Source organism: Streptomyces sp. NPDC047117, assembly GCF_040643545.1.
Lineage (GTDB): Bacteria > Actinomycetota > Actinomycetes > Streptomycetales > Streptomycetaceae > Streptomyces.
This window is the reverse complement of record NZ_JBEYUN010000008.1, coordinates 55,508-110,411: the sequence shown is the minus strand read 5'-3', so window position 1 is coordinate 110,411 and position 54,904 is coordinate 55,508. Positions and strand designations below refer to the sequence as shown.

Here is a 54,904-nt window from a genome sequence, read left to right as displayed (position 1 = left end):
CGGTCGGCGTCACCTGCAACACATGAGTTTTCCGCACCCCGAACGAGCGCCCGAATGAGCAGGTGAACGCCCAGGAGACAGGGGGTGTCGGCCCTGCTTTCAGAGTGCCGTCCGGTGCCCCCTTTCGCCCGCTGATCGTCCGCGTGTCCGGGCACTCGGCTGCCCTTCCTTCCGGTCGGGGCGGCGCCAACACGACCCCACCCCCGCGAAGATCGCGCTACCCGCAACGTCTAGAGTGGCGTGGTACGCGCAAGTCTTCACCGGGCCTTCATCGCCCGGCTGAGCTTGCTGGCCTTTCTCTCCGCGGTGAACGAGCCGCAGAAGTTACTTTCCAGGGGTGTGCGTGACGGCCGTCGAATCCCGTCCTGCGGGGGCGCTCTCTCGGAGCCCGGGGAATCCCGGTCCCGCGAACCGGCCGTTCGGGGCCCGGGTCATGGCATTCGTGGCACTGACCAAGCCGCGGATCATCGAGTTGCTGCTCATCACCACCGTGCCGGTGATGTTCCTTGCCGAACAGGGCGTGCCCGACCTGACGCTGGTGCTTCTCACCTGCGTCGGCGGGTACCTCTCCGCGGGCGGCGCCAACGCGCTGAACATGTACATCGACCGGGACATCGACGCGCTCATGGAGCGCACGTCGCAGCGTCCGCTGGTCACCGGCATGGTCAGCCCGCGCGAGTGCCTGGTCTTCGGCATCTCGCTCGCGGTCGTCTCCACGCTGCTTTTCGGACTGACCGTCAACTGGCTCTCGGCCTGGCTCTCGCTCGGCGCACTGCTGTTCTACGTGGTCGTCTACACGATGATCCTGAAGCGCCGTACCTCCCAGAACATCGTCTGGGGCGGCATCGCCGGCTGCCTGCCGGTCCTCATCGGCTGGTCCTCGGTGACCAACTCGATGTCGTGGGCGCCGGTCATCCTCTTCATGGTGATGTTCTTCTGGACGCCGCCGCACTACTGGCCGCTGTCCATGAAGGTGAAGGACGACTACGCCCGCGTCGGTGTGCCGATGCTCCCCGTCCTCGCCTCCAACAAGGTGGTCGCGCGGCAGATCGTGGCGTACAGCTGGGTGATGGTCGCCGTGTCGCTGCTGCTGCAGCCGCTGGGCTACACGGGCTGGTTCTACACGATCGTGGCCGTCCTGTGCGGTGCCTTCTGGCTGAAGGAGGCGCACGGCCTGCAGGCCCGCGCCAAGGCCGAGATCACCGGCGCCAAGCTCAAGGAGATGCGGCTCTTCCACTGGTCGATCACCTACGTGTCGCTGCTCTTCGTGGCGGTCGCGGTGGACCCGTTCCTGCGCTTCTGACCCTCGCACTCCCGTGGAGGCCGTGCGCCGGTGGCCGTGAGGCCGTTCGGCGGCGGCCTCTTCCACGTTCTATTACCGACGGGTAGCATGCGGCTCATGGCAGACACCACGCAGGCGGACGAGCAGCCGGACAAGCGCGACGAGCAGCTGGACAAGCGCTCCGAGAAGCAGGCCGCCAGGCTCGCCCGGGAGATGCAGGCCTTCGCCAAGAGCCACGGCGGCAGCGCCGAAGGCCAGCTGGCGCACATCGGCCGCGGCCGTACCCGCGTCGCTCTGGTCGGCGCCAACGGCGAGTGGGGCAACCTCGTGGCGCGCTCGCACGCGGCCGCCCAGAAGGCCGCGGAGCAGGCCGGGATCACCCTCCACGACGACTTCGACGGCGACCTGGCCGCCAAGGTGCGCACCGGCCGCTACGAGTGGTCGCGGATGGCGGGCATCCAGCTGGGCGGACCGTCGAACGACTGACCCGGTGCCGCGGGTCCTCGTACGCGGGGCCGCACTCGCCCGGAGCACGCAGAAGCCCGCCGGCCACGGTCATCGGACCGTGGCCGGCGGGCTTCGTCGTACGTGCGGGACGGGGCCTCAGGCCGCCGTGGTGGCCTTGGCGGCCTCGACCGGCTCCTGGTCCCCGGCGGGGGCCGGAACGGTCGGCAGCGGGCCGCGCTCGCGCAGCGAGAGGAAGACCCGCAGGACGCAGATCCACACCAGCGTGGAGCCGAACATGTGGATGCCGACGATCAGCTCCGGCAGGTGCAGGAAGTACTGGGCGTAGCCGATGACGCCCTGGAAGGCGAGGCAGGCGAAGAGCTCCAGGAGCATCCGGCGCGGCGCCGCGGGCGCCTTGACCGCACGGAGCGTGAACCACAGGGCGACGCTCAGGCCGACCACGATGTACACGAAGTCCACGTGCAGCTGGGTGATCTCCTGCCAGTCCAGCGGAATGCGGTGCACCTTGCGCGCGTCGCCCGCGTGCGGGCCGGCGCCGGTGACGACCGTGCCGATCAGGGTGAGCGCCGCGGTGGCCAGCACCAGCAGCCAGGAGAGCTGTCGGACCGGCCCGGCGACCAGGTCGCGCGGCTCGTCATCGCCCTCGGAAGCCCGCCGCCACGTGATCACCGCGACCGTGAGCAGCACGGTCGACACCAGGAAGTGTCCGCTGACGATGTACGGGTTCAGGCCGGTCAGCACGGTGATGCCGCCGACCACGGCGTTGCCCATGACGACCCAGAACTGGGCCCAGCCCAGGCGGGTGAGCGAGCGGCGCCGGGGGTGGCGGGCGCGGGCGGCGATGATGAAGAGGCCGACGACCGCGCACAGCACGTAGGTGAGCAGCCGGTTCCCGAACTCGATCAGGCCGTTGATGCCCATCTCGTGGGTCGGCGTCAGGCTGCCGGGAGTGCACTGGGGCCAGGTGGAGCAGCCCAGACCCGACTGGGTCAGCCGGACCGCGCCGCCGGTCACGACGATGACGACGGCCATGACGACCGTGGCGAGCGCGGCACGTCGCACGAAGGCCGCGGACGGCTGCCAGCGGCGGGCGATCTGCTCTAGGGGGTTCAGCGAATTCGGCACGGGCTCATCGTAGGCGGCGGCTTGTGCGTCTTTTCACGAGGGGTGCGAAACGGTGCGTACCTCGTACTCCGCGTGGCCCACGGGTCACTCCCAGCGGAAGAGCTTCGCCGCCGCGCCCAGCCCGAGCACCGTCCACACGGCCAGGATGCCGAGGTCGGCCAGGGGGAGCCCCGCGCCGCCCTGGAGGACGTCGCGCAGCCCGTCCGAGAGCGCCGAGATCGGCAGCAGCTGGAGCACGGACTGCACGGCGCCGGGGAACTTCTCCAGCGGCACGATGATGCCGCCGCCGACCAGCAGGAGCAGGAAGACCAGGTTGGCCGCGGCGAGCGTGGCCTCGGCCTTGAGCGTGCCGGCCATGAGCAGGCCGAGGCCGGAGAACGCCGCCGTGCCGAGGACCAGCAGCAGCACGACCCATACGGGGTTGCCGTGCGGGGACCAGCCGAGCGCGAAGGCGACCACGGTGAGCAGCACGATCTGGAGGACCTCCGTGACCAGCACGGAGCAGGTCTTGGCGGTCATCAGTCCCCAGCGGGGCAGCGGGGAGGCGCCGAGCCGCTTGAGCACGCCGTAGCGCCGCTCGAAGCCGGTGGCGATGGCCTGCCCGGTGAAGGCGGTGGACATCACGGCCAGCGCGAGGATGCCGGGGGCCAGGAAGTCCACGGACTTCCCCTTGCCCGTGTCGATGATGTCGACAGCGGAGAACAGCACCAGGAGGAGCGTCGGAATGATGACGGTGAGCAGCAGTTGCTCCCCGTTGCGCAGCAGCATCTTCGTTTCGAGGAGGGCCTGGGCGCGGATCATCCGGGGGAGGGGCGCGGCGCCCGGCTTCGGGGTGAAGACACCCTCGGCGGCGGTCGTGCTCATGCGCGCAGCTCCTTACCGGTCAGCTCCAGGCTGTGTCTTCCCGGGGGACGACCCCCGGACCCCCGGCCGAAGAAGGGACGGCCTTGCGTCATGCGCGCAGCTCCTTACCCGTGAGCTCCAGGAAAACGTCCTCCAGGGTGTGCCGCTCCACCGCTATGCGGTCCGGCATGACACCGTTCTGCGCGCACCAGGAGGTGACGGTGGCGAGCAGTTGCGGGTCGATCGTGCCGGTGACCCGGTACGCGCCGGGCGTCAGCTCGGCCGCAGCGGACTCCGCGGGCAGCGCCTTGAGGAGCGAGGCGAGGTCCAGGCCGGGCCGCCCGGTGAAGCGCAGCGTGTTCTCCGCGCCGCCCTTGCACAGCGTCTCGGGGCTGCCCTGGGCGATGACCTTGCCCCCGTCGATGATCGCGACGTCATCGGCGAGCTGCTCGGCCTCGTCCATGAAGTGGGTGGTCAGCACCACGCTGACGCCGTCCGTACGCAGCTCGCGCACGAGGTCCCACGTGGCGTGCCGGGCCTGCGGGTCCAGGCCCGCGGTCGGCTCGTCCAGGAAGACCAGCTCGGGGCGGCCCACGACGGCCATGGCGAGCGCCAGGCGCTGCTGCTGGCCGCCGGAGAGCCGCCGGTAGTTCGTACGGCCGCAGGAGCCCAGGCCCAGCCGCTCGATCAGGAGGTCGACGTCGACGGGGTGGGCGTGCAGCGAGGCGGTGTGCCGCAGCATCTCCTCGGCGCGGGCACCCGGGTACACGCCCCCGGACTGGAGCATCACGCCGATACGGGGGCGCAGCGCGGCGGCGTCGGCGACGGGGTCCAGGCCCAGGACGCGGACGGTGCCGGCGTCGGCCCGGCGGTAGCCCTCGCAGGTCTCGACCGTGGTGGTCTTTCCGGCGCCGTTCGGGCCGAGGACGGCGGTGATGCCGCCGCGGGCGACGGTGAGGTCGAGGCCGTCCACTGCGGTCTTGGTGCCGTACCGCTTGACCAGGCCCGTGACCTCGACGGCAGGCTCTCGCCCGTGGGTCCGGGGGGCGTCCCCCGGGGAGGTGCTGCGCATGACCGGCAGTCTACGAAGGGGCGCCCCGCCGCTCCCACGGGGGCTCCCGCGTCCCGTCGCGATGCGGCCTTGCACTTAGGCATACCTAAGTGATAGAGGCCACCACGCGAAGGCTCGGGCGAGGCTTGTCCTGGTCTGAAGAATTACGCAACAATGGCGTTGTGAAATACGCGAGCGAGGATCGACAGGAGCCCGCGGCCACCCCGGCCGCCGGGCCGGTGACCTCAGCTTCTGCGCAGGTCACCGGCCAGGAGGAAGCGCACGGCACGCGCAATCGCGTCGCCCGCTCCATCCTGGACCACGGCCCGTCCACCGCTGCCGAGCTGGCGCAGCGGCTGGAACTGACGCAGGCCGCCGTACGTCGCCATCTCGACGCCCTCGCGGCAGAGGGTGTCGTCGAGCCCCGCGAGAAGCGGGTGTACGGCACGCGTTCCCGGGGCCGCCCCGCCAAGGCCTTCGCGCTGACGGACTGCGGCCGGGACGCCTTCGACCAGGCGTACGACAGCCTGGCCTCCGACGCCCTGCGCTGGATCGCGCGGGCCGCGGGCGGCGGCGAGCGCGGCGAGGCCGCGGTCGCGGAGTTCGCCCGTGCCCGGCTGGAGGCGCAGGCGGAGGAGTACCGCACGGCGGTCGAGGCAGCGCCCCCCGAGGAGCGCACCACGGCCCTGGCGAAGGCATTGACCGCGGACGGGTACGCTGCTACGGCGCGCAGCGCCCCCCATCTGCAGCAAGGTGAACAGCTCTGCCAGCACCACTGTCCGGTCGCCCATGTGGCCGAGCAGTTCCCTCAGCTGTGCGAGGCGGAGACCGAGGTCTTCTCGCGCCTGCTCGGGACCCATGTGCAGCGTCTTGCCACCATCGCCCACGGCGACGGGGTCTGCACGACCTTCGTACCGAAGGCGACCGCCCAGGGCGCCCCCAAGGCCCAGGGTCCGCCGCGCACGCCGAAGGCCACCGGCAAGGCCGACCACCGCACCACTAAGACCACCACCGCATCTGCAAGTACGGCCGGGAGGAACCCCGCATGACGCTCCCTACGGAGACTGCTCACCCTGAGCTCGAGGGTCTGGGCAACTACGAATACGGCTGGGCCGACTCCGACGTCGCCGGCGCGTCCGCCAAGCGCGGCCTCTCCGAGGAGGTCGTCCGCGACATCTCGGCGAAGAAGAACGAGCCGGAGTGGATGCTCAAGCTTCGCCTCAAGGGCCTGAAGCTGTTCGACAAGAAGCCCATGCCGAACTGGGGCTCGGACCTCTCCGGCATCGACTTCGACAACATCAAGTACTTCGTGCGTTCCACGGAGCAGCAGGCCGCCAGCTGGGAGGACCTGCCCGAGGACATCAAGAACACGTACGACAAGCTCGGCATCCCGGAGGCGGAGAAGCAGCGCCTCGTCGCCGGTGTCGCCGCGCAGTACGAGTCCGAGGTCGTCTACCACCAGATCCGTGAGGACCTGGAGGAGCAGGGCGTCCTGTTCCTGGACACCGACACCGCGCTCAAGGAGCACCCGGAGCTCTTCAAGGAGTACTTCGGCACGGTGATCCCCGCGGGCGACAACAAGTTCGCCTCGCTGAACACCGCGGTGTGGTCCGGCGGCTCGTTCATCTACGTGCCCCCGGGCGTGCACGTCGACATCCCGCTGCAGGCCTACTTCCGGATCAACACCGAGAACATGGGTCAGTTCGAGCGGACGCTGATCATCGTCGACGAGGACGCCTACGTCCACTACGTCGAGGGCTGCACCGCGCCGATCTACAAGTCGGACTCGCTGCACTCCGCCGTCGTGGAGATCATCGTCAAGAAGGGCGGCCGCTGCCGCTACACGACGATCCAGAACTGGTCGAACAACGTCTACAACCTGGTCACCAAGCGTGCCGTGGCCTACGAGGGCGCGACCATGGAGTGGGTCGACGGCAACCTCGGCTCCAAGGTGACGATGAAGTACCCGGCCGTCTACCTGATGGGCGAGCACGCCAAGGGCGAGACCCTGTCCATCGCCTTCGCGGGCGAGGGCCAGCACCAGGACGCCGGCTCCAAGATGGTCCACATGGCGCCGAACACCTCCTCCAACATCGTCTCCAAGTCGGTGGCGCGAGGCGGCGGCCGGACCTCCTACCGCGGTCTGGTCGAGATCGGCGAGGGCGCCGCGGGCTCCAAGTCCAACGTGCTCTGCGACGCCCTGCTGGTGGACACCATCTCCCGCTCGGACACCTACCCCTACGTGGACGTCCGCGAGGACGACGTGTCCATGGGCCACGAGGCGACCGTCTCCAAGGTCAGCGACGACCAGCTCTTCTACCTGATGGCGCGCGGCCTCTCCGAGGACGAGGCCATGGCGATGATCGTGCGCGGCTTCGTCGAGCCGATCGCCCGCGAGCTGCCCATGGAGTACGCGCTGGAGCTCAACCGGCTGATCGAGCTGCAGATGGAGGGTTCGGTCGGCTGACCGACCGTCCCCGGGGGGCCGGGCAGCCCGGCCCCTCCCGTCCGCAGCAAACTTCTTGACCCAGAAAGTGAGCACTACGACAGCCATGGCTGAGGCTCAGAACATCCCCGCGGGTTACGCCACCACGGGCTCGATCGCGGTGGCCGCCGAGTCCACCGTCGCCACCCGGATGAGCGCCCCGCCGTCCTACGACGTGGCGGACTTCCCCGTGCCGCACGGCCGCGAGGAGGAGTGGCGCTTCACGCCGCTGGAGCGCCTCAAGGGCCTCCACGACGGCACCGCCACCGCCACCGGCGGCGTCTCGGTCGAGATCAACGCGCCGGAGGGCGTGACGGTCGAGACCGCGGACCGGGACGACGCGCGGGTCGGCAAGGCCGGCAAGCCCATCGACCGCGTCGCCGCGCAGGCCTACAGCTCCTTCGAGAAGGCCTCCGTGGTCTCCGTGCCCAAGGAGACCGTGCTCAGCGAGCCCATCCGCATCGCCGTCCACGGCGAGGGCGGGGTCGCCTACGGCCACCAGGTCATCGAGCTGGGAGCCTTCGCCGAGGCCGTCGTCGTCATCGACCACACCGGTGACGCCACCCTCGCCGCCAACGTCGACTACCTCCTCGGCGACGGCGCGAAGCTCACCGTCGTCTCCGTCCAGGACTGGGACGACACCGCGGTCCACGCCGGCCAGCACAACGCCCTGGTCGGCCGGGACGCCTCCTTCAAGTCCGTGGTCGTCACCTTCGGCGGCGACCTGGTCCGGCTGAACCCCCGCGTGACGTACGCCGCCCCCGGTGGCGAGGCCGAGTTCTACGGCCTGTACTTCACCGACAACGGCCAGCACCAGGAGCACCGCCTCTTCGTCGACCACGAGTCGCCCAACTGCCGCTCCAACGTCGTCTACAAGGGCGCCCTCCAGGGCGAGGACGCGCACGCCGTCTGGATCGGTGACGTGCTCATCCGCGCCGCGGCGACCGGCACGGACACCTACGAGCTCAACCGCAACCTCGTCCTCACCGACGGCGCGCGGGTGGACTCGGTGCCGAACCTGGAGATCGAGACCGGCGAGATCGTCGGCGCCGGCCACGCCTCGGCGACCGGCCGCTTCGACGACGAGCAGCTGTTCTACCTGATGGCGCGCGGCATCCCGGCCGAGGAAGCCCGCCGTCTGGTGGTCCGCGGCTTCTTCGCCGAGCTGGTCCAGCAGATCGGCCTGCCGGACGTCGAGGAGCGCCTCATCGCCAAGATCGATGAAGAGCTGGAGGCGTCCGTAGCATGACCGCCACCTTCGTACGAGCCTGTGGGCTGAGCGAGCTCGAAGACGACACGCCCAAGCGGGTCGAGCTCGACGGCACCCCTGTCTCGGTCGTCCGTACCGAGGGCGAGGTGTTCGCGATCAACGACATCTGCTCGCACGCGAACGTCTCCCTCTCGGAGGGCGAGGTGGAGGACTGCTCCATCGAATGCTGGCTGCACGGCTCCAGCTTCGACCTCCGCACCGGCAAGCCGTCCGGCCTTCCCGCGACGCAGCCCGTCCCCGTATACCCCGTAAAGATCGAAGGGGACGACGTGCTCGTCTCCGTCACCCAGGAGTCCTGAGTTCCCCATGGCAACGCTTGAGATTCACGACCTGCACGTCTCCGTCGAGGCCGAGAACGGCCCGCGCGAGATCCTGAAGGGCGTCGACCTGACCGTGAAGCAGGGCGAGACGCACGCCATCATGGGCCCCAACGGCTCCGGCAAGTCCACCCTCGCGTACTCGCTCGCGGGTCACCCCAAGTACACGATCACCGGCGGCACCGTCACCCTCGACGGCGAGGACGTCCTGGAGATGTCCGTCGACGAGCGCGCCCGTGCCGGCGTCTTCCTCGCCATGCAGTACCCGGTCGAGGTCCCCGGTGTCTCCGTCTCCAACTTCCTGCGCACCTCCGCCACCGCGATCCGCGGTGAGGCTCCCAAGCTGCGGACGTGGGTCAAGGAGGTCAAGGAGGCCATGGAGCGCCTCAACATGGACCCGGCGTTCGCCGAGCGCAACGTCAACGAGGGCTTCTCCGGCGGTGAGAAGAAGCGCCACGAGATCCTCCAGCTGGAGCTGCTCAAGCCGAAGATCGCGATCCTCGACGAGACCGACTCCGGCCTGGACGTCGACGCGCTGCGCATCGTCTCCGAGGGCGTGAACCGGGTCCGTGAGGGCGGTGAGGTCGGCACCCTGCTGATCACCCACTACACGCGGATCCTCCGTTACATCAAGCCCGACCACGTCCACGTCTTCGCCAACGGCCGGATCGCCGAGTCCGGTGGCCCGGAGCTGGCGGACAAGCTGGAGGCCGAGGGCTACGAGGCGTACGTGAAGGGTGGCGCAACCGCGTGACACAGCTGCCGGGCCTCCTCGACACAGAGGCGATCCGTAAGGACTTCCCCATCCTGGGGCGCGAGCTCCATGACGGGAAGAAGCTCGTCTACCTGGACAGCGCTGCGACCTCGCAGACGCCCAGCCAGGTCATCGACGTGCTGAGCGAGTACTACGAACGCTACAACGCCAATGTCCACCGCGGCGTGCACGTGCTCGCCGAGGAGGCCACGGCGCTGTACGAAGGCGCTCGCGACAAGGTCGCCGAGTTCATCAACGCACCGAGCCGCGACGAGGTGATCTTCACCAAGAACGCCTCGGAGTCGCTCAACCTCGTCGCGAACATGCTGGGCTGGGCCGACGAGCCCTACCGTGTGGACCACGAGACCGAGATCGTCATCACGGAGATGGAGCACCACTCCAACATCGTGCCGTGGCAGCTGCTCTCGCAGCGCACGGGCGCGAAGCTGAAGTGGTTCGGGCTGACCGAGGACGGCCGGCTCGACCTCTCCAACATCGACGAGATCATCACGGAGAAGACCAAGGTCGTCTCCCTGACCCTGGTCTCCAACCTCATGGGCACGGTCAACCCGGTCGAGACCATCGTCCGCAAGGCCCAGGAGGTCGGCGCGCTGGTCTGCTTCGACGCCTCGCAGGCCGCGCCGCACATGCCGCTGGACGTCCAGGCGCTCCAGGCCGACTTCGTGGCCTTCACCGGCCACAAGATGTGCGGCCCGACCGGCATCGGCGTGCTGTGGGGCCGTCAGGAGCTGCTGGAGGACCTGCCGCCGTTCCTCGGTGGCGGCGAGATGATCGAGACCGTCTCGATGAACTCCTCCACCTACGCCCCGGCGCCGCACAAGTTCGAGGCCGGTACGCCTCCGATCGCCCAGGCCGTCGGCCTCGGCGCGGCGGTGGACTACCTCAACTCCATCGGCATGGAGAACATCGCCGCGCACGAGCACGCGCTGACCGAGTACGCGGTCAAGCGGCTGCTGGAGGTCCCGGACCTGCGGATCATCGGCCCGACCACGGCCGAGGACCGGGGCGCGGCGATCTCCTTCACGCTCGGTGACATCCATCCGCACGACGTGGGGCAGGTGCTGGACGAGCAGGGCATCGCGGTCCGGGTGGGCCACCACTGCGCCCGTCCGGTCTGCCTGCGGTACGGAATTCCTGCGACGACACGAGCGTCGTTCTATCTGTACTCCACCCCGGCCGAGGTCGACGCTCTGGTCGACGGCCTGGAGCACGTCCGTAATTTCTTCGGATGAGGACGAGGACTGACTGACCCGTGAAGCTGGATTCCATGTACCAGGACGTCATCCTGGATCACTACAAGCACCCGCACGGCCGGGGCTTGCGGGACGGCGACGCCGAGGTGCATCACACCAACCCGACCTGCGGTGACGAGATCACCCTGCGCGTCCGGCTGGACGGCGCGACCATTGAGGACGTGTCGTACGAAGGCCAGGGCTGCTCCATCAGCCAGGCCTCCGCTTCCGTCCTCAATGAACTCCTGGTCGGCAAGGAGCTCGGCGAGGCGCAGAAGATCCAGGAGGCCTTCCTGGAGCTGATGCAGTCCAAGGGCCAGCTGGAGCCCGACGACGCCATGGAGGAGGTGCTGGAGGACGCCGTGGCGTTCGCCGGCGTCTCGAAGTACCCCGCCCGCGTCAAGTGCGCCCTCCTGAGCTGGATGGCGTGGAAGGACGCGACTGCCAAGGCCCTCTCCGAGGAGGCGAAGACCGCATGACCGAGAACGCAAGCGCCGCGGAGGCGCCGGCCGGGGCAGCCGCCCTGAAGCCGGCCACCGAGGAAGAGGTCCGCGAGGCCCTGTACGACGTCGTCGACCCCGAGCTGGGCATCGACGTGGTCAACCTCGGCCTGATCTACGGCATCCACATCGACGACGCCAACATCGCCACCATCGACATGACGCTCACCTCGGCGGCCTGCCCGCTGACCGACGTCATCGAGGACCAGGCGAAGTCCGCCACGGACGGCATCGTCAACGAGCTGAAGATCAACTGGGTCTGGATGCCGCCGTGGGGCCCCGACAAGATCACCGACGACGGCCGCGAGCAGCTGCGCGCGCTGGGGTTCAACGTCTGAGAACCACAGCCGTCATTGCGTGAGGAGGCCATGCCCGCCAGGCACACTGGCGGGCATGGCCTCTTCTCTGTACCAGATCGCCGTCGACGCCCATGACCTTCCGCGGATGGCCCGCTTCTGGGCCGACGTCCTGGACTGGCAGATCGTCTTCGAGGAGCCGGACGAGGTGATCATCGGGGCCACGGCGGAGGCGCTGCCGGGCATCGTCTTCCTCCCCGTTCCCGAGGCGAAGGCCGGCAAGAACCGTCTCCATCTCGACCTCACCCCGGACGACCAGGAGGCGGAGGTCGAGCGGATCCTCGGGCTCGGCGCCCGCCGGGTGGACGTCGGGCAGGGCGCGAACGTCACCTGGACCGTGCTCGCGGACCCGGAAGGCAACGAGTTCTGCGTCCTGCGGCCGAAGCGGACGCTGCTGGACTGAACCGGTGGGGACCGAACCGCTGCGGGCACCTCTTTGTGTACGGTCGTACGCATCGTTGTGTACGCTTGTACGTATGGCTTATCTGACGCTCGGCGCGGCGATACTGGTGGAGGTGCTCGCCACCACCGCGATGAAGTACAGCGAAGGGTTCACGAAGCTGTGGCCCTCGCTCGGCACCGCGGTGGGGTACCTCATCGCGTTCGTGCTGCTCGCGCAGACGCTGAAGACGATGAGCGTGGGCACCACGTACGCGATCTGGTCCGGGGCCGGGACCGCCGTGATCGCCGCCATCGGGATGCTGTTCCTCGGGGAGGCGGCCAACGCGGCACGGCTGATCGGCATCGCGCTGATCATCGGCGGCGTGGTCGTGCTGAATCTCGGTGGGGCGGCGCACTGATGCCCCGGCGCTACGACCCCGAGCGGCGGCAGCGGATCATCGACGCGGCGATCCGGGTGGCCGAGGAGCAGGGCATCGGGGCACTCACCCACCGCGTGGTGGCCCGCGCGGCGGACGTGCCGCTGGGCTCGACCACGTACCACTTCGCGTCGCTGGACGACCTGCTGGTGGCCGCGCTGCGGCAGGTCTGCGGCGAGGCGGGCACCACGGTCGAGGGCTGGACGGAGTACCTGGACCGGGACGAGCCGCTCGCCGACCGCATCGCCGACCTGCTCCGGGCGTACATGGACGACGAGCGGCACGGCCGCGTGCGGATGGAGTACGAGCTGTACCTGGCGGCGCTGCGGCGGCCCGTCCTGAGCCCGGTGGCCGCCGAGTGGCTGGACAGCACGCTGGACGTGCTCGGCCGGTACACCGACCCCGGCACCGCCCGTACGCTCAGCGCACTCATCGACGGCATGCTCCTGCAGCTGCTGCTCACCGGCCGGCCGTTCGACCGGGCCGCGGTGCGGGCCGAGCTGGCCCGGGTGACCGGGGAGCAGCCCGCGGAGCGTCCTCGCACGTCTGACGGCTGAGACCGGTTCGCCAGGCCGGGGCCGCGCCGGTTAGGTTTTCCGCATGACCGAAGCAGCAGCCTCCCGTACCACCGGCGCCGTCGCCGCCGGACTCGCCACCGTCACCACCGACGGCACCGTCCTGGACACCTGGTTCCCGGCGCCCGAGCTCGTCGCCGAGCCCGGCCCGGCCGGCACCGAGCGGCTCAGCGCCGAGCGCGCCGCCGAACTCCTCGGCGACGCCGCGCCCAAGGCGCTCGGCGCCGACGCCCGCCGCGGCGTGGAGATCGTGGCCGTCCGTACGGTCATCGCCTCCCTGGACGACAAGCCGCTGGACGCGCACGACGGTTACCTCCGTCTGCACCTGCTCAGCCACCGTCTGGTGCAGCCCAACGGGCAGAACCTCGACGGCCTGTTCGGCCTGCTCGCCAACGTCGCCTGGACCTCGCTCGGCCCGGTGGCCGTGGACCGGCTGGAGACGGTGCGGCTGAACGCCCGCGCCGAGGGCCTGCACCTCGCCGTCTTCGGCGTGGACAAGTTCCCGCGGATGACCGACTACGTCGCCCCGTCCGGCGTCCGCATCGCCGACGCCGACCGGGTCCGCCTCGGCGCGCACCTCGCGGCCGGCACCACCGTCATGCACGAGGGCTTCGTCAACTTCAACGCCGGCACGCTGGGCACCTCCATGGTCGAGGGCCGCATCAGCCAGGGCGTCGTCGTCGGCGACGGCTCCGACATCGGCGGCGGCGCGTCCACCATGGGCACCCTCTCCGGCGGCGGCAAGGAGCGCATCCGCATCGGCGAGCGCAGCCTGGTCGGCGCCGAGGCCGGTGTCGGCATCGCGCTGGGCAACGAGTGCGTGGTGGAGGCGGGGCTCTACATCACCGCCGGTACCCGCGTGACGATGCCCGACGGGCAGATCGTCAAGGCCGCCGAGCTGTCCGGCGCCGACAACATCCTCTTCCGCCGCAACTCCACCACCGGTGTGGTGGAGGCCCGCCCGAACAACGCGGAGTGGGGCGGCCTGAACGACGTGCTGCACCACAACTGAGCCGCACGTCCACGGCACCGCCGAACGGCCCGTGCGCCCCGGATTCCGTCCGGGGTGCACGGGCCGTCCCCGTACGGCTGGGACGTGCCGCGCTGCCCCGATAGGGTGACCGTATGCGTGATCTTGTGGCGGGGCTGGGTTACTGGGGCAAGGGGCAGCGCTGGGTCGCGCGGCACGGCCGGTGGTGGGGGTTCGGGCTGCTGCCCGCGCTGGTCACCCTCGTGCTGTACGCGGTCGCGCTGACCGTCTTCTTCTTCTGGGCGGACAACATCGCGGCCTGGGCGACACCGTTCGCCGACGGCTGGGGCTCGCCCTGGCAGGGGCTGCTGCGGGGGCTGTTCGTCGCGCTGCTCGTCGCGGGCGGCCTGCTGCTGTCCGTCCTCACCTTCACCGCCGTCACGCTGGTGATCGGCGACCCGTTCTACGAGTCGCTGTCGGAGAAGGTGGAGGAGTCCGAGGGGGAGTGCCCGGAGGGCCCGGACCTGTCGCTGTGGCGGGAGGTGTGGATCGCGGTCAAGGACAGCGTGTACGTCCTGCTGCGCGCCGCCGGATTCGGACTGCTCTTCTTCGTCCTCGGCTTCGTGCCGGTCATCGGCCAGACCGTGATCCCGGCCATCGGCTTCTGCGTCTCCGGCTTCTTCCTCACCGTCGAGCTGACCTCCGTCGCCCTGCAGCGCCGCGGCGTCCCCGTACGGGAGCGGATGCGCCTGCTGCGCGGCCGCAAGGCGCTCGCCGTCGGCTTCGGCACCCCGCTCGTCCTGCTCTTCCTCGTCCCGTTCATCGCCGTCGTCCTGATGCCGGGCGCGGTCGCGGGCGCGACGCTGCTGGTACGGGATCTCGTGTCGGACGCGCCGGACGGGACGGATGCGGCGGCCCCGGGCCAGGACGGGTACGGGGCTACCGCTCCCGGACCGCTCGCAGGACCTCCGCCGGCTGCGCGGTGAGTGCGGGGCCCGTGGGCAGCAGGGGTGGCCGGGGCGGGCCGCCGGGGAGGCCGAGCGTGGCCAGCAGGGCCTTGGCGGTGACCGTGCCGGGCGTCTCGGTGGCCATCATCGCCTCGATGAGCGGTACGAGGCGCAGGTGGCGGCGGGTGGCCCCGGCGGTGTCGCCCGCGTCGAAGGCGTCGAGGACGGCGCGTACCTCGCGCGGCGCGACGTTGGCGACGGTGCTGACGCAGCCGGCGCCGCCGAGGGCGCGCAGCGGGAGGCTCTGCTCGTCGCAGCCCGCGTAGTAGGCGAGGTCCGTCGTGGCCAGCAGCCTCGCGGACTTCATGAGGTCGTAGGCGCAGTCCTTCACGCCCGCGATCCGGGGGTGCTCGGCCAGCCGCTGGAGGGTGTCGGCGGTGAGCGCGGTGCCGGTACGCCCGGGGACGTCGTAGAGCAGTACGGGCAGTCCGGTGGCGTCGGCGACGGTACGCAGATGGTGGGCGACTGCTTCCTGCGTCGGGCGTGAGGAGTACGGCGTGACGGCGAGGAGCCCGTGCGCGCCGGCCTTTTCGGCCCTGCGGGCCGGCTCGACGCTGTGCCGGGTGTCGCTGGTGCCGATGCCCGCGGTGATCCGGGCCCGGTCGCCGACGGCCTCCACCACGGCCCGGATCAGGTCCTCCTTCTCGGCGTCGGTGGTGGTCGGGGACTCCCCGGTGGTGCCGCTGAGGACGAACGCGTCGCAGCCCTCGTCGGCCGGCCGGACGGCCAGCCGCTGGGCGCCGTCCGTGTCGAGGGCGTGGTCGGCGGTGAACGGGGTGATCATCGCTGCCGCGACGCGGCCGAAGGGCGAGGGGGCCACAGGGCTCATGCACGGCAGTGTGGCCCCCGCCATTTCAGGTCTACTTAGTTGTACTGGCGCAGCCGTTAAGCGTTGCTACGCGCCGCCCCCGACGGCGCCGCAAGGTGGCCGCTACGGCTTCACGCGCAGCACCTGCGGGTCGTGGTCGCTGGCCTGGTCGGCGAACTCGGCGTTGAGGTGGACGATGTCGTAGTCGGCGCGGGCCAGGGCCGGGCTGGTGAGCATGTGGTCCAGGGCCTGGGAATTGCCGTTGTAGACGTAGCCGTAGCGCTCGGCCTTCGGGAGCCGGTTCACCCGGTCGGTGAGGACGCCGCCCGCGGTGAGCTTCTTGAGCGCCGGGGAGAACTGGTAGTCGTTCAGGTCGCCCGCGACGATCACGGCCGCCTTCGGGTCGGCGGCGAGGACGTCCGTCACGAAGCCGTGCACGGCCTCGGCCTGCGCGGTGCGCTGGGTCTCGGACGTGCGTGCCGGGGGCTGGAAGCGGCTGTCCAGGCCCTGGTCGCCGCCCTTGGAGTTGAAGTGGTTGGCGACCACGAAGACCGGCTTGCCGCGGAAGGAGAACTGGCCCGCGAGCGGCTTGCGGCTGTCCTTCCACGCCGCGTTGCCCGGGTCGATACGGCCGGGGGAGACGGAGAGGGCTGCGCGGCCGTCCTTCTTCTCGACCTTCACCGGGGTCGTCGCGTCGCCGCCGGGGATGTCGGTGAAGGAGACCCGGTCGGGGTTGTAGAGGAAGGCGACGCGGATGTTGCCGCCCGGCTGGCCGCCGTCCTGGTCGTCGGCCGGGTCGATCTGCGCCCACTTGTACGCCGGGCCGCCGGCCTTCGCGACGGCGTCGGTGAGCTTCTTGAGCGTGGCGCCCGCCGACACCACCCCGTCGTTCGTCGCCCCGTTGTCGTCCTGGACCTCCTCCAGGGCGACGACGTCGGGCGAGGCGAGGTTCTTCACCAGCGCCTCGGCCAGCCGGTCGAACTTGGCCTGCGCGGTCTTCGGCGAGAGGTTCTCGACGTTGTACGTGGCCACCGACAGCTCGTCCGCCGACTGCTTGCGGGTCGTCTCGCGCTTCGGCCCGTGATCGGAGAGCGCGCCCAGGTCGGTGGCCTCGATCGTGTAGCCGCCGAAGTTGTCGTAGTCCAGCGGCCCGGCCGTGGTGCCCTTCAGCGCGTCACCGACGTCCGCCACGGGGAAGGGCCGCTCGGCGAACGGGATCAGCGAGGTGACCTTCAGCCGGCCCGCGTTCGGATCGGCGTACGAGCTGTAGAGCGTGCCGCCGCGCGCGGTGCGCTGATGCTTGGGCTCGGCCGTGACCCACAGCTCGTGGTACGAGGTTGTGGGGCCGACGACCGGCGCGTCGGAGACGGCGACCCGCATGCCCTCCAGCGACTCGTAGCGGTCCAGCGCGTAGGAGCCGGGCCGCAGCTTCAGCGGCTCGATGTCCTTGCCGCCGTGGTCCGGGGCGTATCGATTCGGCACGGACGAAGGGGTCAGCCGGAACGCCGCGGGGAGACGATTCTTCGCCGAGGTCACCGTCCACTTCGCGCCAGTGATCTCGGTGACGGACTGGAGCCCCGCGTCCTTGCCGCCGGGGTAGTACTCGCTGACCGTGCCGGCCACCTCCACCGCGTCGCCCACGGCGACGTCCGGAGTCTCCTTGCCGGTGAAGACGAAGATCGCCTCGCTGGTGGCGGCATCGCGGTCCGGGCGCGGGTCCTGCAGCCAGAAACCGCGTGCAGAGCCGAAGGACCGTACGGCGGTGACCACGCCCGGCACGCCCGTGACCTGCTTCCCGGCCAGCGGGGATATGCGAGTGGAGCCCTGGATGTCGTGGATCCTGGCGTCGGCGGCCGAGGCGGACTGCGGGACCGCGAGCAGCCCTGCGGCGAGGGCGGCGGCGGCCGCCGCCGAGAGCGTGAGCGGCCTGCGGAGCGTACGGCGGGACGGCATGGTGGCCTCCGGGAGCGTGGGGAAACGAGGGAGGAACGACGTATCGGAGGACGGTCCGCTACGCGCGTCAATCTCTTGTGTGCGCACGGAAGTTGTCAAGGCTCGTCGGGTGGACACCGGCGGACGGGGCGGTGAACCGCCCGGGATGGTCACGATTCCGTCTACGCTGGGCGGCGCACCAGCTGTAGTCCGCCCGAGGAGCTGAACCGTAGATGTCCGACGAGCGCCCCACCCTTCCCCCGGTGCGGCTGCACCCCGAAGCGGAGCTGGCCAGGGACGCACTGAGCGCGCCCCTCTTCGCCCGGGCGGCGAAGCTCGCCCGCTGGGCCGAGCGCGAGGTACCGGTCGGCGTCGGCGGTGACCTCCTCGACGAGCAGCTCGCCGAGGCCGCGGCCCACCTCGGCCTGGCCGTCGACGAGGACGGCACCGGCTACGCCGCCGAGGCCTGGCAGCTGGCCGTGGACACCGGCCTGGTCGAGATCGAGGAGCAGGCCGGCGAGGACGAGGACCTGCCCGACGGCGCCCCGGCCGGCACCGCGGCGCCCGGCGAGGAGCTGCGCCTGCTGACCGGCGGCAGCCCGCAGGACGTGCTGGCGATCTGGCTCGGCGGCATGGAGACCGTGCTGGCCGACGCCGCCGCGCCGGACCTCGGCGACCTCGTCGAGCAGATCGCCGAGGGCGGCGAGCTGGACCTGGACTCCATCGACTGGAACCCGGAGGACGAGGCCGAGCTGCTGGACGGCATCCTCGGCAACCTCTACATGCTCTGTGCGCTGTCCGAGGACCCCGAGCAGAGCGTCCCGCTGCCTGCCCTCGCCGCCTCCATGATCGTCCCGGCCGACATGGACGAGCCCACCGACGACATCCTCGAAGAGGTCTCCGAGGCGATGATGCGCCTGGACGACCAGTTCCGGGTCCTGGAGCCGATCGGGCTGGTCGCGTACCAGCCGGTGGACGAGGCGCTCATCGAGGAGCTGGACGAGGAGGGCGAGACCGTCAGGTCCGCCGAGCCGCTGGAGGAGGAGGACGTCAGCCGGTACGGCATGGTCCGCCTCACCCCGCTGGGCATGTACGCGGTCCGCGCGCGGATGCTGGACGCGGGCGTCGAGGCGCCCGCCGTCGGCGACCTCGCCGACAAGGGTGCCGACGTGCTGCTCGCCGCCCTGCCCGGCTACCCGGAGAACCTCGCGCAGGCCGAGTCCGAGCAGTGGCTCGCGGCCCGCGACGCCCTCTCCGCGGCGCGCGACCTGCTCTCCGCCGCGCGCGGCGACGACGAGCGGGCGCCGCAGCGCCGGCTCGCCTGCCAGCAGACGCTGTCGCTGGTCGGCGCGGAGGCCGAGCCCGCGCTGCGCGAGGTGCTCGACGACCGGCAGCTGGGCGGGCTGGCCCGGGTGTGGCTGGCCGAGCACGGCGCGCCCGGCATCCCCGAGCCGTCCCAGGACATGATCTTCTGGCTCACGGTGGACACCCTCGCCGCGCAGCTGGGCACCGCCGACGAGGACACGGCCGAGCTGCGGGACCTGATCGAGGGACTCGTGGGCCAGCACGCGGGCTTCTTCGACGCGGTCTGGCGGGTGGACCACCCGGCGACCGCCGACGTCCTGGAGGCCATGGGCCGGCTCCACCCGGACAAGAAGGCGGCGAAGGAGGCCCGCAAGGCGGCCTTCAAGGCCCGCTCCAAGAAGGACGGCTAGCCACCGGTTCCCCGGCAGGAAAGGCCCGTCGCCCGTACTCACGTGCAGGGACGACGGGCCGTTTCCGTCCTCGCCACGGGGACGCAGCGCCGGGAAAAACGCTTCCTGGACGTCGTGCCCCGTTCAACTGGAATTCGGGCGGGCCCGCCAGCCTGGCGCGCGGAAGCAAGGAATGAATCCAGCCAGCCAGGAGATGACCATGCCCCTCACCCGCAGGGACTTCGCCAAGCGTGCGACGTACACCGGTGCCGGAGTGGCGCTCGCCGGCAGCGTCGGGGTGCTGGCCACGGCTCCCGGGGCCATCGGCGAGGAGGTCGGGCAGGCCGCCGGTGACGACGGGAAGCGGCAGCTCGGCTACGGTCCGCTGATCGCCGATCCGGAGGGCATCCTCGCGCTGCCCGCCGGCTTCAGCTACAAGATCATCACTCGTACCGGCGTGACCAAGCTGGAGAGCGGCGAGTACACGCCCGCCAAGCACGACGGCACGGCCACCTTCGAAGGCTCGCGGGGCGCGACCCTGCTCGTGAACAACCACGAGATCAAGGGGCCGCGCAGCAAAGCGGAGCACCCGGTGCCGCTCGCCGAGGGCCTGGTCTACGACCCGGCGGCGGCGGGCGGCTGCACCGTCGTGGAGGTCTCCAAGGACGGCGAGCACATCGGTGAGTGGGTCGGCGTCGCCGGCACCTCCACCAACTGCGCCGGCGGACGCACTCCCTGGGGCACCTGGCTGAGCGGCGAGGAGACCGAGGACAAGGCCGGCCAGAACGGCATGACCAAGGACCACGGTTACGTCTTCGAGGTCGACCCGCGCGACCACCGGACCGCCCGCGACCCCAGGCCGGTCAAGGCGTTCGGCCGCTACCCGCACGAGGCCGTCGTCGTCGACCCCAAGCGCGGCCACGTCTTCCTCACCGAGGACGCCGACAACCCCAACGGCCTGCTCTACCGCTGGACCCCGCCGCAGGGCTTCCGGCACGGCCGTGGGCAGCTGCGCGCCCTCGCCGACGACGCGGGCGTGCTCGCCGCGTTCAAGTGCTTCGACTCCGGCGGCCGGTTCGTCGACGACCTCTCCCGCGCCACCGAGCCCGGCACCGTGTACGGCGTGGACTGGGTCGAGGTGCCCGACCGGGACGCGCGCTCCACCTCGGTCCGCAAGCAGTTCAAGGACGGCGAGGTCACCCGCGCCCGCAAGCTGGAGGGCATGTGGTGGGCGGACGGCGGCGCGTACGTCGTGTCGTCCTATGCCCGTGAGGAGAGCCCGGTCCAGCACGACGGCCAGGTGTGGTTCTACAATCCCGCCCGCCGCACGCTGACCCTGAAGGTCCGCTTCGGCATCAACGCCGACCCCTCGAAGGAAGGCGCGCTGGACGGCCCGGACAACATCAGCGTCTCGCCCTACGGCGGGCTGATCATCGCCGAGGACGGCGAGGGCGTGCAGCACCTCTTCGGCGCCACCGAGGACGGCCGCACCTACGCGGTCGCGCGCAACGAGCTGAACATCGGCACCGCCGAGGAGCCGGAGTACAGCGAGTTCACCGGGCCGGTCTTCTCGCCCGACGGGCAGACGCTGTTCGCCAACATCCAGGACCCGGGGATCATGCTCGCGATCACCGGCCCCTGGCGGCGGCAGCGCTGACGGGTCACTGACGCGCCGCTGGACCGGCCGGATCGGGGGAACCGGCCGGTTTCAGGGGGAACCCGGCCGGATCAGGCAGGGTCCGGCCGGTCCGCGGTGAGCACGTAGTAGTCCAGCAGCCCCTTCTCGTACGCCGTCAGGAACCGGCGCGGCCACAGCTCGCGCAGCTCGGGCACCTGATCGAGGTACCGGTCGTACGCGGCCCACACCGACTCCCCGATCGCCCGGATCCGCACGTCCGACAGCCCGGCCGCCGCCAGCGCGGCGGCCACCTCGTCCGCCACGTGGGCGAGGTCGAGGCCGTCGGCGTAGGTGGGCAGCAGTCCGGGCAGCGCGCGGGCGGCCTCCCGGCCGGTGGCGAAGAACGTCGTCAGCGCCAGCCGGCCGCCCGCGCGCAGCACGCGCGCCGCCTCGCGCGCGAAGCCCGGCACGTCGGGGAAGTGCTGGGCCGCCTCGACCGAGAACAGACAGTCCACCGAGGCGTCCGGCAGCGGCATCCGCTGGGCCGCGCCGCGCCGGTAGTCCAGCCGGTCCGGGTGCGCGGCCCGCGCGTCGGCGTTCCGCCGCCGGGCCCGTTCGACCTGGTCGGGGTGGACGTCCAGGCCGACGACCGAGCCGAAGCCGTACTCGTTCAGCGCGAGGGCCGAGCCGAGGCCCAGCCCGCAGCCGACCTCGACGGCGTCCCGCCCCTCGGTACGGCCGAACTCGCGCAGCACCAGCCGGTACAGCGCCTGCTCCGTGGCGATCCGGTCGGCCTCGGTCAGCGGGCGGCCGGACGGCGCGTCCGCCCAGTAGCCGAAGTTGATGAACCCGCCGGCGAACGCGGGGACGGTACTGAGGTCGAACTCCCCGTAGATCTCGTCGACGGGGCCGGGGACGCGGCCGATGTGGGTGTCGGCGTCGGGCGTGGGGGAGTGGGGCGGGGGTGGCTGGACGGCGGACATCGGGCTCCTCGCGTGCGACGGGCGGGCGGCGGGCGACGGATACCGGGACGCCCGGCGGCCTGCCGTACGTCCGGAATCCTGAGCGGCGGGAAACGTTGTACTGAGGGTGAACTCGACGACAGCGGCCCCACGATTCTCGGTCCTGGACCGGTCCCGCACCAGAGTGGGACGGCCGGAGGCCGAAGCGCTCCAGGAGACGGTGCGCTTTGCCCAGGAGGCAGAGCGGCTCGGCTACCACCGCTTCTTCGTCTCCGAGCACCACAGCGTGCCCGGCGTGGCCGGTTCCGCGCCCACCGTGCTCGCCGCTGCCGTCGCCGCCGCGACCGACCGCATCCGCGTCGGCACGGGCGGGGTGATGCTGCCCAACCACCGGCCGCTGATCGTCGCCGAGCAGTTCGGCGTGCTCGCCTCGCTCTTCCCGGGCCGCATCGACATGGGCCTGGGCCGCTCGGTCGGCTTCACCGACGGCATCCGGCGGGCACTGGGGACGGAGAAGGACGCCGCCGAGGACTTCGGCGCGCAGCTCGCCGAGCTGACCGGCTATTTCACCGGCACCCAGACCGCCCACCCGCAGGTGCACGCACGGCCCGCCGAGGGCCTGACCGTGCCCGCCTTCGTCCTGGCCACGGGCGCCGGCGCGGAGATCGCCGCCGAGGCGGGGCTCGCGCTGGTCATCGCCGAAGTCCGCGGCCGGGACGCGCTGCTGCGCGCCATCGACCGCTATCGCACCGGCTTCCGTCCCTCGGGCCTGTGGGACCGCCCGTACGTCGTCGTCTCCGCGACCGTCGCGGTGGCCGCCACCACGGAGGAGGCCCGCCGGCTGCTGCTCCCGGAGGCCTGGGCGATGGCGTACTCCCGTACGCGCGGCGTCTTCCCGCCACTGGAACCGGTCGAGGACGTGCTCGCCCGGGAGCCGGCCATGACCGTGAAGGAGCGGGACTTCTACGAGGCGGCACTGCGCGGCCAGATCCACGGCACGGAGGCAGAGGTCCGCACGGCCCTGGCGGATCTGTTCGGTGCGACCGGTGCCGATGAGCTGCTGGTCACCACCAGCACGTACGATCGCGCCGCCCAACTGGACTCCTACCGGAGGCTGGCGATGGTGGCTGGACTCGACGACGGGGCGGGGCCTGCGGCGGCCGCCTAGTCCGTGACGTAGCTGCCGGCGCCCAGGACCGTGTGGAGGCGGCCCTCCTTGCGGAGCTGGACGATGGCCTTCTGGACCGTTGACTGGGTTACGCCGTACTCGGCGGCCAGCGTGATCGTGCTGGGGAAGCGTTCGCCAGGGCCCCACTCGCGGGCACGGAGGCGACGGCGGAGGCTTGCGGCCACTTGCGGCCACACCGGCACTGACCGATCGAGGTTCACGTCGGTGACCTTATGCGGTACCGCGCTTACGCGGTAGCACGTTGCCGCCACTCCGAGCACTCTGGAGGCGCAAAAAGCCCCGGGACCGGATCGGACCCGGCCCCGGGGCGTGGCCGACACTGCAAAGGAGTGCCGACTTGAAGACCCTACGACGGCTGCCATGGACCGAAGAAGGCCGGGCGGCCTACGTCCCGCCGGGGGACGGCATCGTGAACCACTTGGCCGACCTCATGGAGGCCGAGATGCTCGTCGCGGCGGAGGCCGACGCCTCCCGGGGGCGGGCGCTGGCCGGTGACCCCGCGGCGTCCTCGGCGGAGCTGCGTACCGCTGTCCAGTACCTGGCGCATGCGGTCGAGGAGGCGGCTCTGGTCGCCGGACTCCGGGCGGAGCGGTTGCTCGGCGTGGAGGCGTAGCGGACCGGGAGGCCGCGCCGGGGTGACGGGATGTCCGCCGCCCCGGCGCGTCCGTCAGAGCGCCTGCGCGCCCGGCTTGACCATGCCGCGGACCGTGCGGGAGTCGACGTACTCGCCGAGCGCGGTCATTTCCCATTCGCCGCTGTACTGGCGGATGAGCTTGGCCATCAGGACGCCCGTGCGCTTCTCCGAACCGGTCAGGTCGAAGCGGACCAGTTCCTCGCCGGACTGGGCGTCCAGCAGGCGGCAGTAGGCCTTGGCGACGTCGGTGAACTTCTGGCCGGAGAAGCTGTTCACCGTGAAGACCAGGCCGGTGACCTCCGGGGGGAGGCCGCCGAGGTGGACCGTGATCGCCTCGTCGTCGCCCGCGCCCTCGCCGGTGAGGTTGTCCCCGGAGTGCTGGATCGCGCCGTTGAGGATCGTGAGCTTGCCGAAGAAGCAGTTGTCGATCTTCTTGCGGTCCGGGCCGTACGCGATGACCGAGGCGTCCAGGTCGACGCTCTTGCCGCGGAAGGCGGGCTCCCAGCCGAGGCCCATCCGGACGGAGGAGAGGAGCGGTTGGCCGCCCTTGACCAGGGACACGGTCTGGTTCTTCTGGAGGCTGACCCGGCCCTTGTCGAGGTTGATCTTCCCGGCGCCGGGAGCCGGGGCGGCAGGGGGCGGCGGCGTGGGTGTGCCCATGGAGCCCGGCGCGCCGGGGACGGCGGTCGGCGGGGCGACCGGGGCGGGGGAGCCCGTGGGCGGGCCCCACTGGCCGGCGGTCGGCGCGCTCGGCTGCGGCGGCGCGGGCGGCGCGGCGGGCTGCTGGGGCTGGACGGGGGCGGCCGCGGGTGCCGCGGGCTCCTCGACGGAGACGCCGAAGTCCGTGGCGATGCCGGCCAGGCCGTTGGCGTAGCCCTGGCCGACCGCGCGGACCTTCCAGGCGCCGTTGCGCCGGTAGACCTCGACGACCACGAGGGCGGTCTCGGCGCCCAGCTGGGGCGGGGTGAACGTGGCGATCACACTGCCGTCGTCGGCGCTGCGGACCGTGGCCGTCGGCTCCGTGCCCGCGAAGGTGGCGCCCGGCGTGTCCAGGCTGGCCGTGACGACGATCTTCTCGATGCCGGCCGGCACGGCGGCGGTGTCCACCGTGATGGTGTCGCCGCTGCCGCCCCCGCCCGCGGTGTGGGTCACGCCGGGGCCGCTCGGTTGGTTGTAGAAGACGAAGTCGTCGTCCGAGCGCACCTTGCCGTCGGCGGTCAGCAGGAGGCCCGAGACGTCCAGCCGCACGGGCGCGGTGACGTCCACCGCCACCCGCGCTGCGGAGAGCGGGAGGTTCGAGCCGGGAGTCATAGCGGTCATGTTGTGGGTAACGACCGGCGTCGCTTTACGGTTCCATTACCCGGTCGATCATCTGCCGACCGCCCGCTGGATCACATGCCGCCGCCGCGGAAGGGCTCCGGCCGCCCGTCGTCAGTGCCGTTCGCGGGAGTTGCCGAAGAGCAGCCGGTAGATGATCAGCAGCACCAGGGCGCCGGCGATGGAGGCGATCCACATGGACGGCTCGAAGAAGTCCTTCGGTATCGGACGGTCGAGGAGCTTGGTGGAGAGCCAGCCGCCGACGAACGAGCCCACGATGCCGGTCAGCGTCGTGCCGACCAGGCCGCCCGGGTCCCGTCCGGGCAGCAGGATCTTGGCGATGACGCCGGCGATCAGCCCCAGTACGAGCCAGCTGACGATGCCCATGATGGTGTTCCTCGTTCCTGCAAGGGGTTGTTACGTCTTCAAGGACGCGAGGAGGCTGCCCGGAGTTCCGTGCCGTATACCACCATCTGTGCACGTCGGCCGCCTGCCGGCCGCTCGCCGGCCGGTGTTCAGTGCGGCCAGATCGGCGGGTCCGTGCAGAAGGCGCCGCCGAGGTGCGCGTGTTCGGGGTTGTCCGGGTCCAGGGGACCCTGCTCGGCGAGGAGTTCGGCGGCGTACACCTCGGAGTCGTCCTGCGGCTCGTATCCGAGGGCGCGGGCGCTGGAGAGGTCCCACCACAGCCGGGTGTTGGCGGAGGAGCCGTAGACGACGGTGTGGCCGACGTCCTTCGCGGTGACCGCCGCGTGCAGCAGCCGGGCGCCGTCGGCGGGGCTCATCCAGATCGACAGCATGCGCACCGACGTGGGCCGCGGGAAGCAGGAGCCGATGCGCACGGAGACGGTCTCGATGCCGTGCAGGTCCCAGTAGAGCGAGGCCAGGTCCTCCCCGAAGCCCTTGGACAGCCCGTAGAAGGTGTCGGGGCGGCGCGGGGTGTTCAGCGGGATGGCACCGGAGCCGTCCTCGGGGCGCGGGGTGAAGCCCACGGCGTGGTTGGAGGACGCGAAGACGATCCGCCGCACGCCTGCCTCGCGGGCCGCTTCGTAGAGGTGGTACGTGCCCTCGATGTTCGCGGCCAGGATCTTCTCGAAGGTGGACTCCAGGGAGATGCCGGCCAGGTGGATCACCGCGTCGACGCCCTCCACGGCCTTGCGCAGCGCGTCCCGGTCGGCGAGGTCGGCGACGATCGCGTCCGGCTCGCCCTCGATGGGCAGCCGGTCGAAGAGCCGCAGCCGGTAGCCGTACGAGGGCAGCAGTTCTCGCATCAGGGTGCCGAGGCCGCCGGCGGCGCCGGTCAGTAGAACGGTGCGGGGTGCGGTCATGGCGGTCAACGTAAAGAAGCGCGCTGCCTTGGTCAAGATGGTGGACGCGGAACGGCTCTTGACCCGCCGGACGGGCTGTCTTAGCGTCATCGCGTTCACTCATATGGACACTGGCCACGAATGCGTTTCTGCGGACGTGGTTCTTCGAAGGGAGCCCGATGCGCGCCGCCGCCTTCCTCTACCCCTGGGACGTCGTCGGGGACCCCGACGCCGCGCGCCGGATCGCCGGGCTCGGGGTCGCGCAGGTCACTCTCGCCTCCGCCTACCACTCCACCCGGGCCCTCACCCCGCGCCATCCCTCGCACCGCGTCGTCACCGCCCGGCACTCCGCCGTCCTCTACCCGCCCGCTGCGGAGCGCTGGGCGGGCCGCGCGCTGCGGCCGTACGCGCAGGACTGGCTCCCGGAGTCCGACCCGTACACGGAGGCCGCCCGCGCGCTCATGGACGCGGGCCTGGAGGTGCACTCCTGGGTGGTGCTCGCGCACAACTCCCGGCTGGGCGCCGAGCACCCGGAGTCCGTCGTCCGCAACGCCTACGGGGACGCCTACCCCTGGGCCCCCTGTATCGCCCGTCCCGAGGTGCACGAGTACCTGGTGACGCTGGCCGCCGAGGCCGCGGTGCGGCCGCACACCCGCGGCACCGAACTGGAGTCGTGCGGCTGGTACGGCCTCGCGCACCTGCACGCCCACGACAAGATCGGCGGCGCCCCCCTGAGCGGCGCGACGCAGTACCTGATGTCGCTGTGCTTCTGCGGCGAGTGCCGCAACGGGTACGCGGCGCTGGGCGCCGACCCCGAGGGGCTGCGGCGCGCCGTGGTGCGCGCCCTGGAGCCGGTGTGGGCGGGCAGCGGCGGCGGGGGAGCGGGGGATCGCGAGGGGGAGTGGGCCGAGGTCGTCGAGGCGCTGGGCGAGGAGTACGCGCACGCCGTCGCCGACTGGCGGAACCGGGCCGCGGGGGAGCTGCGGCGCGCGGCCGTGTCCGCCGTACGGGCCGCCGCCGGGCCGGACTTCCGCGTCCTGCTGCACGCCGACCCGGCCCCGCACCGCTGCGGCGCGAACGTGGGCGTCTCCCCCCGGCAGGTCTTCTCCTACGCGGACGGCGTGGTCGTGCCGTGCACGGGGAGCGCGGAAGGGCGGGCCGCCGCGCTGGCGCCGTTCGAGGGGCGCGGCGTACGGGCGGCGAACTTCACCGTGGTGCGGGGGATGGGCGGCAGTCCGGAGACGCTCGCCGCCGACGCCGCCCACGCGGCCGCGTCCGGCGCCGATGAACTGCGGCTGTACCACGCGGGGCTGGCCTCGGACGCGGACCTGACGGCGGTACGTACGACCCTCCGCGCCCTTGCCCCCTAGAGGCGGCGCGTCGCCAGTGTCAGGCGGTCGCGCGCGTCGAAGAGTGCGTCCTTGATCATCTGCTCGTGCGCGGGGGTGAGCCGGGCGACCGGCACGGAGCAGCTGATGGCGTCGCGGGCCGGCGTGCGGTACGGGATCGCCACGCCGAAGCAGCGCAGCCCGAGGGTGTTCTCCTCGCGGTCGACGGCGTACCCCTGCTCCCGCACCGTGTGCAGCTCCTCGATCAGCCGCTCGCGGTCGGTGGTGGTGTGCTCGGTGAGCGGGGGCAGCGTCTCGGGGAGCATCTTGCGGACCTGCTCGTCGGAGTAGGTCGCGAGCAGCGCCTTGCCCAGCGAGGTGGAGTGCGCGGGCAGCCGGCGGCCGACCCGGGTGAACGGGCGGAGGTAGTGCTGCGACTGACGGGTGGCCAGGTAGACGACGTTGGTGCCGTCCAAGCGGGCGAGGTGGATGGTCTCGGTGGTGTCGTCCGAGAGCCGGTCCAGGGTCGGCCGGGCGGCGGCCACGACCTCGTCACCGTCGATGTAGGACGTGCCGACGAGCAGGGCACGCACCCCGATGCCGTACCGCGTGCCGGTGGCGTCCGTCTCCACCCAGCCGAGGTCGACGAGCGTGCGCAGCAGCATGTAGAGGCTGGACTTCGGATACCCCACGGCCTCCTGCACGGAGGCGAGGCTGTGCATCCCGGGACGGCCCGCGAAGTACTCCAGCAGTTCGACCGTCCGCACTGCGGACTTGACCTGTGATCCCCCGGTCTCGGCAGCCGCCATCGCCCTTGACCCCTCAGTTCGGACAGTCATAGAGTCACCGGTGTTCACACTCCGGGACGGAGTTCAGTATATCGAACAAGCCCCGGTGTGCAGCAAGTACTCGGCCCGGGAGGAATGCACGGTGGCACCACCAGTCTGGAGCGTCGACCCCCGCAGCGGGAAGCAGCGGGAGGAGGTTGCGGCCGAGGCCACAGCCGAGGAGGTGGACGCGACCGTACGCGCCGCGCACGAGGCACGCGGTTCCCTCGCCGACCGGACCGTGCGTGCCGCCTTCCTGCGCCGCGCCGCGGACCTGCTGGACCAGGCGGGCGAGTCGGTCATCGAGGCCGCCGACGCGGAGACCGCGCTCGGCCCTGGCCGGCTCACTGGTGAACTGGCCCGCACCACCTACCAGTTGCGCGCCTTCGCGGACATCGTGGACGAGGGCGCCTTCCTGGACGTGCACATCGACCACGCGGACCCGCAGCTCGCCCCGCCCCGCCCCGACCTGCGGCGCTACAAGATCCCGCTCGGTGTGGTCGCCGTCTACTCGGCCTCCAACTTCCCGCTCGCCTTCTCGGTGCCCGGCGGCGACACCGCCAGCGCCCTGGCCGCCGGCTGCCCGGTCGTCGTCAAGGCCCACCCCGACCACCCCGCCACCTCCGAGCTGTGCGCGGCCCTGCTGCGCCGCGCCGCCACCGAGTCCGGCCTGCCCGCTGCCGTGGTCGGCCTGGTGCACGGCTTCGACGCGGGCGTCGAGCTGGTCCGCCACCCGCTGGTCTCCGCCGCCGGCTTCACCGGCTCCGTACGCGGCGGCCGCGCGCTCTACGACGCGGCGGCGGCCCGCCCGCAGCCGATCCCCTTCCACGGCGAGCTGGGCAGCCTCAACCCCGTCGTGGTCACCCGCGCCGCCGCCGAGGAGCGCCCCGAGCAGATCGGCGCGGGCCTGGCGGGCGCGATGACGCTGGGCGTCGGGCAGTTCTGCGTGAAGCCCGGCCTGGTGCTGGTCCCCGAGGGCGCGGCCGGCGACGGGCTCGTCAAGGAGCTGACCGCCAAGGTCAGCGACACCGAGGCCGGCGTCCTGCTGGACCACCGGATGCGGGACGCCTTCCTGGCGGGCGTCCAGGCGCGCGCCGAACTCCCCGAGGTGGATGCCCCGGTGACGCCCGGCGCGGGCGGTGAGCACACCGTGTCCGCCGGCTTCCTCACCCTCCCCGCGGCCCGGCTGGCCGCAGAGGGCCCGCACGACCTGCTCCTGGAGGAGTGCTTCGGCCCGGTGACCGTCGTCGCGCGGTACGCCGACGAGGCCGAGGCGACCGCCGTCCTCGGCCGGCTGCCCGGCAACCTCACCGCCACCCTCCAGATCTCCGGCGCCGAGGGCGCGGGCGAGGGCCGGGGCGGCGAGCTGCTCGCCGAGGTCACCGCGCTCGCCGGCCGCGTCGTGGTCAACGGCTGGCCCACCGGCGTCGCCGTGGCCCCCGCCCAGCACCACGGCGGCCCGTACCCGGCGACCACGTCCACCTCCACCTCCGTGGGCGGCACGGCCATCGAGCGCTGGCTGCGCCCGGTGGCCTACCAGGACACCCCGCCCGCGCTGCTGCCGCCCGAGCTGCGCGAGGAGAACCCGCTGGGACTGCCGCGCCGGGTCGACGGCGTGCGCGAGGCGTGACGGCCGTGCCCCACACCACGAGCGGCCCGGACCTCACCGTCCGGGCCGCCGTGCCGGGGGACCTGGAGTCGATCGTCGCGCTGCACGGCCGGGCCCGCGCGTCGTACTACCGGGGACGGCTGCCCGACGCGCTCCTGGACGACCCGGCGGAGCAGGCCCGCTGGCGCGAGGCATGGGCCGCGGCCGTCGAGCGGCCGGACGGCACCGTGCTGTGCGCGGAACGCGCCGGTACGACCGTGGGCGTCGCGTCCTTCCGCCGCGAGGAGGGGGCGCCGCCGGACGCCGTCGTGCTGCACCAGCTGCACGTCGACCCCGCCCACTGGCGCAGCGGCGTCGGCACCGCGCTGCACGACGCCTGCGTCACCGCCTGGCACACCGCGGGCCACGCCACCGCCCGGCTCCAGGTGTACTGGCACAACCGCCGGGCGCGGGACTTCTACGCCCGGCACGGCTGGCTGCCGGACGACACCCGCCGCCCCGCCCCCGACGCCACGCACCTCGGCCTGCTGCTCACGCTGACTCCCGGCGCGCGATGAGCTGCACCCGGCGTACGGAATGACCGTGCAGCGCGCCGACAACGGCGGTGCGCTCCTCGGCCACGGCGAAGCCGTGCATCCGCAGCAGCCGCCGCAGCTGCTCCGGCTCGTGGTGCCGGACCACCGCGCCGTCCTCGGTGCGGAACACCCCGTACGCCCCGAACTCGTCCTCGTACGCGGCGTACCGGGCCCGTGAGCGCGGATCGGTCTGCAGCGGCACGTCGCTGAGATGAAGCAGTCCGCCGGGGCGCACCACGCGTGCCAGCTCTCCGAGGACCGCCCGCTGCTCCGCGTCCTCCGGCATGCCGGTGAGCACTCCGAAGAGCAGCGCCGCCGCGTAGCGGCCCGCTTCGAAGGGCAGCGGCAGCCGGGGACAGTGCGTGAGCCGCAGCCCGGGGTGCTCCCGCCGCCCGTGTTCGACCGGTGTCCGCGCGCCGTCCACGCCTTCGGCCGCGTACCCCAGCCGCACCAGCTCGGCGACCCGCCTGCCGCGGCCGCAGCCGTGGTCCAGGATCCGTGCGCCCGGCGCCAGCTGCGCGCGCAGGACCGCGGGGTCGAAGGGGTGGCTGTCGGTGGTGGCGGTCCCGGCTGTCTCCCATGAGCCGAGACGTTCCTGCGGCGTCCTCATGTGCGGACCGTACCGGGGCGTGGCGGCGCCGACGGCCCAATGCACGGCAAGTGCATCGGCGGGCGGGCGAGGACAGCGGAAAACCGCCCCTGGTTGGGTAAAAGTGATTCCTCGTGCGGCTCCGCGACGACCCTCGGGCGGCCTCCGGACGGCACCCCAAGGCGTCCTTGGAGGGCGCCCAAGGCGAGGCGGGATGGACGGCCGGACCGCGGGCGATCACAGTGGGCGGATGGAGCGACTGGCCGGCGCGGAGTTCGCGCCCGAGACGACGTACCTCAACACTCCGGGCAGCGGCCTGCTGCCCGCCAGGACCATCGACGCACTGCGGGACGAGGCCGGCGCTTCCGCCTCGTACGGCTCGATGGGCCGGGACTACTTCGGCCCGGCCGCCGCCGCCCGGGCCTCCTTCGCCCGGCTGGTGGGCGCCGCCCCGGACCGGGTCGCCATCGGCAGCTCGGTCGCCGTGTCCACCGCGCTGATCGCCGCCTCGCTGCCCGAAGGCGCCGAAGTGCTGCTCCCCGAGGGCGACTTCAGCTCGCTGGTCAACCCCTTCGCCGTCCGCGCCGGGCTGCGCCTGCGCACCGCACCGCTGGAGGGGCTGGCCGACGCGGTACGGCCGGGCACCGCGCTGGTCGGCTGCAGCGCGGTGCAGGCGCTGGACGGCCGGATCGCCGACCTCGCGGCCGTCCGGGAGGCGGCCCGTACGCACGGTGCCCGCACCCTGCTGGACATGACGCAGGGCGCGGGCTGGCTGCCGCTGGACGCCGGGCAGTACGACTACGCCGTGTGCGGCGCGTACAAGTGGCTGCTGTGCCCGCGCGGCACCTCGTTCCTCGTGGTGGCCGAGGACGCGCCGCAGCCGCCCGCCCTCCACGCGGGCTGGGTGGCCGGTGCCGACCCGGGCGAGGCCAACTACGGCCCCATCGCGCACCTGGCCGAGGACGCCCGCCGGTACGACGAGCCGCACGGCCACCTCGTCCACGTCGGCGCCCAGCAGTCCCTCGCGCTCCTCGAAGAGGTCGGGGTGGCCGCGGTACACGCGCACGACACCGCGCTGGCCGAGCGGTACCGCGCCGGCCTCGCCGAACTGGGGTACGCGCCGCTGCCCGCGCCCGGATCGGCGATCGTCACCGTCCCCGCCCTGGCCGAGGCGTACGAGCCGCTGGCCCGGGAAGGGGTGCTGGTGGCCGTCCGGGCCGGGAAGCTGCGGGCCGGGTTCCACCTGTACAACACGGCGGACGACGTCGACCGGCTGCTGGCGCTCCTCAAGCGGCTTGATCTGCCCCGGAGTTGACATGGTGACGGGTGAGCGGGAATGCCGTGGCGGCGGTGGACGTTGGGCCCGGTGAACCACCGGCCCTCGTGAAAGGGAACCCTTGACCACTGCTTTCGACCCCGTCGACCTGGCCGGGCTGCCGCTCGCCAACCGTCTCGTCATGGCACCGATGACGCGCAACCGCGCCACCGCCGACGGCGTCCCCACCCCGTCCATGGTCCGCTACTACACGCAGCGTGCCTCGGCCGGCCTGATCATCACCGAGGCCACCCAGCCGAACGTGGTGGGCCGCGGCTACCCGCTCACCCCCGGGCTGCACACCCCGGAGCAGATCGCGGGCTGGCGCGAGGTCACCGACTCCGTGCACGCCGCGGGCGGCACGATCTTCGCGCAGCTGTGGCACGGCGGCCGGATCGGCCACCCCACCGTGCTGCCGGACGGCCTGATACCGGTCGCGCCCTCGGCCGTCGCCGCCGAACAGCAGGTCTTCACCGAGGACGGCATGAAGGACTGCGTCGTCCCGCGCGAACTGTCCGACGACGAGATCCGCGAGACGATCGCGGACTTCGCGACCGCGGCGCGCAACGCCATCGAGGCCGGCTTCGACGGCGTGGAGATCCACGGCGCCAACGGCTACCTGATCCACCAGTTCCTCTCGCCCGGGAGCAACCTGCGCACCGACGAGTGGGGCGGCTCGGACGAGGCCCGCGCCCGGTTCGCCGTCGAGGTCGTCCGGGCCGTCGCAGCGGAGATCGGCGCCCGCCGCACCGCCCTGCGCATCTCGCCCGGCAACCCCTTCAACGGCATGACGGCGCCCGAGCCGGAGGCCACCTACACCGCGCTGGTCGAGGAGATCGCCCCGCTCGGCCTGGCCTACCTGCACGCCTGCGACGTGCGGGACGCCGGGCTGCTGGCCCGGCTGCGGAAGCGCTTCGGCGGCACGTTCGTGCTGAACCCCGCCACCGACGGCGGTTCCGCCGGCCCCGAGGCGCTGTCCCTCATCGAGGAGGGCGAGGCCGACCTGCTGGCGTACGGCCGGCTCTTCCTCGCCAACCCCGACCTGCCCGCGCGCCTCGCGGCCGGCGGCCCGTTCAACGAGCCGGTACGCGAGAGCTTCTACGGCGGCGACGACAGCGGCTACGTGGACTACCCGTCGCTGACCGGCTGACCTCCCCGTGAAACCCCGGGCGGGTGGCCGCGCCCTACGGCCATCCGCCCGGTCCCGCGCCGGCCGGCCTCAGACCTCGCCGCGCACCATGCGCAGCAGCCGGTCCATCACCGCGCCGTCGCTGACGGTCAGCCCGTCGTGCTCCCACTCGTTGGTCACCCACGCCCGCAGGCCGCGGATGCGCTCCGCGGTACGCAGCGAGTGCCCGGCGTCCACGTACATGTCGTCCGCGTACACCGCCGCCACGACCGGCACCTCGCACGCCGCCAGCCGCTCCGCGTCGTAGAGGTCGGGCCAGTCGGTGCGCTCGGCCAGCGCGTGGGCGGTCTCCTTCAGCGGCCGCAGCGCCGGGTCGGTGTCGAAGAGCCAGGGGAAGATCGTCTCGCCCGTGAAGTGCAGCGGGCCGCCGTCCGCCAGCGCCCCGTCCACGTCGAACCGCGGGAACTCGCCGCGCACCGCCTCGGCCGCCCAGCCCGTGCCCTTCGCGTCCACCGACCGCTGGCCGTAGATCGACTCGTGCAGCACGGCGAACATCGGGGCCTCGGCGAACGACAGCCGCGCCCGCACCCGCTCCAGGAACGCGTCCGACAGCTCGGGCCCGGACACCCCGGTCACCCAGGCCTCGTCCAGGATGTCGTGCAGCGCGTACGAGCCGCTGCCGGCGCCCAGCATCATCCCGAGCCCCTGGAACGCCTCCGCGGTCAGCAGTCCGCCGCCGGGCAGCCGTACCTCCCGCTCCCGCAGGTGCGCGGCGATCCGCAGCACCGACTCCACGTCCTGCGGATACCGCGCGTAATGGGCCGCGTTCTTGCGCGCGATACGCGGATACGCCGCCCGGTAGACGTCCCGGGCGCTCACGTCCAGCCCCGGCAGGCCGCCGGTGATGAACGCCTCGCGCAGCCCTTCGGGGGCGTGCGAGAGGTAGTGGACAGTACAGAAGCCGCCGAAGCTCTGTCCCAGCACGCTCCACCGCTCCTCGCCGATCAGATGGCGGCGGAACAGTTCGGCGTCCCGGACGATCGAGTCCGCGCGGAAGTGGGCGAGGTAGCCGGCCTGTTCCTGCGGCGAGCCGCGGCGCGCGAGGGTCTGCCGGGTCGCCGGCGTGGAACGCCCCGTGCCCCGCTGGTCCAGGAGCAGTACGCGGTAGTCGCGCAGCGCGCGGTTCAGCCAGGAGTCGCGGGCGAGCGGCCGGGGCGTCGCGAGCCCCGGGCCGCCGCGCAGGTACAGCAGCCACGGCAGCCGCTCCCGCTCCCGGCCCGCGGCCACCGCCTCCCGTGCGAACACCTCGATCCGCTCGCCGTCCGGTGCCGCGTGGTCCAGCGGGACCCGCAGGACGTGATCGGTCAGGACGACCCCCGGGCGGCGGTCGACGGTCATGGTGCTCCCTCGGTTCGAGTCGTTCGGGTGTGTCCGCTTGTTCCCTGCCGGGACGGTGCCACGTCAGGCTAGCCTCCGGGGCGCGCCGGGCAATTCGGCCGGGCGGACGGCTACCGCGCGGCGGCGCGGGCGGCTAGGAATGGCAGCACGACCTCACGAGGTGGTGCCGGTGGACCGGAGACCTGCAAGTACATCAACTCCGCCGCGCGACGAGGACCTGCACCGGCGACTGGTGTACGGCGACGAGTCCGCCCTCGGGGAGGTGTACGACGCCTTCGGCGGGCTGGCACACGCCGTGGCCCGCCGCGTCACGCGCAGCACGAACGCCGCGGAGGAGGTCGTCCAGGAGGTCCTCACCCAGCTGTGGGCCCGCCCGTACACGTTCGACCCGGCACGCGGCTCGCTGCGGGCCTGGCTCAGCATGCGGGCCCACCGGCGGGCCGTGGACCGGATGTGCGAGGCCGAGGAGCGGGCCCTGCCGGCCGGCGCCGCGCTGCTGCCGCACACCGCGCTCGCCGAACTTCCGCTGGCCCAGCGCCAGGTGCTCCACCTGGCGTACTTCGCCGGGCGCACCTACCGCCAGGCCGCGGTGGAACTGGGCATTCCCGAAGGCACCGCCAAGACCAGGCTCCGCGTGGCGCTGCGCAGCCTCGCCGACCGGCTGGCCGACCCGCCGGATCCGGCCGTCGAGAAGGGCATCTGATGGGCTGGGATCCCGCGGAGGAGCACCCCGAGATCGCCGAGCTGCTCGCCGCCTGGGCGCTGGACGCCGTGATGTCCGGCGACGCGGAACGCATCCGCGCGCACGTCGAGGACTGCGCGGAGTGCGCGGAGGAGCTGGTGCGGCTGCGGGAGGCGGTGCACCGGCTGGACGGGCCGCCCGCCGCGCCGGCCAAGGGCACCCGCCGGGGTGCGGACAAGGTCGGCCGGGGGCGGCTGATGGCGGCGGCCCGGGCGGCGCGCACGGGGCACGACGCGCCGGCCGCGCACGCAGCGCCGTACGCCGCCGCGGTGGCGAGCCTGGAGGCGCTGCTGCGCGAGCTGGACGGCGAGCCGGCGCGCTGGGGCACGCCGGTGGTGCACGACTGGGACGTCCAGGGCACGGTCGCGCACCTGATCGCGGCGGACGAGCCGCTGGCAGAGCGGCTGGGGATGCTGCCGGTGACGCGGGCCGAGGCGGGCGGCACCGGGGACGCGGCGCCGTGGGAGGTGCGCTGGGCGGCGCGTACGGAGGAGGTGGTGGCGTACGAGCACACCCGGCCGCCGGCCGAGACGGCCGAGGCGTGGCGGACCCAGGCGCACGGCCTGCTGGACCTGCCGGAGGCCCGGGAGGAGGAGCCGGCCGCGCTGCCCACGGCGCTGATGGGAAAGCGGCTGCCGGTCGCCGACCACTACGTGATCAGGGCGTTCGAGACCTGGATCCACACCCGGGACATCGGGCGGGCGCTGGGGCTGACCGTGCCTCCGCCGCCGCCCGTGCACCTGCGGCGGCTGGTGGCGCTCGCGGTGCGGATCGTGGACCTGGCGCTGGGGGACGGCACCCGGCCCGTGCTGCTGGGGGTGGAGGGCGCGGCGGGCGGCGACTGGGTGCTGGGCCCGGCCGCGGAGCCGGTCGCCGCCGAGCTGGTGCTGGACGCGGTCGACCTCTGCCTGCTGGTGGGCGGCCGGCTCACCCCGCAGGAGGTGAGCCGGGGCCAGGCAGGCGACGCGGCCGCCGCTCAGCATGTGCTGGCGACGGCCGCGTCACTGGCCTGGTTGTGAGCCGGGGACCCCTGGCGGGGCCAAGACCCCCCGGCCCGGAACCGGGCTCCTCCTCACGAGGGAGAGGACACCACGGACTCGCGCGTCACTTGACCGGGGTGAAGTCCCGGGCACCGATGTACTCCGGGCGCCGTACCGGGGCCGCGAAGGGCTCCACGGCGGTGTTCTCCACGCTGTTGAACACGATGAAGACGTTGCTGCGCGGGTACGGCGTGATGTTGTCGCCGGAACCGTGCATGGCGTTGCAGTCGAACCAGGTCGCCGAGCCGGCCTTGCCGGTGAACAGCTTGATGCCGTACTGGTCGGCCAGCTTGGTCAGCGCCTCGTCCGAGGGCGTGCCCGCGTCCTGCATCTGCAGCGACTTCTTGTAGTTGTCCACGGGCGTCTCGCCCGAGCACCCCAGGAAGAACTTGTGCGACCCCGGCATGATCATGAGGCCGCCGTTGGTGTCGTAGTTCTCGGTCAGCGCGATCGAGACGGACACCGTCCGCATGTTCGGCAGACCGTCCTCGGCGTGCCAGGTCTCGAAGTCCGAGTGCCAGTAGAATCCGGACGCACCGAAGCCCGGCTTGACGTTGATCCGCGACTGGTGGACGTAGACGTCCGAACCGAGGATCTGACGGGCGCGCCCCACTACGCGCGGGTCGGAGACCAGCTTGGCGAAGACCTCGCTGATCTTGTGCACCTCGAACACGGACCGGACCTTGTCCGACTTCGACTCGACGATCGAGCGCGGGTCGGCCTTGATCTCGGGGTCATGCGTGAGCCGGTCCAGTTCGGCGCGGTACACCGCGACCTCGTCCGCCGTGATGATTTCCTCGTTGGCGAAGAAGCCGTCGCGTTCGAAGTCGCTCAGCTCGGACGGCTGGAACGGGCCTGCCGTGCCGGGCTGCGACCACACCACCGGGTCCTGCCGCGGAGTGATGACCTCGGTCTTCCCGCGGGTCGGGTACAGGTCGGCGGTGCGCTCGGGTGCGGTGGTCATGGTGTTGCCTTCCTCTCCTCTCGTACGTGCCTTCCTCAACTGCCGGACGGGGCAGCGGGCCTGATTCCAGCGGCGTCAGCTCGCCTCGGGCTCGGTGAGCAGCGGGTACACGCCGTTCTCGTCGTGGTCCTCGCGACCGGTGACCGGCGGATTGAAGACGCACACGCAACGGAAGTCCGTCTTCGGCCGCAGGGTGTGCTTCTCGTGGCCGTTGAGCAGGTACATCGTGCCGGGCTCGATCCAGTGCTTCTCGCCGGTCTCCCGGTTCTCGAGCTCTGCCTCGCCCTCTACGCACAGTACGGCCTCGATGTGGTTCGCGTACCACATGTCGGTCTCGGTGCCCGCGTAAAGGGTGGTCTCGTGCAGCGAAAAACCGACGCGCTCCTTGGCGAGCACGATGCGCTTGCTCTCCCAGGTCCCCGAAGCGGACTTGACGTGGCGGTCGGTGCCCTCGATGTCCTTGAACGAGCGAACGATCACGTGGTTTGTGCCTTTCTGTTCTGCGGGTGGTGAGGTCCGAAAGAGGGCCGGCCGGTTGCGCCGGCCGGCCCCCTCACGCCTGTCAGGCGCAGTCTCGGACCGCGCGGGCGAGGATGCGGAGACCCTCGTCCAGTTCCTCGGGGGTGGTGGTGAGCGCCGGCAGCAGCTTGACGACCTCGCTCTCCGGCCCCGAAGTCTCGATGAGCAGGCCCAGCTCGAAGGCCCGCTTGGAGATCTTGTTCGCCAGGGTCTTGTCGGCGAACTCCATGCCCCAGACCATGCCGCGGCCGCGGTAGTCCACGCCGGCCCGCGGGTGCTCCTCGGCGATGGCGCGCAGGTGGGATTCAATGATCTCACCGCGGGCGATGGTCTGCTTCTCCATCTGGCCGTCGGCCCAGTAGGTGTCCAGGGTCGCGGCGGCGGTCACGAAGGCCGGGTTGTTGCCGCGGAAGGTGCCGTTGTGCTCGCCCGGCTCCCAGACGTCCAGTTCCGGCTTGAACATCGTGAGCGCCAGCGGCAGGCCGTAGCCGCTGATGGACTTGGAGACGGTGACGATGTCCGGCACGATGCCCGCCTCCTCGAAGGAGAAGAAGGCACCCGTACGGCCGCAGCCCATCTGGATGTCGTCGACGATGAGCAGCATGTCGCGGCGCTCGCACAGGTCGGCCAGGGCGCGCAGCCACTCGGGACGGGCGACGTTGATGCCGCCCTCGCCCTGGACCGTCTCGACGATCACGGCGGCGGGGGTGTTCAGGCCGGAGCCCTGGTCCTCCAGCAGCCGCTCGAACCAGAGGAAGTCCGGGTAGCGGCCGTCGAGGTAGTGGTCGAACGGCATCGGGGTGCCGTGGACCAGCGGGATGCCGGCGCCGGCGCGCTTGAAGGCGTTGCCGGTGACCGCGAGCGAGCCCAGCGACATGCCGTGGAAGGCGTTGGTGAAGGACACGATCGACTCGCGGCCCTTGACCTTGCGGGCGAGCTTCAGCGCGGCCTCGACCGCGTTGGTGCCCGTCGGGCCCGGGAACATGACCTTGTAGGGCAGGTCACGCGGGCGCAGGATGACGTTCTGGAAGGACTCCAGGAACGCCCGCTTGGCCGTGGTGGACATGTCCAGGCCGTGGGTGACGCCGTCCCGCTCGATGTAGTCGATCAGGGCCCGTTTGAGTACGGGGTTGTTGTGGCCGTAGTTCAGCGACCCGGCGCCGGCGAAGAAGTCGAGGTACGCGTGACCGTCCTCGTCGTACATGCGGCTGCCCTGCGCCCGGTCGAAGACGGTGGGCCAGCCGCGGCAGTAGCTCCGCACCTCGGATTCGACGGTCTCGAAGACGCTCAGGTCCGGCTGGGTGATGGTCACAGCATGCTCCTGGGAGATGTGGGGTGTGACAGGGAGGGGGAAGTCTTGGGGTGTGCTCAGCGCTGAGCAGGCGGGGCGAGGGGACCGATGCGGTGCAGCACCTCGGGCTCGTGGCCCTCCTCGGGGAACAGCCCGGCGTCGAAGAGGACCTCGCGCTCCACGGAGGCCTTGTGGCGCTCGGCGAAGGAGGCGAACAGCCGGTTCGACGCGGTGTTGTCCGGTGAGATCGTGGTCTCGAGGCGAGTGACGCCCTGCTCCTGCGCGACACGGCCGGCGAGGCCGTCCAGGAGAGCTGCGGCCAGTCCGCGGCCCCGGTGCGCGTCGTCGACGGCGACCTGCCAGACGACGAGGGTCTCGGGGCGGGCGGGCCGGATGTAGCCGGTGATGAAGGCGGCCGGCTCGCCCTCCGCGTCGCGGGCGACGACGGAGGTGGCGGCGAAGTCACGACACCACAGCAGGTAGCTGTAGGACGAGTTGAGGTCCAGCGTTCCGGAGTCCCGGGCTATGCGCCAGATGGCCGCCCCGTCCTCCACTCGCGGGGCGTCGAGCTTGAAGCCCTCCGGCATTTCTCTGAATTCGCTTCGGGCACGTGCAAGGTCTGCTTGTGCGGCGGTCATGGGAATTAAATTTACCGAGGGAAATTGGAAAATGCATCGCGGGTTGGGGTTACGGAGGCGGGGGGTTCTGTGTTATCGCGCGGGGGCGCACGGGCGCACGACAGACCCCTGGGATGTCTCGGTTTGCCCGGAAAATACGGGGCAAAGTGACCTGCTTGTGTGGTCGGTCACATGTGCGTAACGGCCGCGAGATCCGTCCGAATTACGGGCCTTGCGGGTCACCTGAATCGACGCGTTTGAGCTGCGGAAAAGCGGGCAGAAGAATACGGGAAGCTGCGCACCCGAAGAATTGGAAATTCTCCGGTAACAGGTGTACAGCAAGAAAACCCCGGAGCGCCATGGGGTTTCCGGGATTCTTCCGCCGGGGCCGCCCCGTCCAGGCCACGGGGCCCGGCTCGTACAGTGCGTGCATGACCGATAGCGCGGTGCTGCACATCAAGGGGAGGGTCCTGGCCGGGCCCGACGACGTACGCGAGGACCTCTGGGTCGTCGGCGGGCGTGTCACGTTCACCCGACCGGCCGGATCGCGGGAGATCGACACCATCGAGGGATGGGCGCTGCCGGGCCTGGTCGACGCCCACTGTCACGTGGGCCTGGACGCGCACGGCGCGGTCGACGAGGCGACCAGCGAGAAGCAGGCGCTCACCGACCGCGAGGCGGGCACGCTGCTCATCAGGGACGCCGGTTCGCCCGCCGACACCCGGTGGATCGACGACCGGGAGGACCTGCCGCGGATCATCCGCGCCGGGCGCCACATCGCGCGCACCCGCCGCTACATCCGCAACTACGCGCACGAGATCGAGCCCGAGGACCTGGTGGCGTACGTCGCCCAGGAGGCGCGGCGGGGCGACGGCTGGGTCAAGCTCGTCGGCGACTGGATCGACCGCGAGACCGGCGACCTGTCGTCCTGCTGGCCGCCCGGCGCGGTGGCCGCCGCGATCGCCGAGGCGCACCGGCTGGGGGCACGCGTCACGGCCCACTGCTTCGCCGAGGAGTCCCTCGCGCCTCTCGTGGAGGCCGGTATCGACTGCATCGAGCACGCGACGGGCCTCACCGAGGAGACCATTCCGCTCTTCGCCGAGCGCGGCGTCGCGATCGTGCCGACGCTCGTGAACATCGCGACCTTCCCGCAGCTGGCGGCCGGCGGCGAGCGGAAGTACCCGCGCTGGGCCGACCACATGCGACGGCTGCACGAGCGCCGCTACGACACCGTACGGGCGGCGTACGACGCCGGGGTGCCGGTGTACGTCGGTACGGACGCGGGCGGGGCGCTCGCGCACGGTCTCGTCGCCCAGGAGGTCGGAGAGCTGGTCAAGGCCGGCATCCCGGCCCTGGACGCCCTCTCGGCGACCGCGTGGGGCGCCCGGGAGTGGCTCGGGCGCCCGGGCCTCAGTGAGGGCGCCCCGGCCGATCTGGTGGTGTACGAGGCGGATCCTCGGGAAGACGTACGTGTGCTCGGTACGCCTAGGCGGGTGGTGCTGCGGGGGCGGGTGGTGAGCTGAGCGCCGCTGGGGTGTTGCCCGGTGGCCCGGCGCGGCGCCGTCGTGGCCGGGCGCGCAGTTCCCCGGGCTCCTGTGGAAGGGCGCTTACGCGCCGTCCCTCCGGGCGCTCCGCGCCATCCAGGCCGCTACCACCGCGCCCGAGATGTTGTGCCAGACCGAGAAGACCGCTGCGGGGAGGGCGGCGGCGGGGCTGAAGTGGGCCGTGGCCAGGGAGGCCGCCAGGCCGGAGTTCTGCATGCCGACCTCGAAGGCCATCGCGCGGCTCGCCGGGCGGCCCAGCCGGGCCAGCGAGCCCGCCCCGTAGCCCAGCGCCAGGCCCAGCCCGTTGTGCAGCACCACGGCGAGCAGGACCAGCGCGGCCGCGTCCTTGATCTGGGCCGCGCTGCCCGCCACCACGACCAGCACGATCACCGCGATGGTCAGCGCCGAGAGCCAGGGCAGCGCCCGGAGCAGCCGGGCGAGGAAGCGGCCGGCGACCAGCCGGACCAGCAGGCCGGCGAAGACCGGCAGCAGCACGGTCTTGAGGATGTCGGTCACCATCACCCCGGCGTCCACGTGCATGAACTGTCCGGCGAGCAGGTAGGTCAGCGGCGGCGTCACGAACGGCGCGACCACGGTGGAGACCGTGGCCACCGACACCGACAGGGCGACGTCGCCGCGCGCCAGGTACGTCACGACGTTGGAGGCCGTGCCGCTCGGCGCGCAGCCCACCAGGATCACGCCGGCCGCCAGCGCGGGCGGCAGGTCCAGCACGGTGGCCACCAGCCAGCCCAGCCCCGGCATGATCACGTAGTGCGCCACCAGGCCCAGGCCGACCGCCCACGGCCGCTTGGCGACCGCGGCGAAGTCCGGGACGGTGAGCGTGAGGCCCATGGAGAACATCACGACGCCGAGCAGCCACGGCACGGCCGGGGCCCAGCCGGTGAAGTGGGACGGCCAGAACAGGCCGATCAGCCCGGCCACGATCACGAGCAGCGGGAAGAGCGTGACGGCGCGCCGCGCGGCGCGGTCGGACGCGGGGAGGTCGCCGGTCTCCGGAGGAGGGGCTGCCGCTGGCTTCTGGTTCGTCTGCTCGTTCGTCACGGCCGCACCTTACGGCGACCTTACGTGTAACGGGCAACGGGGTTCCGGATGGTGGACGCGCCACCGGGCTCCCGGCCCGTCGGGAGCGGGGGCGGTGCCCGGGAAGGGCCCTACGCCCGCTCCCGGACCACCTTCGCCAGCGCCGTCACGAAGCGGTCGGTGGTGTCCCGGTCCCGCACCGCCAGCCGCAGCCAGTCGGTCCCCAGCCCCGGGAACGTGTCGCCGCGCCGGACCGCGAAGCCCAGCTGTCGCAGCCGCTCCCGTACGGCCGCCGCGTCCGGCAGCCGGATCAGCACGAACGGCCCGGCGGCGGGCTCCGCCACCGTGACCGCCGGGAAGCCGCCCAGCCGGGCGATCAGGTACGCGCGGTCGGCGGCGATGTCCGCGGCCGCCGCCTCCGCCTCCGCGAGCGCCTCCGGCCCGCAGCAGGCCTCCGCCGCGGTCAGCGCGGGCGAGGAGACCGGCCACAGCGGCTGGACCCGCTCCAGCGCCTCGATGATCTCCGGGCCCGCCAGCACGTACCCGATGCGCAGCCCGGCCAGCCCCCAGGTCTTGGTCAGGCTGCGCAGCACCACCAGGCCCGGCAGGTCCGTACGGGAGGCGAGGGACTCCGCCTCGCCCGGCACCGCGTCCATGAACGCCTCGTCCACCACCAGCGTGCGCCCGGGCCCGGCCAGCGCCGCGACGGTCTCCGCGGGATGCAGCACGGAGGTGGGGTTGGTCGGATTGCCGACCACGACCAGGTCCGCGTCGTCCGGCACCGCCTCCGGAGTCAGCCGGAAGCCGTCCCCCTCGGACAGCAGCACGCGGTGCACCTCGTGCCCGGCGTCCCGCAGCGCCGCCTCCGGCTCGGTGAACTGCGGGTGCACCACGACCGGCCGCTCGGCCCGTACGGCCCGCGCGAGCAGCACGAACGCCTCGGCCGCACCGGCCGTGAGCAGCACCCGGGAGGCCGGCAGCCCGTGCCGGGCCGCGACCGCCGCGCGCGCGGCCCGGCCGTCCGGGTAGGCGGCCAGCCCGTCCAGCGAGGCGGCGATGCGGGTCTTGAGCCAGGCCGGCGGGGTGCCGGTGCGGACGTTGACGGCGAGGTCGGTCAGGTCCGCCGCCCCGCGGATCTCGGCGTCCCCGTGGTGGCGCAGGTCGGGAGGGGTGGTCACGGCGTCGTCTCCTCGTGCGTGCGTACGTACGTCTGCGAGCGGGCCGGGGGCGTCACGGTTCGGCGGGCGACCGCGCAGGTGGCGCGGGAAGCGCCCCCGTCCGGAGGCGCGGCCTTCCGCTTGGGGACGGCCAGCGTGGCACCGGGGCCCGCGGCGGCCAGCGCGGCGGCCTCCGCGACGGCCGGCGTCCCCGTGGCGGCCCGCACCGCCTCGGACGGGTGCGGCACCGGCACGGCCGCCAGCACCTCGGCCGGGAACGCCCGCAGCTCCACCCCCAGCAGCGTCGCGGCGGCCCGCAGCCCCGGCTCCCCGGCCCTGGTGTCCACGGTGGCCAGCGCGCACACGGCGGCGGGGGACAGCCCGGCCGCCGCGAGCACGTCCGCGATCAGCGCCGTCACCTCCGCCGCCGGCACCCCGGGCCGCGCGCCGACCCCCACCACCAGGTCCGGCGCCCGCTCGGCACCGGCGGCCCCGTCGGTCATGAGGAGTCCTTTCGGCGGGGGAGGGCAAAGGGGAGGACAGCGGAACAGGACATGCGGGACCGGCCGGGGATCAGTAAGCAGGGGACACGGGTACCGGCAGCGGTACCGGTCCGGAACCGTCGGCGAGAGGGGCGGCACAGTGCCAGTGGTCATCGCGGTCGGCGCGTTCCTGATGACCCTCATCGGGGGCTGGGTCGCCCACCGGGTCACCGACCGCCGCCACCTCATCCTCGGCCTCGCCGGCGGACTGATGCTCGGCGTCGTCGGCCTCGACCTGCTGCCGGAGGCCCTCGAAGCGGCCGATGTGCAGCTCCTCGGGGTGCCCGCGGCGCTGCTCTGTTTCGTGCTCGGCTTCCTCGCCGCGCACGCCGCCGAACGCCTGCTGGCCGTACGGAAGGCGGCCCACGGCATGGACCCGGAGGAACGGGTGCCGCAGGTGGGACTGACGGCCGCAGCGGCGATGGTCGTGCACAGCCTGATGGACGGCTTCGCGATCGGCGCGGCCTACCAGGTCGGCAGCGAGATGGCGGTGGCCGTCGCGGTCGCCGTGATCGCCCACGACTTCGCCGACGGCTTCAACACGTACACCGTCGCCAGCCTCTACGGGAACGCCCGGCGCAAGGCCCTGCTGCTGCTCTGCGCGGACGCGCTGGCCCCCCTGGTGGGCGCCGCGGCGACCCTCCTGGTCACCCTGCCGGAGCAACCGCTCGGCTTCTACCTGGGTTTCTTCGGCGGCGTCCTGCTGTACCTCGCGACCTCCGACATCCTGCCCGAGGCCCACCACGACCACCCGGCGCTGTCGACGCTGGCCTGCACGGCCGCGGGCGTGGGCTTCATGTGGCTGGTGGTCGGCGTGTCGGGCTGAGGCCCGGCAGCCGGACGCCGCGGCGCTCATCAGGCGCTCGCCGCCCACGCAGCGGCGCTCGCCGCGAACCGGTGCGCCAGCGACGGCTCGGCGGCCCAGTGCACATGCAGGTACGAAGCGTGCACACCGTCCCGCACGAAGCCCTCGGTACGCCGCTCGGGACGCACGAAGCCCCACGCAGGACTCTCGCCCGTGCCCGGCTCCAGGACCGTCCGGTGGAACTCATGGCCGCGCACCCGCGTACCGGCCGCCGCCAGCGCGCTGTCGCCGACCGCCACCGCCTCCCGGTAGCCCAGCGTCAGCCGCTCCGACATCCGCCCGTCCGCCGGCAGGACGCCGCACATCGGCTTCCCGTCCAGCGAACGGGACAGGTACAGCAGGCCCGCGCACTCCGCGGCGACCGGTGCGCCCGCGGCCGCCAGCCGGGCGACCGCCGCGCGCAGCGGCTCGTTCGCCGACAGCTCCGGCGCGTAGACCTCGGGGAAGCCGCCGCCGATCACCAGGCCCGCGGTGCCCGTGGGCAGCTTCTCGTCCCGCAGCGGGTCGAAGGTGACCACCTCGGCCCCGGCGGCGGTCAGCAGCTCGGCGTGCTCGGCGTAGGAGAACGTGAAGGCCGCGCCCCCCGCCACCGCGATCACCGGGCGGCCCGTCGCGGGCGCCTCCGGGACCTTCGGCTCCCACGCCGGACCGGTCAGCTCCGGCGCGCTGTGCGCCAGCGCCAGCAGACCCTGAAGATCACAGCCCGCCCGGATCTGCTCCGCGAGCGCGGCCACCGAGTCCACCGCCTCCGGGGCCCGCTCCGCGACCGGGACCAGGCCCAGGTGCCGGGCGGGCGTATTGACCCGCGGCGCGCGCCGCAGACAGCCCAGCACCGGCACGCCCGCGCCGCCCAGCGCCTCGCGCAGCAGCGCCTCGTGCCGGTCGGAGCCCACCTTGTTGAGGATCACCCCGGCGAGCCGCACCTCCGGGTCCCAGGACGCGAAGCCGTGCACCAGCGCCGCCACCGACCGGGACTGCGAGGACGCGTCCACGACCAGCACGACCGGCGCCCGCAGCAACTTCGCCACCTGCGCCGTCGACCCCAGCTCGCCCATGCCGGACGCGCCGTCGAACATGCCCATCACGCCCTCGACGAGCGCCAGGTCCGCGCCCGCCGCGCCGTGCAGGAACAGCGGCTCGACCCGCTCCGGACCGCACAGGTACGCGTCGAGGTTGCGGCCCGGGCGCCCCGTGGCCAGCGCGTGGTAGCCCGGGTCGATGTAGTCCGGGCCCACCTTGTGCGGGGACACCGCGAGACCCGCCTCGCGGAACGCCGCCATCAGGCCGGTGGCGACGGTGGTCTTGCCGGCGCCCGAGGAGGGCGCGGCGATCACCAGGCGCGGGATGTTCACCACGTGCTCGTCTCCCCGGTCGCCACCGGGCACTCGTCTCCGGTCACCACCGGGTACTCACCACTCAATGCCCCGCTGGCCCTTCTGGCCCGCGTCCATCGGGTGCTTCACCTTGGTCATGTCGGTGACCAGGTCGGCGAAGTCCACCAGCTTCTCCGGCGCGTTCCGGCCGGTGATCACCACGTGCTGGGTGCCGGGACGGTTCCGCAGCACCTCGATCACCTCGTCGGTGTCGATCCAGCCCCAGTGCATCGGGTACGCGAACTCGTCCAGCACGTACAGCCGGTACGTCTCGGCCGCCAGGTCCCGCTTGACCTGCTCCCAGCCCTCGCGGGCCGCCTCCTCGCTGGACTCGATGTCGCGCTGGACCCACGACCAGCCCTCGCCCATCTTGTGCCAGGCCACCGTGCCGCCCTCGCCGGTCTCCCCGAGGACGCGCAGCGCACGCTCCTCGCCGACCTTCCACTTGGCGGACTTCACGAACTGGAACACCCCGACCGGCCAGCCCTGGTTCCAGGCCCGCAGCGCGAGGCCGAACGCGGCGGTGGACTTGCCCTTGCCGGTGCCGGTGTGGACGAAGACGAGCGGGCGGTTGCGGCGCTGACGGGTGGTGAGGCCGTCGTTCGGTACGACGGTCGGCTGTCCCTGCGGCATCAGGCGGCCCTCCGGTGGGTGGTGTCGGTGACGTTGCGTACGAGCGCGGAGACGCTGTCCGCGCGCAGTTCGTCGAGGGTGACGGCGGTGCCCTGCAGATCGCGGGCCAGCTCCCCGGCCAGTCCGAGGCGGACGGGGCCCGCCTCGCAGTCCACGACCACCGAGGCGACGCCCTCGGAGGCCAGCAGCCGCGCGGCCTTCGAAGCGCGCGGCCGCGGCTCCACGCCGCCGGTCGCCCGGCCGTCGGTGACCACGACCACCAGCGGGCGGCGCGAGGCGTCCCGCATGCGCTCCACCCGCAGCACCTCATGGGCCTTCAGCAGGCCCGCGGCCAGCGGCGTCCGGCCGCCGGTCGGCAGCTGCTCCAGCCGGGCGGCGCCCGCCTCGACCGAGGACGTGGGCGGCAGCGCGAGCGCGGCGTCCGAGCCCCGGAAGGTGATCATGCCGACCTTGTCGCGCCGCTGGTACGCGTCCAGCAGCAGCGACAGCACCGCGCCCTTGACCGCCGTCATCCGCTTCCGCGCGGCCATCGAACCGGAGGCGTCCACGACGAACAGCACGAGATTGCCCTCGCGGCCCTCGCGCACCGCCTCCCGCAGATCGTCCCGGCGGACGACGAGCCCGGTACCGCTGCGCCCGCGCCGCTTCTGGTGCGGCGCAGCGGCCTGCACGGTCGCGGCCAGGTGCAGCTTGCCCAGCGCGCCCCGCGGACGGCGGGAACCGGTGGTGCGGCCGTGCGCGGTACGGGCCCGGGAGCGCCGGCCGTCGGCGCCCTCGCCGAGCCCCGGCACGTCCAGCCGCTTGGTCTTGAACGGCTCGGTCGCGCCGACGGCGGGCTTCTCCGGAGCCGCGCCGCCCTCGGAGGGCTCCGGCGACGCCTCGCCCTGAGGCTGCGCGGGCTGCTCCTCACGGCCGCCCTCGGAGCGCTGGTCCGGTACGGACGGCTGCTCGGGGCCCGCGTCCGCACCCGACGGCTGCGGCGCGTCGTCCGGGCCGTCCTGCGGGGGCTGCCCGCCGCCCCCGTCGGGGCCTCCGCCGTCGGGCCCGTCCGGACCGTCGTCCGGGCCCTCCGGCTCGGGGTCCGGCTCCTCGTCGTCCTGCGGGCCGTACTCCTCCAGGGTCTGGTCGAGCTTGTCCTCGTCGAGGCCGGGGGCGTCGAAGGGGGCCCGCCTCCGGCGGTGGGGAAGCGCGAGCAACGCCGCCTGCCGGACGTCTTCCTCCTGGACCTCGTCGCGCCCGGCCCAGGCCGCCAGTGCAGTGGCCGTACGAGCCATCACGATGTCCGCACGCATGCCATCCACCTCGAAGGCCGCACAGGTCGCGGCAATCTGCCGCAGCGCGGAGTCTCCGAGGTGTACGGAAGGCAGCAGCACGCGAGCCGCCGCAATCTGTGCCCGCAGGGCATCTTCCTCCGCTGCCCAGCGCGCCGCGAAGCCCTCCGGGTCGGCGTCGTACGCCAGCCGCCGCCGGACCACCTCGACCCGCTGGTCGGGCTCGCGGGAGGCGGCGACCTCCACGGTCAGGCCGAAGCGGTCCAGCAACTGCGGCCGCAGCTCACCCTCTTCGGGGTTCATCGTGCCGACCAGCAGGAAGCGCGCCGCGTGCCGCACGGAGACGCCCTCGCGCTCCACGTACGAGGAGCCCATGGCGGCGGCGTCCAGGAGGAGGTCGATCAGGTGGTCGTGGAGGAGGTTGACCTCGTCCACGTAGAGGATGCCGCGGTGCGCGTCGGCGAGCAGGCCGGGCTCGAACGCCTTGACGCCTTCCGACAGCGCCCGCTCGATGTCGAGGGCGCCCACGAGACGGTCCTCCGAGGCGCCCACGGGGAGCTCGACCATGCGGGCCGCGCGGGACTCGGCGGGGCCGGCGTCGTGCGGCCCGTCGGGGCACTGCGGGTCCGGCGCCGCGGGGTCGCAGCTGAACCGGCAGCCGGGGACGACGGGGACGTCGGGCAGCAGGGAGGCGACCGCTCTGACGGCGGTGCTCTTGGCGGTGCCCTTCTCGCCGCGGACGAGCACGCCGCCCACCGCCGGTGAGACGGCGTTCAGCAGCAGCGCCAGCCGCAAGTCGTCCATGCCGACGATCGCGGTGAACGGGTACGGGGTGGTCACGTGCTGATCACTCCTTCGAGTGGCTTGCGTTGGCTGCTGACCGAATTGCGCATGCTGCCAGGCATTCTTGTGGCCTTGTCCCCGTAAGCACGGGGATGGTCCGCCTTTCGACGCGCCCGGGCGGGACGAGGAAAAGTGCTCCCCGCACCCGCGGGGCTTCCGCCGGGGGGCTCATGGCGCCCCCGGCGGTACGAACGGCAGCCCTTCGGGCACGCCGTCCTCGATCAGGCGCAGCAGCGCCTCCGTGTCCGCGTGTTCCTCGATCAGGTCGCCCAGCGCGTCGAGCTGTTCCTCGCGCAGCGCGTCGAAGCAGGTGTCCGGCGCGGGCACGAACGCCCGCCCCGCGTCCGCCGCCACCCGGCGCAGGAACGCGCGCCGGAAGCCGTCGCTCTCCAGGGAGCCGTGCCAGTGCGTGCCCCATACGGAGCCGACGCGGCAGCCGTCCAGGAAGGGCTCGTCGCCCGCGCGGACCTCGGCGACGCCGTGGTGGATCTCGTACCCCGCCACCGGCTCGCCCAGCGCCTCGCCCTCCGGCCTGGCCAGGGTCTTCTCCGCCGCGAACCGCACGCGTACGGGCAGCAGTCCGAGCCCGTCGACCGCGCCGGCCCGCGACTCCACCTCGTCCTCGATGTGCTCGGCGAGCATCTGGAAGCCGCCGCAGATGCCCAGCACCGGGCGGCCGTCGGCGGCCCGGCGCGCGATGGCGTCCGCGAGCCCGCGCTCGCGCAGCCACTGGAGCGCCCGTACGGTTCCGCGGGTGCCGGGCAGCACGACGAGGTCGGCGTCGGCCAGCTCCTCGGGGCGGTCCACGAAGCGCACCACGACGCCCGGTTCGGCGGCGAGCGCGTCCACGTCGGTGAAGTTGGACATCAGCGGCACGGCCGCGACGGCGACCCGCAGGATGTCGTCGCCGTGCGGCGCCGCGACGGTGCTCTCGCGCACCGCGCCGCGGAGCGACACCCGCAGGCCGTCCTCCTCGTCGATGCCGAGCCCGTGCCGGAAGGGCAGCACGCCCAGCGTCGGCCGGCCGCTCAGCTGCTTGAGCATGTCCAGCCCCGGCTCCAGCAGCGTCACGTCGCCGCGGAACTTGTTCACCATGTACCCGGCGAGGTGCGCCTGATCGGCCTCGGAGAGCAGCGCGGTGGTGCCGAAGAAGGACGCGAAGACCCCGCCGCGGTCGATGTCGCCGACGACGACCACGGGAAGGCCCGCGGCGCGCGCGAGCCCCATGTTCACGATGTCGGTCCGGCGCAGGTTGATCTCGGCCGGGCTGCCCGCGCCCTCGCAGATCACCGCGTCGTGCGTACGGCGCAGCTCGGTCAGGCAGTCGGTGACCGTGCCGAGCAGCTTCTCCTGCCGTCCCTGGTGGTACCCACGGGCGCTCAGCTCGCCCACCGGCTTGCCCAGCAGCACGACCTGGCTGCTGCGGTCGCTGCCGGGCTTGAGCAGCACCGGATTCATCAGCGCGGTCGGCTCGACGCGGGCCGCGGCGGCCTGCATGGCCTGCGCCCGCCCGATCTCCGCGCCCTCGCGCGTCACATACGAATTGAGCGACATGTTCTGGGCCTTGAAGGGCGCCACCTTGACGCCCTTGCGCGCCAGCCAGCGGCAGATGCCCGCCGTCACCACGCTCTTGCCCGCGTCCGACGTCGTCCCCGCGACCAGCAGTCCGCCGCCGAGCCTTTCCCGCGCTCCGCTCACCGCGGCCTCCTCGTCCTTCGTGCCGCGCGCACCGCGCCCACGGCGATCCGCGCCCCGACCGTCGTCGCCAGCGCCAGCGCGCTCACCCGGCGCGAGAGGCGCACCGCACGCGCGATGTCGACCCCCTCGACCGCGCGGGCACCGTCGTTGAGCACCGGTCGGTGCTCGACCCGCCCCGCGTACGCGAGCGTGCCGCCCAGCCGTACACCGAGCGCGCCCGCGAACGAGGCCTCCACCGGGCCCGCGTTCGGGCTCGGGTGCCGCTTGCCGTCGGCCCGCCAGGCGCGCCACGCGCCGCGCGGATCGGGCCCGGCGACGGTGGCCAGCAGGGCGGTCAGCCGCGCCCCGGGCCAGCCCGCCACGTCGTCCAGCCGGGCCGAGGCCCAGCCGTACCGGCGGTAGCGGTCGGACTTGTGCCCCACCATCGCGTCCAGCGTGTTCACCGCGCGGAAGGCGACCAGGCCCGGCACGCCGCCGACGGCGCCCCAGACCAGCGCGCCCACGACCGCGTCGGAGGTGTTCTCGGCGACGGACTCCACGACGGCGCGGGCCATCTGCGGCCCGTCCAGCGCCTGCGGGTCGCGGCCGCACAGGTGCGGCAGCCGCTCGCGTGCCACGTCGAGGTCGCCGGCCTCCAGCGCGCCGCCGATGGCGCGCGCCTCGCGGCCCAGCGTCGTACCGCCCAGCACGGCCCAGGTGGCGGCGGCGGTCAGCGCGACGCGGGCGGGAGCGCAGCGGCGTACGGAACGGGAGAGCAGGGCGGCGCCCAGGGCAGCTCCACCGGCGCACAGCGCGGTGTGCGCCGCGCCGTATCCGCGGTGGTCGCGCCACAGCCCGCGCTCCACGGCGGCCGCTGCCCGCCCGAAGGCGGCCACCGGGTGACCGCGGCGGGGATCGCCCACGGCCAGGTCGCCGAGAAAGCCCAGAGCCGCGCCGCACGCATAGGTGGCGTGTTCGGCACGCATCGTCGGATCAGCCCGCCGTCGTGCCTCGGCGGAACGGCCGGCCGCGGTCGCGTGCCGGGCGTACGGCGGAGGGCAGGGGTCTCGGCTCGGAGCCCGGCATGGCGTGTGTCCTCACTCAGGGTCCGCGCCCTGGTTCGACGTGACCGGCGACGAGAGTCTCCTGGCTCCCGGATCGACGCTTCCCCCGGCCTTCCAGCCCGTGCCTGTGGCGGGCCGTGGCTTCTTCTGGAGGAGCGCTCCCCGGTGACAGTGGCGGGACCGCGCCGGATTCTCACCGGACTTCCTCATCTGTCGCCGAATGGCACCGGGCAGTCCACCACGTGCCGCGAATGCCGTCAACTCACCCTTGACCTGCGACGCAGGCGTATGGCAGACCGTGTGGCCGACACCACAGGCCGGGGACGCGCAAAGGCGCCCGGCGGCCGCGGAGTACGCGGCGCCGGGCGCCTTCGGGTGCGGTGCGGGGTCAGCCGGCGACGATCAAGAAGATGCCGTAGCCGACGGCCGCGAGGCAGAGCGCGAAGCAGGCGTACCCGCCGGCGCGGGCGACGGCCGAGGAGCCGCCGGCGGCGACCGCGGTGGTGCCCGCCTCGCCCTCCTGCGCGGTCTTGCGGGACGTCCCCACGATGCCCAGGGTGAACAGGCCCACCATGCCGACGGTCACCACGAGCGTGGTGCCGAAGACCTGGCCGAGCGCAGCCCAGTCGATGTTCATGGCGTCGTTTCCTTAACGCGAGCGGCCGCGGTCAGCGGACGGCTGTGGTGGCGGGGGAGCGCTTGGCGGACTGCGCCGGGATGCCGTCGATGGTGCCGGCTCCGGCCGTGGTCGCGCCCGCGGGCGGCGGGGAGACCGACTGGAGCGCGGTGGTGACGACACCGGCCGGCGCTGCGGACTCGACGGGGTCCACGTCGTTGACGTTGCTGTGGTCCACCGGCTTGCGGCGCGAGGCGGCCCAGATGGCACCGCAGATCGCGAGGCCCAGCACGGCGACGGTGGTGACGCCCCAGGTGCCCTGGCCCGCCAGGAAGGCGGCGCCCGCGGCGACCAGACCGGCGGCCGGCAGGGTCAGACCCCAGGCGATCACCATGCGGCCCGCGGTCGACCAGCGCACCACGCCGCCCTTCTTGCCCAGGCCCGAGCCCATGACCGACCCGGAGCAGACCTGGGTGGTGGAGAGCGCGAAGCCGAGGTGCGAGGAGGCCAGGATCGTGACGGCGGCGCCGGTCTGGGCGGCGAAGCCCTGCGGCGGCTGGATGTCGGTGATGCCCTTGCCCATCGTGCGGATGATCCGCCAGCCGCCCAGGTACGTGCCGAGGGCGATGGCGAGGCCGGCCGAGGCGATGACCCACATCGGCGGGTCGGCCTGCGGGGCGAGCGCGCCGCCGGTGATCAGCGCGAGGGTGATGACGCCCATCGTCTTCTGGGCGTCGTTGGTGCCGTGGGCGAGGGAGACCAGAGCGGCCGAGGCGATCTGCCCGGCGCGGTAGCCCTTCGCGGTGTCCTGCTCGGCGCGGTTGCGGGCCAGCCGGTAGGTGAGCCGGGTGGCGAAGGTCGCGGCGAGACCCGCGACGATCGGCGCGGCCACGGCCGGGATGAGGACCTTCATCACGACGGCGTCCCCGTTGACCCCGCTCATGCCGACGGACACCAGGGTCGCGCCGATCAGGCCGCCGAAGAGGGCGTGCGAGGAGCTGGAGGGGAGACCGGCGAGCCAGGTCAGGAGGTTCCAGACGATGGCACCGACGAGGCCGGCGAAGATCACCTCTGGTCTGATGCCGGCGCCTTCGTCGATGATTCCGCCGGAAATGGTCTTGGCGACCTCCACGGAGAGGAACGCGCCGACGAGATTCAGTACCGCCGACATCGCCACCGCGGTCTTGGGCTTCAGCGCCCCGGTGGAGATGGTGGTGGCCATGGCGTTGGCCGTGTCGTGGAAGCCGTTCGTGAAGTCGAACACCAAGGCCGTGACGATCACGATCCCGATGAGAAGCGTGATGTGTTCCATTCACCCAGGCAATCAGTTCGATGGTCAGTGACGCGAGCGACCGTACGGAGAGTGGGTGAACGGAAGATGAACGACAACGGGCCTGGTGGTGACGCCCCCGCCGTTTTCGTGCGGAGGCGTCTCACCCGTCACTTGTGGTTCATTCCGCGGTGCCCTTGAGGTGCTTGTGGCGCCGCTCCGGTCTAGCCGCCGGCGAACCTGCGGAGCTGTCCGTAGGAGCCGTTCCAGGCGTTCTGATCGCCCGGCAGCGCGCCCTTGTTCGAGTACTGCCAGATGCTCAGGAAGGACCACCCTGTCGGCAGCTTCCCGGGCTTGCCGTGCCAGGATGCCAGCCACAGCGGATGGCTCTGCGCGAAGGCGCCGCTGCCGCCGGTGCAGGTGTTCCACCAGCGGGTGGTCGTGTAGATCACCGGCCGGCGCCCGGTCTGCCGCTTGATCTCGTCGCTGAAGTCCCAGATCCAGGCGACCATCCTCTTCTTGCTCACGCCGTA

Annotated in this window: 56 protein-coding genes and 1 riboswitch (1 of these 57 only partly in view); of the genes, 28 read left to right on the top strand and 28 right to left on the bottom strand. The window is 72.5% G+C overall.

The genetic code is table 11. The features are described from left to right. Window positions 1-337: 337 nt before the first annotated feature. On the top strand, window positions 338-1,303 hold the full coding sequence (locus ABZ840_RS17305; RefSeq protein ID WP_361560248.1) for a heme o synthase: 966 nt from the start codon (window positions 338-340) through the stop codon (window positions 1,301-1,303). An 87-nt stretch (window positions 1,304-1,390) separates the two neighbouring features. Further along, window positions 1,391-1,768 (top strand): hypothetical protein, encoded by a 378-nt coding sequence (locus ABZ840_RS17300; RefSeq protein WP_361560245.1) that lies wholly within the window; start codon window positions 1,391-1,393, stop codon window positions 1,766-1,768. Between the two features lie 117 nt (window positions 1,769-1,885). On the opposite strand, the gene ABZ840_RS17295 is transcribed toward ABZ840_RS17300, so the two are convergent. From ABZ840_RS17295 to ABZ840_RS17285, 3 genes are all read right to left on the bottom strand, one after another. Next, the gene (locus ABZ840_RS17295) at window positions 1,886-2,875 is read right to left on the bottom strand and encodes a COX15/CtaA family protein (protein ID WP_361560242.1); all 990 of its coding nucleotides are present in this window, start codon (window positions 2,873-2,875) and stop codon (window positions 1,886-1,888) included. A gap of 84 nt (window positions 2,876-2,959) precedes the next feature. After that, window positions 2,960-3,739, bottom strand: a complete 780-nt coding sequence (locus ABZ840_RS17290) for an ABC transporter permease (protein ID WP_361560239.1) — start codon at window positions 3,737-3,739, stop codon at window positions 2,960-2,962. A gap of 88 nt (window positions 3,740-3,827) precedes the next feature. Continuing rightward, on the bottom strand, window positions 3,828-4,790 hold the full coding sequence (locus ABZ840_RS17285) for an ABC transporter ATP-binding protein (protein WP_361560236.1): 963 nt from the start codon (window positions 4,788-4,790) through the stop codon (window positions 3,828-3,830). 218 nt (window positions 4,791-5,008) lie between these two features. Between ABZ840_RS17285 and ABZ840_RS17280 the strand changes: the two genes are divergently transcribed. From ABZ840_RS17280 to ABZ840_RS17220, 13 genes are all read left to right on the top strand, one after another. Then, entirely contained in the window at window positions 5,009-5,818 is an 810-nt protein-coding gene (locus tag ABZ840_RS17280; protein WP_361560233.1) for a helix-turn-helix domain-containing protein, read from the top strand. Continuing rightward, entirely contained in the window at window positions 5,815-7,236 is a 1,422-nt protein-coding gene (gene sufB / locus ABZ840_RS17275) for a Fe-S cluster assembly protein SufB (RefSeq protein WP_052868335.1), read from the top strand. The genes ABZ840_RS17280 and sufB overlap by 4 nt, the downstream gene beginning before the upstream one ends. Before the next feature lie 85 nt (window positions 7,237-7,321). Then, window positions 7,322-8,503 carry a Fe-S cluster assembly protein SufD gene (gene sufD, locus ABZ840_RS17270; protein WP_361560229.1) on the top strand — a complete coding sequence of 394 codons (1,182 nt, stop codon included), beginning with the start codon at window positions 7,322-7,324 and terminating at the stop codon, window positions 8,501-8,503. Next, on the top strand, window positions 8,500-8,823 hold the full coding sequence (locus ABZ840_RS17265) for a non-heme iron oxygenase ferredoxin subunit (protein ID WP_361560226.1): 324 nt from the start codon (window positions 8,500-8,502) through the stop codon (window positions 8,821-8,823). Before sufD ends, ABZ840_RS17265 begins: the two co-directional genes overlap by 4 nt. A gap of 7 nt (window positions 8,824-8,830) precedes the next feature. Further along, on the top strand, window positions 8,831-9,595 hold the full coding sequence (gene sufC, locus ABZ840_RS17260) for a Fe-S cluster assembly ATPase SufC (protein WP_361560223.1): 765 nt from the start codon (window positions 8,831-8,833) through the stop codon (window positions 9,593-9,595). Then, window positions 9,592-10,848, top strand: coding sequence for a cysteine desulfurase (locus ABZ840_RS17255; RefSeq protein ID WP_361560220.1), 1,257 nt, complete (start codon window positions 9,592-9,594; stop codon window positions 10,846-10,848). The genes sufC and ABZ840_RS17255 overlap by 4 nt, the downstream gene beginning before the upstream one ends. A 20-nt stretch (window positions 10,849-10,868) precedes the next feature. Next, the gene (gene sufU / locus ABZ840_RS17250; RefSeq protein WP_361560217.1) at window positions 10,869-11,327 is read left to right on the top strand and encodes a Fe-S cluster assembly sulfur transfer protein SufU; all 459 of its coding nucleotides are present in this window, start codon (window positions 10,869-10,871) and stop codon (window positions 11,325-11,327) included. After that, a complete protein-coding gene (locus ABZ840_RS17245; protein WP_361560214.1) occupies window positions 11,324-11,686 on the top strand; it encodes a metal-sulfur cluster assembly factor in 363 nt (120 codons plus the stop codon). The genes sufU and ABZ840_RS17245 overlap by 4 nt, the downstream gene beginning before the upstream one ends. A gap of 55 nt (window positions 11,687-11,741) precedes the next feature. Continuing rightward, window positions 11,742-12,107 (top strand): VOC family protein, encoded by a 366-nt coding sequence (locus ABZ840_RS17240; RefSeq protein ID WP_361560211.1) that lies wholly within the window; start codon window positions 11,742-11,744, stop codon window positions 12,105-12,107. Window positions 12,108-12,180: 73 nt separating this feature from the next. Continuing rightward, complete coding sequence (locus tag ABZ840_RS17235) at window positions 12,181-12,504, top strand: multidrug efflux SMR transporter (protein ID WP_361560208.1); 324 nt, start codon at window positions 12,181-12,183, stop codon at window positions 12,502-12,504. Next, window positions 12,504-13,079 carry a TetR family transcriptional regulator gene (locus ABZ840_RS17230; RefSeq protein WP_361560205.1) on the top strand — a complete coding sequence of 192 codons (576 nt, stop codon included), beginning with the start codon at window positions 12,504-12,506 and terminating at the stop codon, window positions 13,077-13,079. The genes ABZ840_RS17235 and ABZ840_RS17230 overlap by 1 nt, the downstream gene beginning before the upstream one ends. A gap of 43 nt (window positions 13,080-13,122) precedes the next feature. Continuing rightward, entirely contained in the window at window positions 13,123-14,109 is a 987-nt protein-coding gene (gene dapD / locus ABZ840_RS17225; RefSeq protein ID WP_361560202.1) for a 2,3,4,5-tetrahydropyridine-2,6-dicarboxylate N-succinyltransferase, read from the top strand. Between the two features lie 113 nt (window positions 14,110-14,222). Continuing rightward, window positions 14,223-15,053, top strand: a complete 831-nt coding sequence (locus tag ABZ840_RS17220) for an EI24 domain-containing protein (RefSeq protein WP_361560199.1) — start codon at window positions 14,223-14,225, stop codon at window positions 15,051-15,053. Here the strand turns inward: ABZ840_RS17220 and dapA are convergent. Beyond that, complete coding sequence (gene dapA / locus ABZ840_RS17215) at window positions 15,007-15,903, bottom strand: 4-hydroxy-tetrahydrodipicolinate synthase (RefSeq protein ID WP_361560196.1); 897 nt, start codon at window positions 15,901-15,903, stop codon at window positions 15,007-15,009. The two genes, ABZ840_RS17220 and dapA, sit on opposite strands and share 47 nt — an antisense overlap. 102 nt (window positions 15,904-16,005) lie before the next feature. Next, entirely contained in the window at window positions 16,006-17,835 is a 1,830-nt protein-coding gene (locus ABZ840_RS17210; RefSeq protein ID WP_361560193.1) for an endonuclease/exonuclease/phosphatase family protein, read from the bottom strand. Between the two features lie 212 nt (window positions 17,836-18,047). Here ABZ840_RS17210 and ABZ840_RS17205 point away from each other — a divergent pair, with 212 nt between their 5' ends. Together ABZ840_RS17205 and ABZ840_RS17200 are read left to right on the top strand one after the other, a co-directional pair. Beyond that, the gene (locus ABZ840_RS17205) at window positions 18,048-19,529 is read left to right on the top strand and encodes a hypothetical protein (protein WP_361560190.1); all 1,482 of its coding nucleotides are present in this window, start codon (window positions 18,048-18,050) and stop codon (window positions 19,527-19,529) included. Between the two features lie 199 nt (window positions 19,530-19,728). Then, window positions 19,729-21,165: an alkaline phosphatase PhoX gene (locus ABZ840_RS17200; protein WP_361560891.1), complete on the top strand. Its 1,437-nt coding sequence runs from the start codon at window positions 19,729-19,731 to the stop codon at window positions 21,163-21,165. A gap of 71 nt (window positions 21,166-21,236) precedes the next feature. Here ABZ840_RS17200 and ABZ840_RS17195 read toward each other — a convergent pair whose 3' ends face one another. Next, window positions 21,237-22,109 carry a methyltransferase domain-containing protein gene (locus tag ABZ840_RS17195; protein ID WP_361560187.1) on the bottom strand — a complete coding sequence of 291 codons (873 nt, stop codon included), beginning with the start codon at window positions 22,107-22,109 and terminating at the stop codon, window positions 21,237-21,239. Window positions 22,110-22,215: 106 nt separating this feature from the next. Here ABZ840_RS17195 and ABZ840_RS17190 point away from each other — a divergent pair, with 106 nt between their 5' ends. Beyond that, window positions 22,216-23,256, top strand: coding sequence for an MsnO8 family LLM class oxidoreductase (locus ABZ840_RS17190; RefSeq protein ID WP_361560184.1), 1,041 nt, complete (start codon window positions 22,216-22,218; stop codon window positions 23,254-23,256). Here ABZ840_RS17190 and ABZ840_RS17185 read toward each other — a convergent pair. Next, window positions 23,253-23,441: a GntR family transcriptional regulator gene (locus tag ABZ840_RS17185; protein WP_361560181.1), complete on the bottom strand. Its 189-nt coding sequence runs from the start codon at window positions 23,439-23,441 to the stop codon at window positions 23,253-23,255. The genes ABZ840_RS17190 and ABZ840_RS17185 overlap by 4 nt on opposite strands. Before the next feature lie 173 nt (window positions 23,442-23,614). On the opposite strand from ABZ840_RS17185, the gene ABZ840_RS17180 reads away from it, so the two are divergent. Beyond that, a complete protein-coding gene (locus ABZ840_RS17180; protein WP_361560178.1) occupies window positions 23,615-23,890 on the top strand; it encodes a hypothetical protein in 276 nt (91 codons plus the stop codon). Between the two features lie 54 nt (window positions 23,891-23,944). Here ABZ840_RS17180 and ABZ840_RS17175 read toward each other — a convergent pair whose 3' ends face one another. The 3 genes from ABZ840_RS17175 to ABZ840_RS17165 all read right to left on the bottom strand — a co-directional run bounded on the left by ABZ840_RS17175 (window position 23,945) and on the right by ABZ840_RS17165 (window position 26,553). Then, on the bottom strand, window positions 23,945-25,222 hold the full coding sequence (locus ABZ840_RS17175) for a TerD family protein (protein ID WP_361560889.1): 1,278 nt from the start codon (window positions 25,220-25,222) through the stop codon (window positions 23,945-23,947). Between the two features lie 120 nt (window positions 25,223-25,342). After that, a complete protein-coding gene (locus tag ABZ840_RS17170) occupies window positions 25,343-25,615 on the bottom strand; it encodes a GlsB/YeaQ/YmgE family stress response membrane protein (protein WP_361560175.1) in 273 nt (90 codons plus the stop codon). Window positions 25,616-25,743: 128 nt separating this feature from the next. Further along, complete coding sequence (locus ABZ840_RS17165) at window positions 25,744-26,553, bottom strand: NAD(P)-dependent oxidoreductase (RefSeq protein WP_361560172.1); 810 nt, start codon at window positions 26,551-26,553, stop codon at window positions 25,744-25,746. A gap of 158 nt (window positions 26,554-26,711) precedes the next feature. Between ABZ840_RS17165 and ABZ840_RS17160 the strand changes: the two genes are divergently transcribed. Then, on the top strand, window positions 26,712-27,902 hold the full coding sequence (locus ABZ840_RS17160; protein WP_361560169.1) for a hypothetical protein: 1,191 nt from the start codon (window positions 26,712-26,714) through the stop codon (window positions 27,900-27,902). Here the strand turns inward: ABZ840_RS17160 and ABZ840_RS17155 are convergent. Beyond that, window positions 27,899-28,669, bottom strand: a complete 771-nt coding sequence (locus ABZ840_RS17155) for an IclR family transcriptional regulator (RefSeq protein WP_361560166.1) — start codon at window positions 28,667-28,669, stop codon at window positions 27,899-27,901. The two genes, ABZ840_RS17160 and ABZ840_RS17155, sit on opposite strands and share 4 nt — an antisense overlap. Before the next feature lie 121 nt (window positions 28,670-28,790). Here ABZ840_RS17155 and ABZ840_RS17150 point away from each other — a divergent pair, with 121 nt between their 5' ends. Together ABZ840_RS17150 and ABZ840_RS17145 are read left to right on the top strand one after the other, a co-directional pair. Next, entirely contained in the window at window positions 28,791-30,317 is a 1,527-nt protein-coding gene (locus ABZ840_RS17150; protein ID WP_361560163.1) for an aldehyde dehydrogenase (NADP(+)), read from the top strand. A 5-nt stretch (window positions 30,318-30,322) separates the two neighbouring features. Continuing rightward, window positions 30,323-30,853, top strand: coding sequence for a GNAT family N-acetyltransferase (locus tag ABZ840_RS17145; protein ID WP_361560160.1), 531 nt, complete (start codon window positions 30,323-30,325; stop codon window positions 30,851-30,853). Here the strand turns inward: ABZ840_RS17145 and ABZ840_RS17140 are convergent. Then, window positions 30,828-31,481 (bottom strand): class I SAM-dependent methyltransferase, encoded by a 654-nt coding sequence (locus ABZ840_RS17140; RefSeq protein ID WP_361560157.1) that lies wholly within the window; start codon window positions 31,479-31,481, stop codon window positions 30,828-30,830. The two genes, ABZ840_RS17145 and ABZ840_RS17140, sit on opposite strands and share 26 nt — an antisense overlap. Window positions 31,482-31,710: 229 nt before the next feature. On the opposite strand from ABZ840_RS17140, the gene ABZ840_RS17135 reads away from it, so the two are divergent. Both ABZ840_RS17135 and ABZ840_RS17130 read left to right on the top strand, forming a co-directional pair. Further along, window positions 31,711-32,775: an aminotransferase class V-fold PLP-dependent enzyme gene (locus tag ABZ840_RS17135; RefSeq protein WP_361560154.1), complete on the top strand. Its 1,065-nt coding sequence runs from the start codon at window positions 31,711-31,713 to the stop codon at window positions 32,773-32,775. 82 nt (window positions 32,776-32,857) lie between these two features. Further along, on the top strand, window positions 32,858-33,925 hold the full coding sequence (locus ABZ840_RS17130) for an alkene reductase (protein WP_361560151.1): 1,068 nt from the start codon (window positions 32,858-32,860) through the stop codon (window positions 33,923-33,925). Between the two features lie 69 nt (window positions 33,926-33,994). On the opposite strand, the gene ABZ840_RS17125 is transcribed toward ABZ840_RS17130, so the two are convergent. Beyond that, window positions 33,995-35,302, bottom strand: a complete 1,308-nt coding sequence (locus tag ABZ840_RS17125; protein ID WP_361560148.1) for an alpha/beta fold hydrolase — start codon at window positions 35,300-35,302, stop codon at window positions 33,995-33,997. Window positions 35,303-35,441: 139 nt separating this feature from the next. Between ABZ840_RS17125 and ABZ840_RS17120 the strand changes: the two genes are divergently transcribed. Beyond that, entirely contained in the window at window positions 35,442-36,005 is a 564-nt protein-coding gene (locus ABZ840_RS17120) for a sigma factor (RefSeq protein WP_361560145.1), read from the top strand. Beyond that, window positions 36,005-37,063 (top strand): maleylpyruvate isomerase family mycothiol-dependent enzyme, encoded by a 1,059-nt coding sequence (locus ABZ840_RS17115; RefSeq protein WP_361560142.1) that lies wholly within the window; start codon window positions 36,005-36,007, stop codon window positions 37,061-37,063. The genes ABZ840_RS17120 and ABZ840_RS17115 overlap by 1 nt, the downstream gene beginning before the upstream one ends. Window positions 37,064-37,148: 85 nt before the next feature. On the opposite strand, the gene thpD is transcribed toward ABZ840_RS17115, so the two are convergent. The 4 genes from thpD to ectA form a co-directional block, all read right to left on the bottom strand. After that, window positions 37,149-38,048, bottom strand: a complete 900-nt coding sequence (thpD, locus tag ABZ840_RS17110) for an ectoine hydroxylase (RefSeq protein WP_361560139.1) — start codon at window positions 38,046-38,048, stop codon at window positions 37,149-37,151. A gap of 75 nt (window positions 38,049-38,123) precedes the next feature. Further along, window positions 38,124-38,528, bottom strand: a complete 405-nt coding sequence (locus ABZ840_RS17105) for an ectoine synthase (RefSeq protein WP_030264599.1) — start codon at window positions 38,526-38,528, stop codon at window positions 38,124-38,126. An 82-nt stretch (window positions 38,529-38,610) separates the two neighbouring features. Next, a complete protein-coding gene (gene ectB / locus ABZ840_RS17100; RefSeq protein WP_361560136.1) occupies window positions 38,611-39,879 on the bottom strand; it encodes a diaminobutyrate--2-oxoglutarate transaminase in 1,269 nt (422 codons plus the stop codon). Between the two features lie 56 nt (window positions 39,880-39,935). After that, window positions 39,936-40,496, bottom strand: coding sequence for a diaminobutyrate acetyltransferase (ectA, locus tag ABZ840_RS17095; protein ID WP_361560133.1), 561 nt, complete (start codon window positions 40,494-40,496; stop codon window positions 39,936-39,938). Between the two features lie 410 nt (window positions 40,497-40,906). Here ectA and ABZ840_RS17090 point away from each other — a divergent pair, with 410 nt between their 5' ends. Further along, a complete protein-coding gene (locus ABZ840_RS17090) occupies window positions 40,907-41,998 on the top strand; it encodes an amidohydrolase family protein (protein ID WP_361560130.1) in 1,092 nt (363 codons plus the stop codon). 84 nt (window positions 41,999-42,082) lie between these two features. Here ABZ840_RS17090 and ABZ840_RS17085 read toward each other — a convergent pair whose 3' ends face one another. The 3 genes from ABZ840_RS17085 to ABZ840_RS17075 all read right to left on the bottom strand — a co-directional run bounded on the left by ABZ840_RS17085 (window position 42,083) and on the right by ABZ840_RS17075 (window position 44,720). Next, window positions 42,083-43,081, bottom strand: a complete 999-nt coding sequence (locus tag ABZ840_RS17085; protein WP_361560127.1) for a bile acid:sodium symporter family protein — start codon at window positions 43,079-43,081, stop codon at window positions 42,083-42,085. 110 nt (window positions 43,082-43,191) lie between these two features. Next, on the bottom strand, window positions 43,192-44,238 hold the full coding sequence (gene cobC, locus ABZ840_RS17080) for an Rv2231c family pyridoxal phosphate-dependent protein CobC (protein WP_361560124.1): 1,047 nt from the start codon (window positions 44,236-44,238) through the stop codon (window positions 43,192-43,194). After that, complete coding sequence (locus tag ABZ840_RS17075; RefSeq protein WP_361560121.1) at window positions 44,235-44,720, bottom strand: cobalamin biosynthesis protein; 486 nt, start codon at window positions 44,718-44,720, stop codon at window positions 44,235-44,237. Before ABZ840_RS17075 ends, cobC begins: the two co-directional genes overlap by 4 nt. 139 nt (window positions 44,721-44,859) lie before the next feature. Here ABZ840_RS17075 and ABZ840_RS17070 point away from each other — a divergent pair, with 139 nt between their 5' ends. Beyond that, the gene (locus tag ABZ840_RS17070) at window positions 44,860-45,585 is read left to right on the top strand and encodes a ZIP family metal transporter (RefSeq protein ID WP_361560118.1); all 726 of its coding nucleotides are present in this window, start codon (window positions 44,860-44,862) and stop codon (window positions 45,583-45,585) included. Between the two features lie 29 nt (window positions 45,586-45,614). Here the strand turns inward: ABZ840_RS17070 and ABZ840_RS17065 are convergent, their stop codons facing one another. The 8 genes from ABZ840_RS17065 to ABZ840_RS17030 form a co-directional block, all read right to left on the bottom strand. Beyond that, window positions 45,615-46,979 (bottom strand): cobyrinate a,c-diamide synthase, encoded by a 1,365-nt coding sequence (locus tag ABZ840_RS17065; protein ID WP_361560115.1) that lies wholly within the window; start codon window positions 46,977-46,979, stop codon window positions 45,615-45,617. A 54-nt stretch (window positions 46,980-47,033) separates the two neighbouring features. Then, window positions 47,034-47,630, bottom strand: coding sequence for a cob(I)yrinic acid a,c-diamide adenosyltransferase (gene cobO, locus ABZ840_RS17060; protein ID WP_361560112.1), 597 nt, complete (start codon window positions 47,628-47,630; stop codon window positions 47,034-47,036). After that, window positions 47,630-49,741: a putative cobaltochelatase gene (locus ABZ840_RS17055; protein WP_361560110.1), complete on the bottom strand. Its 2,112-nt coding sequence runs from the start codon at window positions 49,739-49,741 to the stop codon at window positions 47,630-47,632. The genes cobO and ABZ840_RS17055 overlap by 1 nt, the downstream gene beginning before the upstream one ends. 171 nt (window positions 49,742-49,912) lie before the next feature. Further along, window positions 49,913-51,442 carry a cobyric acid synthase gene (locus ABZ840_RS17050; protein WP_361560108.1) on the bottom strand — a complete coding sequence of 510 codons (1,530 nt, stop codon included), beginning with the start codon at window positions 51,440-51,442 and terminating at the stop codon, window positions 49,913-49,915. Continuing rightward, entirely contained in the window at window positions 51,439-52,407 is a 969-nt protein-coding gene (locus ABZ840_RS17045; protein WP_361560105.1) for a cobalamin biosynthesis protein, read from the bottom strand. Before ABZ840_RS17045 ends, ABZ840_RS17050 begins: the two co-directional genes overlap by 4 nt. A gap of 153 nt (window positions 52,408-52,560) precedes the next feature. Beyond that, a riboswitch (cobalamin riboswitch) is annotated at window positions 52,561-52,695 on the bottom strand. A 178-nt stretch (window positions 52,696-52,873) separates the two neighbouring features. Next, window positions 52,874-53,122, bottom strand: a complete 249-nt coding sequence (locus ABZ840_RS17040) for a hypothetical protein (protein WP_361560102.1) — start codon at window positions 53,120-53,122, stop codon at window positions 52,874-52,876. A 31-nt stretch (window positions 53,123-53,153) separates the two neighbouring features. Next, complete coding sequence (locus tag ABZ840_RS17035; RefSeq protein WP_361560099.1) at window positions 53,154-54,413, bottom strand: inorganic phosphate transporter; 1,260 nt, start codon at window positions 54,411-54,413, stop codon at window positions 53,154-53,156. Between the two features lie 182 nt (window positions 54,414-54,595). Next, window positions 54,596-54,904 carry the final stretch of a lysozyme gene (locus tag ABZ840_RS17030; RefSeq protein ID WP_361560096.1) on the bottom strand. The gene runs 528 nt beyond the window's last position, so the window shows 309 of its 837 coding nt (coding positions 529-837); its start codon lies beyond the right edge, outside the window; the stop codon is at window positions 54,596-54,598.

What these genes read in the sequence shown, in the direction of transcription:
- ABZ840_RS17300 (WP_361560245.1), top strand. Translation starts at nt 1,391, where the DNA reads ATGCGGCTCATGGCAGACACCACGCAGGCGGACGAGCAGCCGGACAAG.
- ABZ840_RS17290 (WP_361560239.1), bottom strand. Translation starts at nt 3,739, where the DNA reads ATGAGCACGACCGCCGCCGAGGGTGTCTTCACCCCGAAGCCGGGCGCC.
- ABZ840_RS17285 (WP_361560236.1), bottom strand. Translation starts at nt 4,790, where the DNA reads ATGCGCAGCACCTCCCCGGGGGACGCCCCCCGGACCCACGGGCGAGAG.
- sufB (WP_052868335.1), top strand. Translation starts at nt 5,815, where the DNA reads ATGACGCTCCCTACGGAGACTGCTCACCCTGAGCTCGAGGGTCTGGGC.
- sufD (WP_361560229.1), top strand. Translation starts at nt 7,322, where the DNA reads ATGGCTGAGGCTCAGAACATCCCCGCGGGTTACGCCACCACGGGCTCG.
- ABZ840_RS17265 (WP_361560226.1), top strand. Translation starts at nt 8,500, where the DNA reads ATGACCGCCACCTTCGTACGAGCCTGTGGGCTGAGCGAGCTCGAAGAC.
- sufC (WP_361560223.1), top strand. Translation starts at nt 8,831, where the DNA reads ATGGCAACGCTTGAGATTCACGACCTGCACGTCTCCGTCGAGGCCGAG.
- ABZ840_RS17245 (WP_361560214.1), top strand. Translation starts at nt 11,324, where the DNA reads ATGACCGAGAACGCAAGCGCCGCGGAGGCGCCGGCCGGGGCAGCCGCC.
- ABZ840_RS17240 (WP_361560211.1), top strand. Translation starts at nt 11,742, where the DNA reads ATGGCCTCTTCTCTGTACCAGATCGCCGTCGACGCCCATGACCTTCCG.
- ABZ840_RS17235 (WP_361560208.1), top strand. Translation starts at nt 12,181, where the DNA reads ATGGCTTATCTGACGCTCGGCGCGGCGATACTGGTGGAGGTGCTCGCC.
- ABZ840_RS17230 (WP_361560205.1), top strand. Translation starts at nt 12,504, where the DNA reads ATGCCCCGGCGCTACGACCCCGAGCGGCGGCAGCGGATCATCGACGCG.
- dapD (WP_361560202.1), top strand. Translation starts at nt 13,123, where the DNA reads ATGACCGAAGCAGCAGCCTCCCGTACCACCGGCGCCGTCGCCGCCGGA.
- ABZ840_RS17220 (WP_361560199.1), top strand. Translation starts at nt 14,223, where the DNA reads ATGCGTGATCTTGTGGCGGGGCTGGGTTACTGGGGCAAGGGGCAGCGC.
- dapA (WP_361560196.1), bottom strand. Translation starts at nt 15,903, where the DNA reads ATGAGCCCTGTGGCCCCCTCGCCCTTCGGCCGCGTCGCGGCAGCGATG.
- ABZ840_RS17210 (WP_361560193.1), bottom strand. Translation starts at nt 17,835, where the DNA reads ATGCCGTCCCGCCGTACGCTCCGCAGGCCGCTCACGCTCTCGGCGGCG.
- ABZ840_RS17205 (WP_361560190.1), top strand. Translation starts at nt 18,048, where the DNA reads ATGTCCGACGAGCGCCCCACCCTTCCCCCGGTGCGGCTGCACCCCGAA.
- ABZ840_RS17200 (WP_361560891.1), top strand. Translation starts at nt 19,729, where the DNA reads ATGCCCCTCACCCGCAGGGACTTCGCCAAGCGTGCGACGTACACCGGT.
- ABZ840_RS17195 (WP_361560187.1), bottom strand. Translation starts at nt 22,109, where the DNA reads ATGTCCGCCGTCCAGCCACCCCCGCCCCACTCCCCCACGCCCGACGCC.
- ABZ840_RS17175 (WP_361560889.1), bottom strand. Translation starts at nt 25,222, where the DNA reads ATGACTCCCGGCTCGAACCTCCCGCTCTCCGCAGCGCGGGTGGCGGTG.
- ABZ840_RS17170 (WP_361560175.1), bottom strand. Translation starts at nt 25,615, where the DNA reads ATGGGCATCGTCAGCTGGCTCGTACTGGGGCTGATCGCCGGCGTCATC.
- ABZ840_RS17165 (WP_361560172.1), bottom strand. Translation starts at nt 26,553, where the DNA reads ATGACCGCACCCCGCACCGTTCTACTGACCGGCGCCGCCGGCGGCCTC.
- ABZ840_RS17160 (WP_361560169.1), top strand. Translation starts at nt 26,712, where the DNA reads ATGCGCGCCGCCGCCTTCCTCTACCCCTGGGACGTCGTCGGGGACCCC.
- ABZ840_RS17155 (WP_361560166.1), bottom strand. Translation starts at nt 28,669, where the DNA reads ATGGCGGCTGCCGAGACCGGGGGATCACAGGTCAAGTCCGCAGTGCGG.
- ABZ840_RS17140 (WP_361560157.1), bottom strand. Translation starts at nt 31,481, where the DNA reads ATGAGGACGCCGCAGGAACGTCTCGGCTCATGGGAGACAGCCGGGACC.
- ABZ840_RS17135 (WP_361560154.1), top strand. Translation starts at nt 31,711, where the DNA reads ATGGAGCGACTGGCCGGCGCGGAGTTCGCGCCCGAGACGACGTACCTC.
- ABZ840_RS17125 (WP_361560148.1), bottom strand. Translation starts at nt 35,302, where the DNA reads ATGACCGTCGACCGCCGCCCGGGGGTCGTCCTGACCGATCACGTCCTG.
- ABZ840_RS17120 (WP_361560145.1), top strand. Translation starts at nt 35,442, where the DNA reads ATGGCAGCACGACCTCACGAGGTGGTGCCGGTGGACCGGAGACCTGCA.
- ABZ840_RS17115 (WP_361560142.1), top strand. Translation starts at nt 36,005, where the DNA reads ATGGGCTGGGATCCCGCGGAGGAGCACCCCGAGATCGCCGAGCTGCTC.
- thpD (WP_361560139.1), bottom strand. Translation starts at nt 38,048, where the DNA reads ATGACCACCGCACCCGAGCGCACCGCCGACCTGTACCCGACCCGCGGG.
- ectA (WP_361560133.1), bottom strand. Translation starts at nt 40,496, where the DNA reads ATGACCGCCGCACAAGCAGACCTTGCACGTGCCCGAAGCGAATTCAGA.
- ABZ840_RS17090 (WP_361560130.1), top strand. Translation starts at nt 40,907, where the DNA reads ATGACCGATAGCGCGGTGCTGCACATCAAGGGGAGGGTCCTGGCCGGG.
- ABZ840_RS17075 (WP_361560121.1), bottom strand. Translation starts at nt 44,720, where the DNA reads ATGACCGACGGGGCCGCCGGTGCCGAGCGGGCGCCGGACCTGGTGGTG.
- cobO (WP_361560112.1), bottom strand. Translation starts at nt 47,630, where the DNA reads ATGCCGCAGGGACAGCCGACCGTCGTACCGAACGACGGCCTCACCACC.
- ABZ840_RS17045 (WP_361560105.1), bottom strand. Translation starts at nt 52,407, where the DNA reads ATGCGTGCCGAACACGCCACCTATGCGTGCGGCGCGGCTCTGGGCTTT.
- ABZ840_RS17040 (WP_361560102.1), bottom strand. Translation starts at nt 53,122, where the DNA reads ATGAACATCGACTGGGCTGCGCTCGGCCAGGTCTTCGGCACCACGCTC.
- ABZ840_RS17035 (WP_361560099.1), bottom strand. Translation starts at nt 54,413, where the DNA reads ATGGAACACATCACGCTTCTCATCGGGATCGTGATCGTCACGGCCTTG.